This is a genomic window from Amycolatopsis sp. NPDC005961 (assembly GCF_040629235.1).
GTDB lineage: Bacteria > Actinomycetota > Actinomycetes > Mycobacteriales > Pseudonocardiaceae > Amycolatopsis > Amycolatopsis camponoti.
Genome location: NZ_JBEXVF010000018.1, coordinates 1 through 55970, shown reverse-complemented (window position 1 = coordinate 55970; position 55970 = coordinate 1). Strand labels below are relative to the sequence as shown.

Annotated in this window: 55 protein-coding genes (1 of these 55 running past the window's edge); 37 read left to right on the top strand and 18 right to left on the bottom strand. The window is 71.5% G+C overall.

The features are described from left to right. Positions 1 to 225 carry the beginning of a metallophosphoesterase gene (locus ABZ342_RS18705; RefSeq protein ID WP_155541793.1) on the bottom strand. The gene continues 267 nt to the left of window position 1, outside the view, so the window shows 225 of its 492 coding nt (coding positions 1-225); the start codon lies at positions 223 to 225; its stop codon lies beyond the left edge, outside the window. Continuing rightward, positions 222 to 875 (bottom strand): GntR family transcriptional regulator, encoded by a 654-nt coding sequence (locus tag ABZ342_RS18700; protein WP_155541792.1) that lies wholly within the window; start codon positions 873 to 875, stop codon positions 222 to 224. The genes ABZ342_RS18705 and ABZ342_RS18700 overlap by 4 nt, the downstream gene beginning before the upstream one ends. 75 nt (positions 876 to 950) lie before the next feature. On the opposite strand from ABZ342_RS18700, the gene araD reads away from it, so the two are divergent. The 3 genes from araD to ABZ342_RS18685 all read left to right on the top strand — a co-directional run bounded on the left by araD (position 951) and on the right by ABZ342_RS18685 (position 5843). Continuing rightward, on the top strand, positions 951 to 2663 hold the full coding sequence (gene araD / locus ABZ342_RS18695; protein ID WP_360474337.1) for an L-arabinonate dehydratase: 1713 nt from the start codon (positions 951 to 953) through the stop codon (positions 2661 to 2663). 129 nt (positions 2664 to 2792) lie between these two features. Beyond that, complete coding sequence (locus tag ABZ342_RS18690; RefSeq protein WP_360474335.1) at positions 2793 to 4592, top strand: VanW family protein; 1800 nt, start codon at positions 2793 to 2795, stop codon at positions 4590 to 4592. A gap of 51 nt (positions 4593 to 4643) precedes the next feature. Beyond that, positions 4644 to 5843 carry an MFS transporter gene (locus ABZ342_RS18685; RefSeq protein ID WP_360474333.1) on the top strand — a complete coding sequence of 400 codons (1200 nt, stop codon included), beginning with the start codon at positions 4644 to 4646 and terminating at the stop codon, positions 5841 to 5843. A gap of 31 nt (positions 5844 to 5874) precedes the next feature. Here ABZ342_RS18685 and ABZ342_RS18680 read toward each other — a convergent pair whose 3' ends face one another. Beyond that, positions 5875 to 6132, bottom strand: a complete 258-nt coding sequence (locus tag ABZ342_RS18680) for a hypothetical protein (protein WP_360474331.1) — start codon at positions 6130 to 6132, stop codon at positions 5875 to 5877. Positions 6133 to 6341: 209 nt separating this feature from the next. Between ABZ342_RS18680 and ABZ342_RS18675 the strand changes: the two genes are divergently transcribed. Continuing rightward, complete coding sequence (locus tag ABZ342_RS18675) at positions 6342 to 7616, top strand: diguanylate cyclase (protein WP_360474329.1); 1275 nt, start codon at positions 6342 to 6344, stop codon at positions 7614 to 7616. Between the two features lie 50 nt (positions 7617 to 7666). Here ABZ342_RS18675 and ABZ342_RS18670 read toward each other — a convergent pair whose 3' ends face one another. After that, positions 7667 to 9019, bottom strand: coding sequence for a TrpB-like pyridoxal phosphate-dependent enzyme (locus ABZ342_RS18670; protein ID WP_155541786.1), 1353 nt, complete (start codon positions 9017 to 9019; stop codon positions 7667 to 7669). A 90-nt stretch (positions 9020 to 9109) separates the two neighbouring features. Between ABZ342_RS18670 and ABZ342_RS18665 the strand changes: the two genes are divergently transcribed. Further along, complete coding sequence (locus ABZ342_RS18665; RefSeq protein WP_360474327.1) at positions 9110 to 9784, top strand: dienelactone hydrolase family protein; 675 nt, start codon at positions 9110 to 9112, stop codon at positions 9782 to 9784. A gap of 13 nt (positions 9785 to 9797) precedes the next feature. Here the strand turns inward: ABZ342_RS18665 and ABZ342_RS18660 are convergent, their stop codons facing one another. Beyond that, on the bottom strand, positions 9798 to 10364 hold the full coding sequence (locus ABZ342_RS18660) for a CGNR zinc finger domain-containing protein (protein WP_360474325.1): 567 nt from the start codon (positions 10362 to 10364) through the stop codon (positions 9798 to 9800). 82 nt (positions 10365 to 10446) lie between these two features. Between ABZ342_RS18660 and ABZ342_RS18655 the strand changes: the two genes are divergently transcribed. After that, positions 10447 to 11607: an epoxide hydrolase family protein gene (locus ABZ342_RS18655; protein WP_360474323.1), complete on the top strand. Its 1161-nt coding sequence runs from the start codon at positions 10447 to 10449 to the stop codon at positions 11605 to 11607. A gap of 88 nt (positions 11608 to 11695) precedes the next feature. Here ABZ342_RS18655 and ABZ342_RS18650 read toward each other — a convergent pair whose 3' ends face one another. Further along, positions 11696 to 12010 (bottom strand): hypothetical protein, encoded by a 315-nt coding sequence (locus ABZ342_RS18650; protein WP_360474321.1) that lies wholly within the window; start codon positions 12008 to 12010, stop codon positions 11696 to 11698. A 222-nt stretch (positions 12011 to 12232) separates the two neighbouring features. On the opposite strand from ABZ342_RS18650, the gene ABZ342_RS18645 reads away from it, so the two are divergent. Further along, the gene (locus ABZ342_RS18645) at positions 12233 to 12826 is read left to right on the top strand and encodes a hypothetical protein (protein WP_360474319.1); all 594 of its coding nucleotides are present in this window, start codon (positions 12233 to 12235) and stop codon (positions 12824 to 12826) included. 195 nt (positions 12827 to 13021) lie between these two features. On the opposite strand, the gene ABZ342_RS18640 is transcribed toward ABZ342_RS18645, so the two are convergent. Beyond that, complete coding sequence (locus ABZ342_RS18640; RefSeq protein ID WP_360474317.1) at positions 13022 to 13777, bottom strand: MBL fold metallo-hydrolase; 756 nt, start codon at positions 13775 to 13777, stop codon at positions 13022 to 13024. A gap of 76 nt (positions 13778 to 13853) precedes the next feature. Between ABZ342_RS18640 and ABZ342_RS18635 the strand changes: the two genes are divergently transcribed. The 6 genes from ABZ342_RS18635 (at position 13854) to ABZ342_RS18610 (ending at position 18948) form a co-directional block, all read left to right on the top strand. Beyond that, entirely contained in the window at positions 13854 to 14822 is a 969-nt protein-coding gene (locus ABZ342_RS18635) for a phosphatase PAP2 family protein (protein WP_360474315.1), read from the top strand. After that, complete coding sequence (locus tag ABZ342_RS18630; protein WP_360474313.1) at positions 14774 to 15508, top strand: aminoglycoside phosphotransferase family protein; 735 nt, start codon at positions 14774 to 14776, stop codon at positions 15506 to 15508. Before ABZ342_RS18635 ends, ABZ342_RS18630 begins: the two co-directional genes overlap by 49 nt. A 31-nt stretch (positions 15509 to 15539) precedes the next feature. After that, positions 15540 to 16232, top strand: a complete 693-nt coding sequence (locus tag ABZ342_RS18625; RefSeq protein WP_360474311.1) for a helix-turn-helix domain-containing protein — start codon at positions 15540 to 15542, stop codon at positions 16230 to 16232. After that, positions 16229 to 17713, top strand: a complete 1485-nt coding sequence (locus ABZ342_RS18620) for a glycosyltransferase family 39 protein (RefSeq protein WP_360474309.1) — start codon at positions 16229 to 16231, stop codon at positions 17711 to 17713. The genes ABZ342_RS18625 and ABZ342_RS18620 overlap by 4 nt, the downstream gene beginning before the upstream one ends. Before the next feature lie 97 nt (positions 17714 to 17810). Continuing rightward, entirely contained in the window at positions 17811 to 18272 is a 462-nt protein-coding gene (locus ABZ342_RS18615; protein WP_360474307.1) for a phage tail protein, read from the top strand. Between the two features lie 49 nt (positions 18273 to 18321). Continuing rightward, positions 18322 to 18948, top strand: coding sequence for a glyoxalase (locus tag ABZ342_RS18610; RefSeq protein ID WP_360474305.1), 627 nt, complete (start codon positions 18322 to 18324; stop codon positions 18946 to 18948). Here ABZ342_RS18610 and ABZ342_RS18605 read toward each other — a convergent pair. Then, positions 18934 to 20346, bottom strand: coding sequence for a PLP-dependent aminotransferase family protein (locus ABZ342_RS18605; RefSeq protein ID WP_360474303.1), 1413 nt, complete (start codon positions 20344 to 20346; stop codon positions 18934 to 18936). The genes ABZ342_RS18610 and ABZ342_RS18605 overlap by 15 nt on opposite strands. Before the next feature lie 47 nt (positions 20347 to 20393). Here ABZ342_RS18605 and ABZ342_RS18600 point away from each other — a divergent pair, with 47 nt between their 5' ends. Continuing rightward, positions 20394 to 21548, top strand: coding sequence for an MFS transporter (locus tag ABZ342_RS18600; RefSeq protein WP_360474301.1), 1155 nt, complete (start codon positions 20394 to 20396; stop codon positions 21546 to 21548). 94 nt (positions 21549 to 21642) lie between these two features. After that, entirely contained in the window at positions 21643 to 22434 is a 792-nt protein-coding gene (locus ABZ342_RS18595) for a DNA-formamidopyrimidine glycosylase family protein (protein WP_360474299.1), read from the top strand. Here ABZ342_RS18595 and ABZ342_RS18590 read toward each other — a convergent pair. Continuing rightward, positions 22431 to 22814 carry a DUF664 domain-containing protein gene (locus ABZ342_RS18590; protein ID WP_360474297.1) on the bottom strand — a complete coding sequence of 128 codons (384 nt, stop codon included), beginning with the start codon at positions 22812 to 22814 and terminating at the stop codon, positions 22431 to 22433. The two genes, ABZ342_RS18595 and ABZ342_RS18590, sit on opposite strands and share 4 nt — an antisense overlap. Positions 22815 to 22869: 55 nt before the next feature. Between ABZ342_RS18590 and ABZ342_RS18585 the strand changes: the two genes are divergently transcribed. Then, on the top strand, positions 22870 to 23664 hold the full coding sequence (locus ABZ342_RS18585) for a PIG-L family deacetylase (RefSeq protein ID WP_360474295.1): 795 nt from the start codon (positions 22870 to 22872) through the stop codon (positions 23662 to 23664). 321 nt (positions 23665 to 23985) lie between these two features. On the opposite strand, the gene ABZ342_RS18580 is transcribed toward ABZ342_RS18585, so the two are convergent. Further along, positions 23986 to 24381 carry a Rid family hydrolase gene (locus tag ABZ342_RS18580; RefSeq protein ID WP_360474293.1) on the bottom strand — a complete coding sequence of 132 codons (396 nt, stop codon included), beginning with the start codon at positions 24379 to 24381 and terminating at the stop codon, positions 23986 to 23988. Positions 24382 to 24428: 47 nt separating this feature from the next. On the opposite strand from ABZ342_RS18580, the gene mtnA reads away from it, so the two are divergent. Beyond that, entirely contained in the window at positions 24429 to 25394 is a 966-nt protein-coding gene (mtnA, locus tag ABZ342_RS18575; protein ID WP_360474291.1) for an S-methyl-5-thioribose-1-phosphate isomerase, read from the top strand. Here mtnA and ABZ342_RS18570 read toward each other — a convergent pair. Continuing rightward, positions 25391 to 25606 carry a ferredoxin gene (locus tag ABZ342_RS18570; protein WP_155541772.1) on the bottom strand — a complete coding sequence of 72 codons (216 nt, stop codon included), beginning with the start codon at positions 25604 to 25606 and terminating at the stop codon, positions 25391 to 25393. The two genes, mtnA and ABZ342_RS18570, sit on opposite strands and share 4 nt — an antisense overlap. A 14-nt stretch (positions 25607 to 25620) precedes the next feature. Continuing rightward, positions 25621 to 26811, bottom strand: coding sequence for a cytochrome P450 (locus ABZ342_RS18565; protein WP_360474289.1), 1191 nt, complete (start codon positions 26809 to 26811; stop codon positions 25621 to 25623). 114 nt (positions 26812 to 26925) lie between these two features. Here ABZ342_RS18565 and ABZ342_RS18560 point away from each other — a divergent pair, with 114 nt between their 5' ends. The 6 genes from ABZ342_RS18560 to ABZ342_RS18535 all read left to right on the top strand — a co-directional run bounded on the left by ABZ342_RS18560 (position 26926) and on the right by ABZ342_RS18535 (position 30776). Further along, positions 26926 to 27435 (top strand): PadR family transcriptional regulator, encoded by a 510-nt coding sequence (locus tag ABZ342_RS18560; protein WP_360474287.1) that lies wholly within the window; start codon positions 26926 to 26928, stop codon positions 27433 to 27435. After that, positions 27432 to 28646: a cytochrome P450 gene (locus ABZ342_RS18555; protein ID WP_155541769.1), complete on the top strand. Its 1215-nt coding sequence runs from the start codon at positions 27432 to 27434 to the stop codon at positions 28644 to 28646. The genes ABZ342_RS18560 and ABZ342_RS18555 overlap by 4 nt, the downstream gene beginning before the upstream one ends. A 5-nt stretch (positions 28647 to 28651) precedes the next feature. Further along, positions 28652 to 28846 (top strand): ferredoxin, encoded by a 195-nt coding sequence (locus ABZ342_RS18550; RefSeq protein ID WP_360474285.1) that lies wholly within the window; start codon positions 28652 to 28654, stop codon positions 28844 to 28846. A 225-nt stretch (positions 28847 to 29071) separates the two neighbouring features. Then, positions 29072 to 29242, top strand: a complete 171-nt coding sequence (locus ABZ342_RS18545) for a hypothetical protein (protein ID WP_360474486.1) — start codon at positions 29072 to 29074, stop codon at positions 29240 to 29242. Positions 29243 to 29279: 37 nt separating this feature from the next. After that, positions 29280 to 29843, top strand: coding sequence for a TetR family transcriptional regulator (locus tag ABZ342_RS18540; protein WP_155541767.1), 564 nt, complete (start codon positions 29280 to 29282; stop codon positions 29841 to 29843). A gap of 30 nt (positions 29844 to 29873) precedes the next feature. After that, positions 29874 to 30776: a phosphotransferase gene (locus ABZ342_RS18535; protein WP_360474283.1), complete on the top strand. Its 903-nt coding sequence runs from the start codon at positions 29874 to 29876 to the stop codon at positions 30774 to 30776. Here ABZ342_RS18535 and ABZ342_RS18530 read toward each other — a convergent pair. Continuing rightward, positions 30753 to 33488, bottom strand: coding sequence for an FAD-binding and (Fe-S)-binding domain-containing protein (locus ABZ342_RS18530; RefSeq protein ID WP_360474281.1), 2736 nt, complete (start codon positions 33486 to 33488; stop codon positions 30753 to 30755). The genes ABZ342_RS18535 and ABZ342_RS18530 overlap by 24 nt on opposite strands. An 84-nt stretch (positions 33489 to 33572) precedes the next feature. On the opposite strand from ABZ342_RS18530, the gene ABZ342_RS18525 reads away from it, so the two are divergent. The 8 genes from ABZ342_RS18525 to ABZ342_RS18490 all read left to right on the top strand — a co-directional run bounded on the left by ABZ342_RS18525 (position 33573) and on the right by ABZ342_RS18490 (position 41155). Further along, on the top strand, positions 33573 to 34712 hold the full coding sequence (locus tag ABZ342_RS18525; RefSeq protein ID WP_360474279.1) for a GAF domain-containing protein: 1140 nt from the start codon (positions 33573 to 33575) through the stop codon (positions 34710 to 34712). 5 nt (positions 34713 to 34717) lie between these two features. Then, the gene (locus ABZ342_RS18520) at positions 34718 to 35341 is read left to right on the top strand and encodes a response regulator transcription factor (protein ID WP_360474277.1); all 624 of its coding nucleotides are present in this window, start codon (positions 34718 to 34720) and stop codon (positions 35339 to 35341) included. 13 nt (positions 35342 to 35354) lie between these two features. Next, a complete protein-coding gene (locus tag ABZ342_RS18515) occupies positions 35355 to 36170 on the top strand; it encodes a PHP domain-containing protein (protein WP_360474275.1) in 816 nt (271 codons plus the stop codon). Positions 36171 to 36288: 118 nt separating this feature from the next. Next, positions 36289 to 37098: an ABC transporter ATP-binding protein gene (locus ABZ342_RS18510; protein ID WP_360474273.1), complete on the top strand. Its 810-nt coding sequence runs from the start codon at positions 36289 to 36291 to the stop codon at positions 37096 to 37098. Then, positions 37095 to 37868, top strand: coding sequence for an ABC transporter ATP-binding protein (locus tag ABZ342_RS18505; RefSeq protein ID WP_360474271.1), 774 nt, complete (start codon positions 37095 to 37097; stop codon positions 37866 to 37868). The genes ABZ342_RS18510 and ABZ342_RS18505 overlap by 4 nt, the downstream gene beginning before the upstream one ends. Next, positions 37865 to 38743 carry a branched-chain amino acid ABC transporter permease gene (locus ABZ342_RS18500; RefSeq protein WP_360474269.1) on the top strand — a complete coding sequence of 293 codons (879 nt, stop codon included), beginning with the start codon at positions 37865 to 37867 and terminating at the stop codon, positions 38741 to 38743. Before ABZ342_RS18505 ends, ABZ342_RS18500 begins: the two co-directional genes overlap by 4 nt. Further along, the gene (locus ABZ342_RS18495) at positions 38736 to 39908 is read left to right on the top strand and encodes a branched-chain amino acid ABC transporter permease (protein WP_360474267.1); all 1173 of its coding nucleotides are present in this window, start codon (positions 38736 to 38738) and stop codon (positions 39906 to 39908) included. Before ABZ342_RS18500 ends, ABZ342_RS18495 begins: the two co-directional genes overlap by 8 nt. After that, the gene (locus ABZ342_RS18490; RefSeq protein WP_360474265.1) at positions 39905 to 41155 is read left to right on the top strand and encodes an ABC transporter substrate-binding protein; all 1251 of its coding nucleotides are present in this window, start codon (positions 39905 to 39907) and stop codon (positions 41153 to 41155) included. The genes ABZ342_RS18495 and ABZ342_RS18490 overlap by 4 nt, the downstream gene beginning before the upstream one ends. Here ABZ342_RS18490 and ABZ342_RS18485 read toward each other — a convergent pair. Beyond that, positions 41097 to 42170: a Glu/Leu/Phe/Val dehydrogenase dimerization domain-containing protein gene (locus ABZ342_RS18485; RefSeq protein ID WP_360474263.1), complete on the bottom strand. Its 1074-nt coding sequence runs from the start codon at positions 42168 to 42170 to the stop codon at positions 41097 to 41099. The two genes, ABZ342_RS18490 and ABZ342_RS18485, sit on opposite strands and share 59 nt — an antisense overlap. A 77-nt stretch (positions 42171 to 42247) precedes the next feature. Between ABZ342_RS18485 and ABZ342_RS18480 the strand changes: the two genes are divergently transcribed. The 3 genes from ABZ342_RS18480 (at position 42248) to ABZ342_RS18470 (ending at position 43702) form a co-directional block, all read left to right on the top strand. Beyond that, complete coding sequence (locus ABZ342_RS18480; protein ID WP_360474261.1) at positions 42248 to 42712, top strand: Lrp/AsnC family transcriptional regulator; 465 nt, start codon at positions 42248 to 42250, stop codon at positions 42710 to 42712. Between the two features lie 122 nt (positions 42713 to 42834). Then, on the top strand, positions 42835 to 43092 hold the full coding sequence (locus ABZ342_RS18475; protein ID WP_196425207.1) for a hypothetical protein: 258 nt from the start codon (positions 42835 to 42837) through the stop codon (positions 43090 to 43092). Positions 43093 to 43132: 40 nt separating this feature from the next. Further along, positions 43133 to 43702 (top strand): GNAT family N-acetyltransferase, encoded by a 570-nt coding sequence (locus ABZ342_RS18470; protein WP_360474258.1) that lies wholly within the window; start codon positions 43133 to 43135, stop codon positions 43700 to 43702. A 42-nt stretch (positions 43703 to 43744) separates the two neighbouring features. Here the strand turns inward: ABZ342_RS18470 and ABZ342_RS18465 are convergent, their stop codons facing one another. Beyond that, on the bottom strand, positions 43745 to 46456 hold the full coding sequence (locus ABZ342_RS18465) for a GH92 family glycosyl hydrolase (protein ID WP_360474256.1): 2712 nt from the start codon (positions 46454 to 46456) through the stop codon (positions 43745 to 43747). A gap of 216 nt (positions 46457 to 46672) precedes the next feature. Continuing rightward, positions 46673 to 47305: a YigZ family protein gene (locus ABZ342_RS18460; protein ID WP_360474254.1), complete on the bottom strand. Its 633-nt coding sequence runs from the start codon at positions 47303 to 47305 to the stop codon at positions 46673 to 46675. Positions 47306 to 47847: 542 nt separating this feature from the next. Between ABZ342_RS18460 and gltB the strand changes: the two genes are divergently transcribed. Together gltB and ABZ342_RS18450 are read left to right on the top strand one after the other, a co-directional pair. Further along, on the top strand, positions 47848 to 52419 hold the full coding sequence (gene gltB / locus ABZ342_RS18455; protein ID WP_360474252.1) for a glutamate synthase large subunit: 4572 nt from the start codon (positions 47848 to 47850) through the stop codon (positions 52417 to 52419). Then, a complete protein-coding gene (locus tag ABZ342_RS18450) occupies positions 52412 to 53863 on the top strand; it encodes a glutamate synthase subunit beta (protein WP_360474250.1) in 1452 nt (483 codons plus the stop codon). The genes gltB and ABZ342_RS18450 overlap by 8 nt, the downstream gene beginning before the upstream one ends. Positions 53864 to 53919: 56 nt before the next feature. Here the strand turns inward: ABZ342_RS18450 and ABZ342_RS18445 are convergent, their stop codons facing one another. Next, on the bottom strand, positions 53920 to 54792 hold the full coding sequence (locus tag ABZ342_RS18445; protein WP_360474248.1) for an SDR family oxidoreductase: 873 nt from the start codon (positions 54790 to 54792) through the stop codon (positions 53920 to 53922). A gap of 81 nt (positions 54793 to 54873) precedes the next feature. Here ABZ342_RS18445 and ABZ342_RS18440 point away from each other — a divergent pair, with 81 nt between their 5' ends. Continuing rightward, positions 54874 to 55446, top strand: a complete 573-nt coding sequence (locus ABZ342_RS18440; RefSeq protein ID WP_360474246.1) for a helix-turn-helix domain-containing protein — start codon at positions 54874 to 54876, stop codon at positions 55444 to 55446. A 70-nt stretch (positions 55447 to 55516) separates the two neighbouring features. On the opposite strand, the gene ABZ342_RS18435 is transcribed toward ABZ342_RS18440, so the two are convergent. Beyond that, positions 55517 to 55970, bottom strand: a 454-nt coding sequence (locus ABZ342_RS18435) for a helix-turn-helix domain-containing protein (protein ID WP_360474244.1), incomplete at its 5' end; no start/stop codon positions are given.

Here is a 55970-nt window from a genome sequence, read left to right as displayed (position 1 = left end):
GCCGAGGTCCGCCCGCGCGATCTCCGGGAGCCGCGCCCGCAGGCCGGCGCCGTCGTTGTTGCCGTAGACGCCGATCAGGCGCTTGCTGCGGGCTTCCAGCTCGTCCAGCAGGTCCGCCTCGACCCAGTCGCCGGCGTGCACGACGACGTCGGCCGCCGTCACCTCGGCCCACACCTGCTCCGGCAGCGGGCGGGCGTGGGTGTCCGAGATGAGCAGCAGCTTCATCCGATGGCCTTGAGGACCCGTTCGAGGAAGCCGCCGATGTGGTCCTTGAGGAGCGCCGCGGCCCCTTCGGCGTCGCCCTTCTTGGCCGCGGCGAGGACCGCCTTGTGCTCGGTCCACTCCTTCTTCCAGCTGGGGTTGGCTTCCCAGCCGACGACGCTGATCAGGGCCGCGCGGTCCTTGAGGTCGTCGAGGATCGAGACCAGCAGCGGGTTGCCGCAGCCGCGGTAGAGGGCGCGGTGGAAGCGGCGGTTGAGCAGGCTCAGCGCGGCCTGGTCCTTGTCGGCGATGGCCGTCGAGGCTTCCTTCAGCGCCTCCGCCGCGTCGTCGAGCAACGCGGCGTCACGCTGTTCGACGGTCCGGCGGACGGCTTCCGGTTCCAGCACCATCCGCACGTCGTAGACGGACTTCGCGAGCTCGGCGTCGACCGTGACCACCGACGCGCCCTTGTACGGGCTGAACGTCACCAGGCCCGAGTTGGAGAGCACCTTGAGCGCCTCGCGCACGGGCGTCTTCGACACGCCGAGCCGCGCGGCCAGCTCCGCTTCGACGAGCGGCTGGCCGGGCACCAGCTCGCGGGTGAGGATGCCGCGGCGGATCTCCTCCAGGACCACTTCGGTCCGGGAGGCGGGCAGGCTGAACGTCCCGGTCATGGCGCTCCCTCGGTCGTGTCGAAGCCCATTCAACCAGGCCCCCGGGATCATATATCAGATGCCATACTGGATCGCATGAAAGCACCCGAGGAGCTCCGCAGCCACCGGTGGTTCGGCGGCGACGAGCTGCGCAACTTCAGCCACCGCGCCCGCGGCCGTCAGCTCGGCTACAACCCGGAAGAGCACCTCGGCAAGCCGGTCATCGGCATCCTCAACACGTGGTCGGACATCAACCCCTGCCACATGCACCTGCGCGAACGCGCCGAGCAGGTCAAGCGCGGCGTCTGGCAGGCGGGCGGCTTCCCGCTGGAGTTCCCGGTGGCCACGCTCTCGGAGACCTACCAGAAGCCGACACCGATGCTCTACCGCAACCTCCTGGCGATGGAGACCGAGGAGATCCTGCGGTCCTACCCGATCGACGGCGCGGTCCTGATGGGCGGCTGCGACAAGACCACACCGGCACTGCTGATGGGCGCGGCGAGCGCCGGGCTGCCCGCGATCTTCGTGCCGGCCGGGCCGATGCTGCGGGGACACTGGCGCAACGAGGTCCTCGGCAGCGGCACCGACATGTGGAAGTACTGGGACGACAAGCGCGCCGGGCTGATCGGCGACGCCGAGATGTCCGAACTGGAGCGCGGGCTCGCGCGGTCGCCGGGGCACTGCATGACGATGGGGACGGCGTCCACGATGACGTCGGCCGCCGAGGTGCTCGGCATGACCCTGCCGGGCGCGGCGTCGATCCCCGCGGTCGACTCGGCGCACCACCGGATGGCCGCGGCGAGCGGCGCGCGGATCGTCGGCATGGTGTGGGAGGACCTGACGATCACGCGGATCCTGGACAAGCGGGCCTACGCCGACGCGATCACCACCGTGCTCGCGCTCGGCGGGTCGACCAACGCCGTGATCCACCTGATCGCGATGGCCGGGCGCAGCGGGATCCCGCTGTCGCTGGCCGACTTCGACGCCATCGCGCGGCGCGTGCCGGTGCTGGCGAACGTCCGGCCGGGCGGCGACTGGCTGATGGAGGACTTCTACTACGCGGGCGGCCTGCCCGGGCTGCTTTCGCGGCTGACCGACCTGCTGCACACCGACCGGGTGACGGTCACCGGCCGCACGCTCGAAGCCGACCTGGCGGCCGCGCGGGTGCACAACGACGACGTCATCCGCCCGCGGGACAACCCGGTGGCGGCCGAGGGCGGGGTGGCCGTGCTGCACGGCAACCTGGCGCCGTCGGGTGCGGTGATCAAGCACATCGCCGCCGAACCGCACCTGCTCACCCACACCGGGCCCGCCGTGGTCTTCGAGAACTACACCGACCTCAAGAAGCGCATCGAGGATCCGTCGATCACCGCGGACTCGGTGCTGGTGCTGCGCGGCTCCGGCCCGCTCGGCGGTCCGGGCATGCCCGAGTACGGGATGCTGCCGATCCCCGCGCACCTGCTCGCCGCCGGGGTGCGCGACATGGTCCGGCTCTCCGACGCGCGGATGAGCGGCACGAGCTACGGCGCGTGCGTCCTGCACGTGGCACCCGAATCCCACGTCGGCGGCCCGCTGGCGCTGGTCCGCGACGGCGACCTGATCAGCCTGGACGTCCCCGCGCGGACGTTGCACCTGGACGTGTCCGATGAGGAGCTGGAGCGCCGGCGTGCCGAGTGGACCGCGCCCGCGCCCCGGTTCGAGCGCGGTTACGGCGCGCTCTACAGCGAACACATCACGCAGGCCGACGAAGGCTGCGACTTCGACTTCCTGGCGCGAGCGGGCCGCAATCCGGAGCCCGACGCCGGCTGAGGGCGCGCCGATTGACCGTTCCGTGACCGGTTCATCCCCCGTTAGGGCGAGTCGTACGGCTTGTCCGGGTGCCCCGTACGCTGATCCCGTCACCGGCGCGATCCGGTGCCGCGTTGAAGGGGTGGAGAGTTGCCGTACGAACCGCGCTGGCCCGAGTCACACGGTGAGCAGACGGACGTCCTGCCGGTCGTCCGGCCCGAACCGGACCCGGCACCCTCTCCGGTGCAGAAGCTCGCCCAGCGGATCAACCTGCGCAAGACCGGCCTGATCGCCGGCGGCGCCTTCGCCGTGCTCGTCGCGATCTACGGCATCGACCTGCTGGTCAGCCAGGGCAGCGTCCCGCGCGGGGTGACCGTGGCCGGCGTCGACGTCGGCGGCATGGACCGCCAGGCCGCCGAGCAGGAGCTGCGCGGGCAGATCGAGCCGCGGCTGACGCGTCCCCTCGCCGTGACCGCGGGCGACGTCAAGGGCGAGCTGTCGCCGACGCTCGCCGGGCTGAAGCTCGACTGGCCGCAGACCCTCGACCAGGCCGGCGAGCAGCCGCTGAACCCGTTCACGCGCCTGGCGTCGCTGTTCTCCAGCCGCGAGGTCGGCGTCGTCAGCCACGCCGACGAGACCAAGCTCGCCGCCGCCCTCGACAGCCTCCGCAGCCAGGTCGACCGCGAGCCGGCCGAAGGCACCGTGAAGTTCGAGGGCACGAACCCGGTCGCCGTCGCGCCGAAGCCCGGGCAGAAGCTCGACGTCGAGGCCGCGAAGGCCGCCGTCGTCGAGAAGTGGGCGCGCGGGGAGACCCTGGCGCTGCCGGTCACCGGCACGCCGGTGCGCACCACGCCCGAAGGCGTCCAGGCCGCGCTGGAGCAGTTCGCGCGCCCCGCCGTCTCGGGCCCGCTGGTGGTCAAGGGCGACGGCAAGAACGCCACCGTGAAGCCGGACGCGATCGCCGCGGCGCTGAGCTTCGAGCCCGCCGAAGGCGGCGGGCTGAACCCCAGGATCGACAACGCCAAGATCGCCGAAGCCGCCGGGCCGCAGCTGAAGTCCACCGAGAAGGAGGGCAAGGAGGCGACCATCGTCTTCGAGGGCGGCAAGCCCACGGTCGACCCGTCGACCGACGGCCGGACCATCGACTGGGACCCGAGCCTCAAGCCGCTGCCCGACGTCCTCAAGAAGACCGACGGCCGCGAGGTCGCCGCGGTCTACAAGGACAGCCCGGCGAAGGTGACGACCGAGCAGGCGAACCAGCTGGGCGTCAAGGAGGTCGTCGGCGAATTCACCACCGGCGGCTTCGCGGCCGACTCCGGCACGAACATCCGCGTCGTCGCGCAGAAGGTCAACGGCGCGATCGTCAAGCCGGGGGAAACCTTCAGCCTCAACGGGTTCACCGGCCCGCGCGGCAAGCCGCAGGGTTACGTCGAGGCCGGCGTCATCGAGAACGGCGCCCCGGCGCGCGAAGTCGGCGGCGGCATCTCGCAGTTCGCGACGACGCTGTACAACGCGTCGTACTTCGCGGGCATGAAGGACGCGGGGCACAAGGAGCACAGCTACTACATCAGCCGCTACCCCGCCGCGCGCGAGGCGACGGTGTTCCAGAACCCCAACGGTGCCAGCGTCATCGACATCAAGTTCACGAACGACTCGGCCACCGGCATCGCGATCCAGACGATCTGGACGCCGTCGTCGATCACCGTGAAGCTGTGGGGCACCAAGCGCTACACCGTCGAGTCGATCCAGGGCGGCCGGTCCAACCCGACCGACCCGCCGACCAAGCCGGGGCCGGCGGAGAACTGCCACGCCTCCAACGGCGCGCCGGGCTTCACCACGAGCGACACCCGCGTGCTCAAGGACGCGGCGTCCGGTCGTGAGGTCAGCCGCTCGACCCGCAACGTCCGCTACAACCCGCAGCCGAAAATCACGTGCGGCGAGGGGCAGTGACCTCCTAACGGCCGTTCACGCACCGCGTCCGCGGCGGTACCGTGGGTGTCCATGGCGACGCGTGCGGTGGGATTCCGGGACGTCCTCGCGGTGGCCGAGTTCCGGGCGTTGTTCTCGGCGCAGCTGGTCTCGGTCACCGGTGACCAGCTCGCGCGGGTCGCGTTGTCGATCCTGGTCTACGGCCGGACGAAGTCGCCCGGCTGGGCGGCACTGGCGTACGCGCTGACGTTCCTGCCGGACCTCGTCGGCGGGCCGCTGCTGTCCGGGCTGGCCGACCGCCACCCGCCGCGCGCGGTGATGGTGCTGTCCGACGTGGTGCGCGCGCTGGCGGTCGCGGTGATGGCGTGGCCGGGGCTCCCGCTGCCGGCCGTCGCGGCCCTGCTGATCGGCGTCCAGCTGGTCAACCCGGTCTGGAACTCCGCGCGCGCCGCGCTGCTGCCGCAGGTGCTGCCCGGCGAGCGGTTCGTGCCCGGGATGGGCCTGCTGATGATGCTCGTGCAGGCGGGCCAGGTCGCCGGGTTCGCCCTCGGCGGGCTCCTGGTCGCGGCCGTCGGCACCGGCGGCGCACTCTTGGCGGACGCGGTGAGCTTCGCGGCGTCGGCACTGTTCCTGGTCACCGGCGTCCGGTCCCGGCCGCCGCGGGAGTCGTCCGGGGTCCGCTGGTGGCGGCACGTGCGCGCGGGCTGGACGGTGGTGGTCGGCGACCGGCGGCGGCTCGCGCTGGTCGCGCTCGGGTGCGTGTCGGGCATCTACATCGCGGGCGAGGCGATCGCGGCGCCGTACGCGGCCGAACTCGGCGGTGGCGCGGTGGTGGTCGGGCTGCTGCTCGGGGCGTACGCGCTGGGCAACGTCATCGGGATGGCCGCGTTGTCGCGGATCCCGGCTTCCCGGCGGAGCCGCTTGCTGGGGCCGTTGGCCGTCCTGGCGTGCGCGGCGTTGCTGGGGTGCGCGCTGCGGCCGGACCTCGAGGCGACGCTGGCGCTGCTGACGCTGTCCGGAGTGGCCAGTTCCTACAACCTCATCGCGAACACGACGTTCGTCCAGCTGACCCCGGACACCCAGCGCGCGCAGGCGTTCGGCTTCGCGCTGACGGCGTTGCGGGTGTCGCAGGGCCTCGGCGTGGTGCTGGCCGGGCTGGCGGCCGAGCGCGCGGCACCGCACGGGGTCGTCGCCGGAGCCGGGGCGATCGGTGTGGTGGCCGCCTGCGGGGCGGCGTCGCTGTGGCGGCGCGCGCAACCGGAACCCCGGTGACCGGCGGGGCCCGCCGGTCACCGGGCAGGGGTCAGGACCGGGTCCAGTCGGTCGGGCACTGCGGCAGCGGTGACGAGACGCCGGGGCGGGTCCAGTCCGTCGGCAGCTCGCGGACGGTCCAGTCGGTGGGCAGTTCGCGCGCGGTCCAGTCGGTCGGGATCTGCCGCGGAGTCCAGTCCGTCGGGATCGAACGGGTCCAGTCGGTGGGGAGCTGCCGCGTCCAGTCGGTGGGCCGCTGCGCGCGCCGGCGGGACGGGACGATGTTGGCGTTGGGCAGGAAGTGCGACATGATTTCTCCTGTTCGGATCGGATATTGCACAGTGCGTGACCGGACGGTAGCCCGACCAGCCTAGTGACACACCGCGTTCATTCGATTACAGTGACGATTTCCGCGACGAAGTTCCGTCCTGAATAGAAGGGCGTTTCGTGGGATTGTCCGGGTCCCCAGGGCGAAAGCCCAGCTCAGAACGTCCACGATCAGGTATCCGTACGTGGGCGATGTGGAAGCTGGCCACTCCGGTGTTCGGCTATGTCCTCGTCGTCGACGCGCTGGCGCTGGTCGCGGTCCTCGCCACGGCCGCGCTCGTGCCGATCACCACCCAATCCCTGCTCTGGTGCGGCCTGATCCTGGCCGGCGAAATCGTGCACCTCGAAGCGGCGCAACGCATCGAGCGCATCCGCGAGCTCGCCGCCGACGGACGGCCGCACATGCACCTGCAGTCGATCTGGATCTTCGCCGGGCTGCTCCTGCTGCCGCCGCCGCTGGCCACGCTCGTCATCGTGGTCAGCTACGCCCATTCCTGGGTCCGCGTTTACCAACGCCGTGGCGTAATTCACCGGAAAGTGTTTTCCGGGGCGACCGTCATCCTCGCTTGTTTCGCCGCGGGCGCCGTTCTGTCGGCCGGCACCGGGCACCTGGCGCCGTACGTGCCGTACCTGGACGGGTTCGGCGGGATGACCGCGCTGCTGCTGTCCGGGATCGTCTACTTCGGGCTCAACTACGTGCTGGTGATCCTCGCGATTCTGATGAGCAACCCGGGCAAGCCGCCGCGGCAGGCGTTCGGCAACCCGTCGGACGTGCTGATCGTGCTGGCCGCCGTCGGCGTCGGCTGCGGGATCGCGCTGGTGATGACGGTCCGGCCGTGGCTGCTGCCGGTGCTGATGGTGACGCCGGTGGCGCTGCACATCGGCCTGCTGCTGCCGCAGTTCCAGGCCGCCGCGCGCACGGACTCCAAGACCGCGCTGCTGGCGCCGGAGTTCTGGGTCCAGCTGGCGCGCGCCGAGCTGGTCCGCGCCGCGGAGCTGTCGTCGACCGCGGGCGTGCTGATGATCGACCTCGACCACTTCAAGGCCATCGACGACGGCAACGGCCACCTGGCGGGCGACGAGGTCCTGCGCGCGATCGCGGTGGCGATCCAGGGGTCGGTGCGCAGCGGCGACTACGTCGGCCGGTTCGGCGGCGACGAGTTCGTGGTGCTGCTCCCCGGCGCGACGAGCGTGGAGATCGTGTCCATCGCGGACCGCATCCGCGCGGCGATCGCCCGGATCGAGGTGCCGGTGCCGGTGATCCGCCCGGGCAAGCCGGAGGTGATCGACGGCCTGACGGCCTCGATCGGCGCGGCGGTGTACCCGGAAACGGCCACGGAGTACACGATCCTGCTCCAGGCGGCGGACGACGCGGTGTTCGCGGCGAAGGCGGCGGGCCGCGACCGCGTGGTCCTCGCGACGCCCCACACCGCACTCATCCGCCCCGAAGTCCCCGACGTCCTCTGAAAGTCCGTGAACGGCCCATCGAGGGAGTCCCTCGATGGGCCGTTCACGGCTTACGGCAGGGTCGCGAGGGACGCTTCGAGAGCGGCCACGGACAGTTCGTCGTCCACCATGTCCCCGGCCAGGTAGGCGCCGTAGGCCGGCAGGTCCAGGTGCGCGTGGCCGCACAGGGCCGTGAGGATCACCTTCTCCTCGCCCGTTTCCTTGCACCGCAACGCTTCCTGGACGCACGCCGCCAGCGCGTGCGTCGGCTCCGGAGCCGGGATGATTCCTTCGGACCGCGCGAACCGGACGCCCGCCGCGAAGCACTCCTGCTGGCCGATCGCGATCGCCTCGATCAGGCCGAGCTCGTAGATGTGCGAGATCAGCGGCGACATCCCGTGGTAGCGCAGGCCGCCCGCGTGGATCGGGTCCGGGATGAAGTCGTGGCCGAGCGTGTGCATCTTCAGCAACGGCGTCAGCCCCGCGGTGTCGCCGAAGTCGTAGGCGTACTTGCCGCGCGTCAGCGACGGGCACGCGGCCGGCTCGACCGCGCGGATCACCGGGTCCATCCGGCCCGCCAGCTTCTCGCGCAGGAACGGGAAAGCGAGCCCGCCGAAGTTCGAGCCGCCGCCGGTACAGCCGACCAGGAGGTCGGGGGTGTCGCCGGCCAGTTCGAACTGCTTCAGCGCCTCTTCGCCGATGATCGTCTGGTGCAGCAGCACGTGGTTGAGCACGCTGCCCAGCGCGTACCGCGCGTCCGGGTCCTGCGCCGCCTGCTCGACGGCCTCGCTGATCGCGATGCCGAGGCTGCCCGTCGAATCCGGGTGGTCCTTGAGGATCGCGCGGCCGGACTCGGTCAGCTCGGACGGGCTCGGGTGGACGGTCGCGCCGAACGTCTCCATCATCAGCTTGCGGTAGGGCTTCTGGTCGTAGGACGCGCGGACCTGCCAGACCTCGCACTCCAGGCCGTACTGGGCGCAGGCGAACGCGAGCGCGCTCCCCCACTGGCCGGCGCCGGTCTCGGTCGTCAGCCGGCTGACGCCTTCCTGCGCGTTGTAGAACGCCTGCGGCACAGCGGTGTTCGGCTTGTGCGACCCGACCGGGCTGACGCCTTCGTACTTGTAGTAGATCCGCGCCGGGGTGCCGAGCGCCTTCTCCAGCCGGCGCGCGCGGTACAGCGGCGACGGCCGCCACAGCCGGTAGACGTCCCGGACCTCCTCCGGGATGTCGACATAGCGATCAGTCGTCACTTCCTGGGCGATGAGCGCCTGCGGGAAGAGCGGCGCCAGGTCGTCCGGGCCGACGGGCTCGCGGGTGCCGGGGTGCAGCGGCGGCGGGGGCGGCTCGGGCAGGTCGGGGATGACGTTGTACCACCGGGTCGGCAGGTCGTCTTCGTCCAGGATGAACTTCGTCTTCTCACCCATCGAGCCTCCTTGGTCGGCATCTCAACTTAGGACGCCTCCAGCCGCGGAGCCAGTACGGTGTGGACATCGACCTCCGGAAGGGGCATCGCGGTGGACGGCGTGCTGACGGACCTCCCGACGTGGCTGCCACCATCGGGCCGGGGCCCGGGCCTGGTGCTGGTCCAGGAGATCTTCGGGCTCGACGACTACCTGCGCTCGGTGGCGGCGGAGCTGGCCGCCGAGGGGTACGTGGTGGCGGTCCCCGAGCTGTTCCACCGGACGGCGCCCGGCTGGTCGTCTTCCCACGACGAAGCGGGCGTGGCGGCGTCGATGAAGGTGGCGTCCGCTTTCGACCCGGCACTGGGGCTTTCGGACGTCCTGGCGACCGTGGCCCACCTCCGCGCCCAGCCGGCGGTTTCGGGCGGCGTCGGAGTGCTGGGTTTCTGCCTGGGCGGGTCGCTGGCCTTCGCGGCGACCGCCGCGGGCGACCCGGACGTGGCGGTGTCGTTCTACGGCTCGACGGTGGCCGGGCAGATCGCGGACCTGGCGAAGATCACGTGCCCGATCCAGTTCCACTTCGGCGGGCAGGACCCGTACATCCCGCGCGCGGACGTCGCGGTGGTGGAGGCGGCGGTCGCCGCCCACCCGGGCGCGGAGATCCACGTCCAGGAGGACGCGGGACACGCGTTCCACAACAACGTGGCCCCGATGTTCCACCACCCGGCCGCGGCGGCCAGGGCGTGGGCGCTGACGACCGCCTTCCTGCGGCGCACCCTGCCGGCGTAACGGCTTCCGGCCGTCAGGCGGGATTCTTGCGCTGGTTGGCGTTGAAGCGCGCCTTCTTCTGCCGGTTCCCGCACGTGTTCATGTCGCACCACCGGCGGGTGCGGCTCTGGCTGGTGTCGAAGAAAGCGGCTCGGCAGGTCGGCGACGCGCACAAGGCCAGCCTTCCGTCCCGTTCGCCGGCGAGGATGCCGATCGCGTCGGCCGCGATCACGCCCAGGGCGTCTTCGACGCAGGAAGGCGAGCTGAGCCGCCACCGCCGAGCGCCCTCGGTTGTCAGGACGGCCGCGGCCCGGCCCTGAACACTGCGGACGTTGATGACCCGGACGGCGGACGCGGGGAGCGCGCCCTGGGTCGCGGCCGCGGTCGCGGCGGCGTGGATCGACTCCCGCAGTTCCCGGGCGAGATCGAGCTGGGCATCGGTGCACGAGTCCACGGCGAGGCCGCTCACCACCAGCCAGTCGACGAGCCGCCGCGGCGTGGGAATGCGCTCCACGGCGTCGCCACGGCGCTCCGTCAAGGTCGCCGTGAAGCTGGTCGCCAGCACAGTGCCGAGGCGGAAATCGGGGAACTCAGCGGGCATGGAACCACCTTAGCCGGTTGCGCCTCGCCGCGGCGCCGTGTTAGAACCAGCTAAGCCGGTTCCACGATGGCCAGGAGGTCTCATGCCCCGTCCCACCAGCGACGTCCGGGTGTTCGAAGCCCGCGCGACCGACGCCGACCTCGACGACCTGCGCGCGCGACTGGCCGCGGCGCGGCTGCCGGAAGCCGAGACGGTCCCGCCCGCCCGCCGGTGGGACCAGGGCGTTCCGCTCGCCGACCTCGTCGAGCTCGTGGACCACTGGCGCACCGGGTACGACTGGCGGTCGTTCGAAGAGCGCCTCGACCGCATCGGTCAGTTCCGCACGACCATCGACGACCTGGGCATCCATTTCCTGCACCGCCGGTCCCCGCGCGCGGACGCCACTCCGCTGCTCATGACGCACGGCTGGCCGGGCAGCGTCGCCGAGTTCGTCGACGTCGTGGACGAGCTGGCGGATCCGGAAGACGCGGCCGCGCCTGCGTTCCACGTCGTGGCCCCGTCGCTGCCCGGCTTCGGTTACAGCGACAAGCCGGCCACCACCGGGTGGGGAACCGAGAAGATCGCGGCCGCCTGGGTGGACCTGATGGGCCGGCTCGGCTACGGCGAATTCGCGGCCCACGGCGGCGACTGGGGAGGCAACATCACGACGGTCCTCGGCGGCCGCTTCCCGGCGCACGTCCTCGGCATCCACACGACGTTCGCGGAAGGACCGCCCGGCCTGACGACGGACGGGCTGACGCCGGCCGAGCGCGAGTGGACCGAGGAAACCCGCGAGTTCTGGCACCACCGTGCGGCGTACGCGAAGCAGCAGGCGACCCGGCCGCAAACCATCGGCTACTCGCTCGTCGACTCGCCGGTCGGGCTGCTCGCCTGGATCCTCGACAAGTTCGCCGAATGGTCGGACACCGAAGACAGCCCGTTCGAGACGATTTCCCGCGACCGAGTTCTCGACGACGTGACCCTGTATTGGCTGACGCGAACCGGAGCGTCAGCGGCCCGCATCTACTACGAAAGCCACAATTCGCTCGACCCCGAACTCCGGGTCGACGTCCCGGCGGCGATCACCATGTATCCCCGCGACATCGAAAAGTGCCCGCGCCCCTGGGCCCAGGAACGCTACCGGCAGATCGTCCGGTGGCGGTCGCCGGAAACCGGGGGACATTTCCCGTCGCTGGAGGTGCCCGGGTATTTCGTCCGGGATCTGCGGGAAGGCCTCGCGGCGGTGCTGGCCGCCGGCCGCTGAACCCCGGCCCGGGCCCCCGGCGGCAAGCCACGTCGCCGGGCCCCTCTGGTCACGATGGCGTGGCCCGCAGCGGGAATGACGGTTCAGCTCAAACGCGATCGCTGCGATCCGAGACCTGCCAGACCAAGAACAGCAAGACGGCGCCTGCCAGCCCTAGACCGAAGCTGGCCAGGATGAACCCGAGCGCCACCAACCCGAGGCCGCCGATCAGCAGACCGAACCAGCCAGCGCGATATGCCGGAAGTCGTCGCGCCAGCTCATCAAGCAGACTTTCGCCCGCGACGGCTGCAGCCACAATGGCGACGAGAACTCCGATCACAACGACGGCAGCCAGAACAATCCAGCCCACTACGGCTGCTCGTTGCCCCTCACCCTCAGCAAGCATGATCGACGAAATCAACATGCCTCCTCCATTCCGAACCGCTCACCAGGTCGATCGAAGGATGCGCAGTGTTACAGATCATCGATCCGACTCCCATGATCGAACAATGTTGCACGACCGTGTCAATCGCTACATGCATAAGGAGTAACACTGCTTCGGGCTCATTCGATGAAGTAGCTGCACAAAGGCAGGGGTCTCGCCCACCTGAGACCCTGACCGCATTGCAACCTCACTAGGTGACACATGGACGCGAACCGGCAAGACAACGCCTCAGCGGCCGTACTCGTGGCGATCTATCAGGCCGAGCGTGTCGATTCGACCTCCAACATGAATTTCAGCCTTGGCCTCGTGGCCGCAGAGGCTGCCTACCTCGTCGGCACATCAGCCCTATGGGAAAAGCTTGCCCTCATCGGCGGATGGATGGCCTTATTACCCTTCCCGTTGATATGCCTGGTCTCATTTCAGTCCGTTCTCCTTGCCGCCTCGGCAACGAAAGCCGTTTCCATCACCCACCTGGAGAGGCGGTTGAAAAAGTTGGCAGACCTGTCAGGAAGGTCGTCCGGCAACCACCTGATCGGTTTCGTGGCAAGCGAGCGGATATTCAACGTTCAAGGTGCGATAAAAAACGGAAATTTGGCGCTGGCAGCAGCCACGCTGATAACGTATGGCGGCGCAGGCGCCATAATAGTGTGCTATACGATTATCGTCACGATAAAAAGCTTCGACTACCTTCACGCATGGGGCATTTTTCCCGCCGCAGGCTACCTCGCACTCCTGACCGTTGTCACGTTCTCATGGCTCAGTGGACTGCGGATCGTAGGGGACGTGCTGGTCTAGTCACGGAATCAGCGCGCGTCCTTCGGCCGAGATCAAGACAGGAGCGGCCGAGCGTTCACGGCAGGATGCCGGCTTCAGCTGTGCGGCAAGGCGATTCCACGCCTTCGGGCTCGGTCGATGAGCACGAGGAAGATCCGCTGCCCCACCGGCGAAGCCTCGGCGACCCGCCCGGCACCCGCTGCCGGGCATCGGGGTTCAGGACGACCGGCGAGCCTGCTCCAGATTCGCCTTGTGCGGCCCGGCGAGCCAGTCCTGCTCGAGGCGCGCGTCGACCGGCTCCGCTCCCCGTCGCAGCGCGTCGAGGTACGCACGGTCGGCCGCGATGCGGGCCGCCACCTCCGGGCCCTCCGCGACGGCGCCGTGGCCGGGGATCACGACCTCCACGGTCCGGGCCGCCTCGGCCAGCCGGTCGAGGGCCGCCTCGTACGCGTCCACCTGGCCGGGGCGGCGGGGGTCGAGGAGCGGGATCAGGACGTCGGAGAGCATGTCGCCGGCGATCAGGACGCCGCGGTCCGCGAGCAGGATCGCCGCGTGGCCGATGGCGTGCGCCTCGTGCTCGATGAGCTCGCCCGGCACCGGACCGCCGTCCGCGGGCAGCGGGGTGACGAGTCCGATCAGCTCGAGGGGAATGCCCGGCGCGCTCTCCGCCGCCATGGCTTGTGCCCGCTCACGGACCGCGCCCGCGGCCTCGGCGCAGGCGCGGGTGGCGTAGCGCGGCACGTCGCCGAAGCGGGAATGCCAGAGCAGGTGGTCCCAGTGGAGGTGGGTGCAGAACCCGGCGACCACCGGGACACCGAGGCCGTCCACCTCGTCGGCGAGCTCGTCGAGATCGGCCCCGCTGATGCCGGGGTCGACCAGGACCACTCCGTCGTCTCCGCGCACCACGACGGCATTGCTCCGGACCCACTCGCTCTGCCGGACCCAGACCCCGTCGGCCACCTGCTTCAGCATCGGCCCACTCTGTCAGGTGTCTCCGTCCGACGCGAGCAGCGACACCGGATTCGCCGTGGTCGGCTAGGGTGGCCGCGTGAATCCGCCGCCGGACGGCCTCGCGCGCACCTGGGCACGGGCGCTCTTCCGGGGTCTCGGCGGACGACCCGCCGTGCTCGTCGAGCTGGTCTTCCTGCTGCTGTGGTTCCTGCTCTTCATCCGGATCGACGCCGCGGTGGGCCGGGATCTCGCGGCCGCCAATGCGAACGCGCTGGCCCTGCAGTCCGCGGAACACGCGGTGCACATCGACGTCGAGCGCAGCGTGAACGCCTGGCTGACCGGGAACCCGGTCCTCGCGCACGCGGCGGTGTACCTGTACCGGCTGTACTACGTGGTCGTCGCCGGGACCCTGCTGTGGGTGTTCGTCCGGCACGCCGAGGTCTACCGCAAGGTCCGCCGGACGATGGTCGCGATGACGGCCCTCGTCCTGCCGGTCTACTGGGCGGTGCCGACGGCGCCCCCGCGCACGGCGCTGCCGGGCGCGGTCGACATCGTTGCCCGGTACGACATCCTGGGTCGGGCCGGCCGCGAGAGCTGGACGCATCCCAGCCACTACACGGCCATGCCCAGCATGCACGTCGGCTGGTCGCTGTGGTGCGCGTACGCCGCGTGGACCGCGCTCCGGGGCACGCATCCACGACTGGCACTCGTGCCGTGGTCGTTCCCGCTGCTCATGGCGGCCGACGTGCTCGCCACCGGAAACCACTACGTTCTCGACATCGCGGGCAGCGTCGCGCTGCTGGCCGTCTCCGTCGTCGTCGCCTCGCTGGGGGACCGCCGCGACGGTTCGGGCAAGCTGCCGGAATGGACATGGACGACGTCGGTGCGCGGTTGGTCGCCCGGTTCGGGCCGGCGGCCGAGGGGTGGCTCGCGGAGGTTCCGCGCGTCGCCGGACGGCTCGCCGCCCGATGGGGTCTCGCGCTCGGCGAGCTGTTCGAGAGCGGCGCCTCGTCCGTCGTGCTGCGGTGCCGGTGGCCGGACGGGACGCCAGCGGTTCTCAAGCTGAGTCCGGATCGGACACTGCTGACCGAGCAACGGGGAATGCTGAGCGTGTTCGCGCCGTCGGGCCGGGTGCCCGCCGTGCTGGCCGTCGACGCGGAAGCCGGGGCGATGGTGCTGGAGGAGGTCCGGCCCGGCACCGAAGCCGGCGACCTGCCGGCCGCGACGTTGCCGCGGCAGTGGGGAGAGTTGCTGGCCGCACTGCACGCCGTGGAGCCGCCCGCGCACTGGCCGCGGGACCTGCGCGGCCGGTGCGACGAGGCCTTCCTGCGGATCGGACGGCGGTTGGCCGAACCGGCCATCCGGGCCCGGATCGGCCCCGGCACCTGGCAGCGCGCGATCCGCCGGTGCGACGCGCTGCTGGACACGCAGGCCGAGGTGGTGCTGCTGCACGGCGATCTGCACCTCGGCAACGTCCTCGACGGCGGCCCGTCGCGGGGCCTGGTCGCGATCGACCCCAAGGCGTGCGTCGGCGACCCGTGCTTCGACGCCGTCGACTTCGTGCTGGAGGGTGCCGGGCACGAGGGCGTCGAGACCCGGTGCCACCGGGTGGCCACCGCCTGCGGGCTCGACGGCGACCGGCTGTTCGCCTGGAGCCGGGTGATCGCCCCGATGTTCGCCATCGCGCACCTCAGCAACGGCGGGCCGGAGCCGGTGATCGGCGAGCTGCTCGCGTTGAGCTCGAATACTTGACTGACTGAGTCAGTCAGGAAAGACTGCCCCCATGGCAGGACGAGCGCCCACCCGGTCACTGGCGGACATCGCCGAGGCCGCCGCGCAGGTGTTCACCGAGCACGGCTATCGGGAAACCGGCATCTCCGACGTGGCGAAAGCGCTCGGGCTCAGTCACGGCGCGCTCTACACCTACGTCCAGAGCAAGGAAGCGCTGCTCTACGTCGCGCTGGCCTGGTCGATCGAGCCGGACCTGCTGGACGGCTTGGAGACTCCGGTGCGACTGTCGTCCGAGGACGAGATCGTCGCGCTGGCCCGCCGGTGGACCGACGCCGAGGGGCTCCCGAAACTGGCCGCCGCGCTGACCCGGCGGCGCGTCCCGTCGGCCCGCGAGGAGTTCGGCGAGATCGTCGACGAGCTCTACACGTTCATCGAGACCAACCGGGACGTCCTCGCGCTCGTCGCGCAGTGCGCCCGCGAGCTGCCGGAGATGTTCCAGTTCTGGTTCGTGCAGCGCCGCCGGGGTCACTTCGAGGCGCTGAGCGGCTACCTCACCAAGCGCATCCGGTCCGGTCACCTGCGGGAGGTGCCCGACGTCGCCACGGCCGCCCGCTTCATCGCCGAAACCGTGGCCTGGTTCGCGTGGCACCGGCTGGGTGACCCCGATTCCGCGATGCTGACCGACGAGCACTGCCGGACGACCGTCCACCACCTGCTGACCAGCGCGTTCCTGGGGGAATCGTGAGCGAGACCGAGGCACCGGCCACGACGTCGGATCCGGCCGAGAGGCGACCGGAACTCGCCTGGAGACCCGTGCTGGCCATCACCGCCGTGGCGGTCGTGGTGCACCTCGCGGTCGCCACCCGGTACGGCTGGCACCGCGACGAGTTCTACTACGTGATCACCGGCCGGCACCCGGCCTGGGGCTACGTCGACCAGCCGCCCCTGACGCCGGTGCTGGCCCGGTGGGCCGCCGAGCTGCCCGGCGGCGTGCTGCCGCTGCGAGTGCTCGCGATCGCGTGCCAGGCCGGCTGCGTCGTGCTCGGCGCCAAGCTGGCCGCCGAGTTCGGCGGCGGCTCCCGTGCCCAGGCCATCGCGGCCGGCGCGACGGCGGCCAGCGTCGCGTTCGTCTCCGCGTCGGTGCTGTTCGGCACGACCGTGACCGACCAGCTGGTCTGGGCCGCGATGTTCGTCGCCGTCGCCCGGGCGCTGCGGCTGCGCACCACGTCGGCGTGGCTGGTGGCCGGCGTGATCGGTGGCATCGGCCTGGAGAACAAGGACACCGTGGTCGTCCTGCTGCTGGGCGTCGCGATCGGCCTGGCGGCGTGGCACCGGGACGCGCTGCGCACGCCCGGCCCGTGGCTCGCCGGTGCCGTCGCCGTGCTCATCGCCGTCCCGAACGTGGTGTGGGACGCGCGAAACGGCTGGCCGAACCTGGCGATGGCGCACGTGCTCGGCGACCGGACCGGCGGCCCGCTCGGCGCGCTGGCGCAGCTGCCCTTGCTGCCGTTGCTGGCCGGCCCGCCGCTCATCGTGCTGTGCGTGCTCGGGGTCCGCCGGCTGGGCTGGGGCCCGGGCCGCGACCTCCGGTGGGCGCTGGCGATCGCGGTCACCGCGGTCGTCGTGTTCACCCTCGGCGGCGGCAAGCCCTACTACCCCGCGCCCGCGCTGATCGCGGTGTTCGCGGCCGGCGCGGTGCGCGCCGAGGCGCTCGGCGGTTCGCGGCGCCGGTGGCCCGCCGTCATCGCCCTGTCCGGACTGATCGCGGTCCTGATCGGCTACCCGATCCTGCCGGCGCGCGCACAGGACGCGCTGCGGGCGCTCAACCCCACGGTCATCGAAACCTACGGCTGGCCCGCGTTCGCCGACCAGGTCAAGGCCGCGGCGGCCCGGCTGCCGCCCGGCACCCCGATCTTCACCAGCAACTACGGCGAAGCCGGTGCGCTCACCATCGTCGGCGGGCTGACCGGACCGGTCCTCAGTGGACAGAACAGCTACAGCGACTGGGGACCGCCGGCCGGCAGCCCGGACAGCGTGCTGTGCGTCGGCGAGTTCAAAGTCCCCTACCTGCACCGGTTCTGGTCGGACGTGCGCGAGATCGCACCGATCACCTTCCCGGACGGCGTCCGGAACCAGGAGACCGACCAGCACGCCGCGATCTACGAGTGCGGCCACCCGCACGGGACCTGGGCCCAGCTCTGGCCGTCTCTACGGCACTACGACTGAATGCCCGTGGCGGCCGGCGGACGCGCCGACCGGCCGTGAGTTCCGCGGTCGTCTACAGTCGCCACCAGCGCATACGCCGACCTCGGAGGGACTCGCCATGTCGTACGCCGTGGACTTCGCCACCGTCTCGACGACCGGGCTGGAGTCGTCGCCGGTCGCGGACGCCCTCGCCGGCCTGCGGGCGAACGAGGCCCGGTACTTCAAGAACAAGTACGACCACGTCTTCACGGTCGAGCCCGCGAGCGACGCCGCGGAGACCGTCGGCTGGGTGAGCCGCATCCTCGAGGAGGAACGCGGCATCGTCATCTCCGCTCCCGCGCTGGAAGCCACCGAGTTCGAGGTCGAGGGCATCCGGATGGCGTACGTGTTCTACGAGAGCGGCCTGTCGATCAACGTGATGTACGCCCTCGACGAGGCCGGCAAGCGGGCGGTCGGGTTCAAGCTCTCCGACGGGATGGACGTCCCCGAAGAGCTCGGGGCGTTCAAGTTCGCCCGGCAGAAGTCGAAGCTGGCCGGCACCATCCGCGGCTCCTACTTCGTGATCAAGAACGAGTACTGATCAGGAATCGAGAAGCGCTGGTCATCGCCTCGCACCTAGCGTTACCGGCATGACGAACATCGACTCCATCACCCTCGAAGTAGCCGACACCACCGCCGCCGAGCGCTTCTACTCGGCCGCCTTCGGCCTGACCACCCAGCTCCGGTTCCGGACCGCCGAGAGCCCGTCCACCGGCTTCCGCGGCTACACGCTCTCCCTCACCGTTCAGCAGCCCGCCGACGTCGACTCGCTGCTCGGGACCGCGGTCGAAGCCGGAGCCACCACGCTCAAGCCCGCCACGAAGTCCATGTGGGGCTACGGCGTCGTCGTCCAGGCGCCCGACGGCGCCATCTGGAAGGTCGCCACGTCCGCGAAGAAGAACACCGGCCCGGCCACCCGCGCGTTCGACGCCGTCGTGCTCCTGCTCGGCGTCAAGGACGTGGCCGCCAGCAAGAAGTTCTACACCGAGCACGGCCTCACCGTCGGCAAGGCGTTCGGCCGCATGTACGTCGAGTTCGACGCCGGGTCGAACCCCGTCAAGCTCGCGCTGTACCGGCACAAGGCCCTCGCCAAGGACGCCGGCGTCGCTCCCGAAGGCACCGGTGCGCACCGGATCGCCGTCAACGCCACCGCGCCGTTCACCGACCCGGACGGGTTCGCCTGGGAAGTCGCCGCGACGCGGTCACTCGACGCCTGACAAGAGGTCCCCGACGGCGGCGATCCCCGCTTCGATCGAGCGCTGCGGCGTGTCGCCGAACCCCAGGACGAGCCGCGGGGCCGTCGCGCGCTCCGTGCTGTGCATCCGGGCGAGGCCGTAGAGCCCGACGCCGCGCTCGGCCGCCCGGGCGATCACCTGCTCCTCGTCGGCCGCCGGGGGCAGGTGCAGGATCGCGTGGAACCCGGCCGCCAGCCCGGTGACGCGGAGGCCGGGCGCGTGGGCGGCCAGCGCCGCGACGAGCGTCTCGCGCCGGGCCGCGTACTCGGTGCGGGCGCGGCGCAGGTGCCGGTCGTAGCGCCCGGACTCGATGAGCAGGGCCAGGGCCAGCTGGTCGAGGCCCGGGCTCCCGCGGTCGGTGACGTGCTTGCCTCGCGCCAGCGCGGCGAGCAGCCGGGCGGGCGCGACCAGCCAGCCCAGGCGCAACGCCGGCGCCAGCGACTTGCTGACCGTGCCGAGGGACACGACGCGGTCGGGGTCGAGTCCCTGCAGCGAGCCGACCGGGTCGCGGTCGTAGCGGAACTCCGCGTCGTAGTCGTCCTCGATGACGACGCCGTCGCACCGCCGCGCCCACTCCAGCAGCTCCTGACGGCGGTGCCCGGCGAGCACCACGCCGGTCGGCCACTGGTGGGCCGGGGTCACCAGCACAGCCCGCGCGCCGCTGCGTTCGAGCGCGGCGACGTCCACGCCGTCGTCGTCGACCGGGACGGGCACGGCGGCCAGCCCGGCGGCGTTCGCCTGCTCGGTCGTCGACCGCACGATGCCGGGGTCCTCGACGGCGATCGTGGCGACGCCGTCGGCGGCGAGCGCCCGCAGCACCAGCCCGAGCGCCTGGGCCATGCCGCTGCAGACGACGACCTGGTCGGCGGTCGCCGCGACCGCCCGCACGCGGCGCAGGTAGGCCGCAAGCACCTCTCGCAGCCGCCGGTCGCCGATCGGGTCGCCGTAGTCGAACGCGCTGTTCGGCGCGGTGCGGCAGACCTCGCGCACGGCCCACGCCCAGTCTTCGCGCGGCGCGAGGCGCAGGTCGGGGACGCCGTGGCGGAAGTCGGCGACCTCGTACCGGGGCCGCTCCGGCGGGCGCGCCTCGGGTGCCTCGGCCGGCCGGGCGACCGACGCCACGCGCGTCGCCGAGCCCGGTCGGCTGGTCAGGTAGCCCTCGGCCTGCAGCTGGGCGTAGCAGTCCTGCACCAGCCCCCGTGACAGGCCGAGGGCGCGCCCCAGCTCGCGGGACGACGGCAGCCGCTCCCCGCCGGCCAGACGGCCGCCGCGGATCGCGTCGCGCAGCTGGTCCTCGAGCTGCGAACGGAGGCCCGCACCGCTCTCGCGGTCGATCGTGAACAACAGCTCCGGTCCCAAACCGGCCCACTCCACAGCCATGGAACTGGACCTTACCGGTGACCCAGTTCGGTTCTAACGTTCTTGTCATGACCGCTGACCTGCAAATCCGGCCGAGGCTGGTATCCCGCGCCCTGCTCATCCGCTTCGTCTCGATCTTCGGGTCGTCGATCGGCTTCTACCTGCCGCTTTCGGTGGTGCCGCTGTTCGCGAAGCAGACCGGCTCGGACAGCGGTGCGGGGCTCGCGACGGTCGCGCTGCTGCTCGCCACCGTGGCCGCCGAGCTGGTGACGCCGCGGCTGGTCGCCCGGGTCGGCTACCGGTGGGCGCTGGCCACCGGCCTGGTGCTGCTCGGCGCGCCGACGCTGCTGCTCACGGTCAGCTCCAACGTGTGGGTGATCATCGGGGTCAGCATCATTCGCGGGATCGGGTTCGCGATCGCCGTCGTGGCCGGTGGCGCGGTGACCGCGCTGCTGATCCCGGCGGACCGGCGCGGCGAAGGCCTCGCGCTCGTCGGGATCGTCGGCGGGATCCCGGGCCTGCTGGCGCTGCCGGCCGGGGTGTGGGCGGCGGCGCGCTGGGGCTTCACCCCGGTGTTCGTGGCGACGACCGTGGCCACCCTGCTCGCGCTGCTGTCGGTGCCCGGGCTGCCGCGCTACGACGCGACCCCGAAGGAAGACGGCGGCCACGGCGTCCTGGCCGGCCTGCGCAACCCCGTGCTGACCCGCCCGGCGACGGTCTTCGCGGTCTCGGCCGCCGCGGTCGGCGTCCTGGTCACCTTCCTCCCGCTCGCCGCGTCGGACCAGCCGGCCTGGGTCGCCGCGAGCGCCTTGCTCGCCCAGCCCGCGGCGGCGACCGCGGCCCGCTGGGTCGCCGGCCGGGTCGGCGACCGCCACGGCCCGGGCCTGCTGCTGGTGCCCGGGGTGGTGCTGTCGGCGGTGGGCATGGCGGCCATCGCGTTCACCGGCACGCCGTCGCTGGTGATCGGCGGGGCGGTCGTGCTGGGCGCCGGGTTCGGCGCGCTGCAGAACGCGACGCTCACGCTGATGTACGCCCGGGTGCCGGCCGGCGGCGAGAGCGCGGTGAGCGCGATCTGGAACGCGGCGTACGACCTCGGCATGGCCGCGGGCGCGCTGGGCGCCGGACTGCTCATCGGCTCGGTGGGCTACCCGGTGACGTTCGTCCTCGCCGCCGCGGTGATCGTCCCGGCGCTGGCCCTGGTCCGCCGCGACCGGCGCCCCTGACCGGCGGCCGCCGCGACGGTCCCACCACGTCGCGGCGGCCGTCCTCCACCCGCCTGATCGGCGATCCGGCACCGGAACCGCCAGACTGGTTCCCGTGCCGGAACTGCCCGAAGTCGAGCTCGCCCGCCAGGTCCTCGCCGATGCGCTCGGCCGCGAGATCCAGGACGTCGACGACCACGACGACTGGGTCTGCCGGCCGCACGCGCCCGGCGAAATCGCCGCCGCGTTGCGGGGCGGGCGGCTCACACGAGCGCACCGGCGGGGCAAGACACTCTGGTGCGAAACGGAAACCGGCGACGGGAAGCCCGGCCCGAACCTCGGCCTGCACCTCGGGATGGCCGGCCAGCTGCGGTTCGGCGGCCGGAGCGGGCCGCCCGGGTACTCGCGAAACCGCGTCGAGAAGCCCGAGTGGTTCCGGTTCGGGATCACCTTCGCCGACGGCGAACAACTGCGGTTGTTCGACACGCGCCGGCTCGGCCGGGTGCGGCTCGACCCCGACCTCGACGCGCTCGGCCCGGACGCGGGCGAGGTGTCGCGCAAGGACTTCCGCTCACGCGTCGGCCGGGGGCGGGCGCCGGTGAAGGCGCGCCTGCTGGACCAGTCCGTGCTGGCCGGGATCGGGAACCTGCTGGCCGACGAAACGCTGTGGCAGGCGGCGGTGAGCCCGGCCCGCCCGGTGGACGAACTGGGCGACGACGACCTCACGAACCTCCACAAGGCACTCCGGAAGGCGTTGCGCGCGGCGATCGAGCACGGCGGCGTCCACACGGGCGAGATCATCGGCCACCGCCGCGCGGGCGGGCACTGCCCCCGCTGCGGCGCGGAGATGGCGCACGGCACCGTCGGCGGCCGGTCGACCTGGTGGTGCGCGAAGGAACAGGCCTAGCGCGGCCCGAGACCGGTGCGCCCGTCGATCAGTTCGCGGGCGGCGTCCAGGTGGCCGGCGTGCCGGGCCGTCTCCTCGATCATGTGCAGGACGACGCCGCGCAGGTCGGCGATCTCGTCCGCGAGCGCCGTGGGGTGGCGCCCCGCCGGCACCGCGGACAACGGCGTCGCGGCGAAGATCTCGTCGGACCGGCGGCATTGCTCGCGGTAGAAGGCGAAGACGACGTCCGGAGACCGGGGCGTGGTCAGCGGCTCGTGGTCGTCCGGCCACGCGACCGGGTCCGCGGTTCCCGTGACGATCTCCTGGGACCAATGCCGCTCGGCGTACCCGAGGTGCTCGACCATGCCGAGCGGGGTCCAGCCCGACGGCAGGGCGGCCACGATCGCGCACCTTGGCGGGCGGTTTTTGTCGGTGGTGTTCGGTAGCGTCGGAGACATGGCAACACTGGTCACCTTCCACGCCCACCCGGACGACGAATGCCTGCGCACCGCCGGGGTGATGGCCAAGGCCGTCGCCGAGGGGCACCGCGTCGTGCTCGTCGTCGCCACCCGGGGCGAGGTCGGCGAGGTCCCCGAAGGCTTTCTCGCCGAGGGCGAACAACTGTGGGAGCGGCGCGTGCAGGAGTCCCGCGCGGCCGCGGAGATCCTCGGGATCGCCCGCGTCGAGTTCCTCGGCTACCGCGACTCCGGGATGATGGGCGAGTCCACGAACGACGACCCGGAGTGCTTCTGGCAGGCGGACGTCGAGAAGGCGGCCGAGCAGCTGGCGGCGATCCTGCGCGACGAGTCGGCGGACGTCCTGACGGTCTACGACGACAACGGCGACTACGGCCACCCGGACCACATCCAGGTCCACCGCGTCGGCATGCGCGCGGCCGAGCTGGCCGGCACGGCCCGCGTGTTCCAGGCGACGTTCAACCGCGAGTTCATGCAGCGCGGCTTCGAATCGGCGGTGGAGCAGGGACTGATGCCCCCGGAGGCGGCCCCGAAGCCCCCGGAGAACGTCGAGTTCGGCAAACCGGAGGCCGAGATCACGGCGGCGGTCGACGTGTCGAAGTACGTGGGCGTCAAGCGCGCGGCGATGCGGGCGCACCCGAGTCAGATCAGCGAGGACATGTTCATGCTGGCCATGCCGGACGACGCTTTCGCTTTCGCGTTCGGGACGGAGTGGTTCATCCGGGCGGGACAGGGGCCGGGGATCACGGAGACGGATTTGCTGGCTGGGTTGTAGGGGCCGGGGCCCGGGCCGGGGGCCGGGGGGCCGGGGGGCCGGGGGGCCGGGGGGCCGGGAAGAGGTTGGCAGCGTGGGCGAGCTGGGTGGATGCGGGCTCGCGGTGGCGGCCTGGGCGAGCCGGGCGGCTGCAGGCTCGCGGTGGCGGCCTGGGCGAGCCGGGCGGCTGCACGCTCGCGGTGGCGACCTAGGCGAGCCGGGCAACTGCACGCTCGCGGTGGCGACCTAGGCGAGCCGGGCGGCTGCCCGTCGCGGGCCGTGTTCTGCCCGGCCGAGCGCGGTCCTGGCCGGGCATGCTCGGCCCCGGCCGTCTTCCCACCCTCAGTCGAGCGCCGCTGTCACGTCCAGTTCCACCAGCTGGCCCGGGTACCCCAGCTGGGCCACCCCCAGCAACGTGCTCGCCGACGCGAACGCCGCTCCGATCTCCGATTCCGTCAACCGGTCCCACACCGCCGACAGCTCCGCGCGGTCCGAAGTCACCACGTAGATCACCGTGCGGACCACCTCCGCCGGCGTCGCGCCCGCAAATGCCAGCGCTGCCGCTGTGTTGGCCACCACCTGGTCCACCTGCGGTAACAGCCCGTCGACCACCGATCCGTCCGGCGTCAGGGGGCACTGGCCGGCCAGGTACACCGTGCGGCTCGACACGGCCACCGTCACGTGGTGGTAGCCCGGCGGGGTGTGCAAGCCGGGCGGGTTCTGGCGTTCAATGGTCACCGTCGCATCATCACCGGGCACGCAACCGAAAAACGCGGGGAGGGCACGTGCGCAGGACCATCGACTGGGCCGACGGCTCGATCGTCGTCATCGACCAGACCGCGCTGCCCGCCGAATACCGGCTGCTGCACCTGCGGACCGTCGGCGAGCTCGTCGACGCCATCAAGCGGCTCGCCGTCCGCGGGGCGCCCGCTCTCGGAGCCGCCGGGGCTCTCGGGGTCGCCCTCGCCGCCCGGACCAGCGACGACGTCCACGCCGACGCCGAGCTCATCGCCACCGCTCGCCCCACCGCCGTGAACCTCGCCTGGGGCGTCGAGCGCGCCATGAAGAAACTCCGTCAAGGCGCGGACGCCGTCCTCGACGAAGCCCTCGCCCTGCTCGCCGAAGACGAAGAGCTCAACAAAACCGCGTCGAAGCACGCCGCCGGCATCGTGCTCGAAGAATGCGGGACACGGCCGCTGCGGCTGCTCAGCCACTGCAACGCCGGGCAACTCGCGACCGTCGGCTGGGGCAGCGCCCTCGGCGTCGTCTGGCACCTGCACGCACGCGGGCTCGTCGAAGAAGTCCTCGTCGACGAGACGCGTCCGCTCCTCCAGGGTGCCCGGCTGACGGCGTGGGAGCTCGCGCAGGCGAACGTCCCCTACCGCGTCCAGCCCGATTCCGCGGCCGCCGCCGCGATGGCGCGCGGGATGGTCGACTGCGTGCTCGTCGGCGCCGACCGGATCGCCGCCAACGGCGACGTCGCCAACAAGATCGGCACCTACGCCCTGGCGATCGCCGCGAAGCACCACGGCGTGCCGTTCGTCGTCGTCGCGCCTTCGTCCACTGTGGACTCGACGCTCGCCGACGGTGCGGGCGTCGCCATCGAGGAGCGCGACGCCCGCGAACTCACCGCGTTCGCCGGGGTGCCGATCACGCCGCCGGACGCGACGGTCTTCAACCCCGCGTTCGACGTGACACCCCACGGCCTCATCACGGCCGTCGTCACCGAGCACGGCCGCTTCGAGCCCTAGGGACGCGGGCCGATCTCGCGACCGCCGTCGGTCACGGTGATCGCCATCGCCGGGCACGAGTCCGCCGCGTCCAGCACCGTCTCGTCGCCGTCCACGTCCGAAACCACCGTCTCCGCGACCGCGCCGTCCAGCTTGAACACCTCCGGCATCAGCGCGGCGCACATCCCCGAACCGATGCAGGTGTGTTCATCGACTTCCACGTGCCAGCTCATGGCCACCTTCCGAGTCACCAGGCGATCGGCATCGACCGCGGTCCGCGGACGAGCATCTGCGTCTTCCACACGATATCGCCGGCCAGGTGCAGCCCCGGCAGCTCGGTGACCAACGCGCGCAGCGCCTCCTGCAGCTCGAGCCGGGCGAGCGGCGCGCCCAGGCAGTGGTGGACGCCGTGGCCGAAGCCGAGGTGGTGCTGGTCTTCGCGGTCGAACCGCAGGCCCTCCGCGTCGTCGAACTGCAGGCGGTCGCGGTTGGCCGCCCCGATGGCCACCAGCACCGGCTCCCCCGCCTTCACCAGGACGCCGCCGACCTCGACGTCTTCGGTGGCGTAGCGCGCGAACCCGGCGCCCGCGCCCAGCGGGACGAACCGCAGCAGCTCCTCGACGGCCGCCGGGATCAGGTCCGGGTCGTCGACCAGCCGCTGCCACTGCCCGGGCTGATCGAGTAGCGCGTAGACGAAGTTGGGGATCTGGCTCGCCGTGGTCTCGTGGCCGGCGACGAGGATGCCGACGCACAGGTCGACCAGCTCCAGCTCGGTCAGCCGGTCGCGGGTGTCGCGCGCCTCGATCAGCGCCGTCATCAGATCGTCCTGGGGCCGCGCCCGGTGCTCCGCGATCAGCCCGCGCATGTAGTCGCGCAGCTCTTCGCGGTTGCGCTCGAACTCCTCGGGCGTCAGGCCGCTGGTGGACAGCGCGGCGTCGCTCCAGACGCGGAACTTCGGCCGGTCGCCGACCGGGACGCCGAGCAGCTCGCAGATCACCGCGACCGGGATCGGCAGTGCGTAGCGGTCGACGAGGTCGGCGGGCGGGCCCGCCGCCTTCATCTCCGCGATCAGCCCGGTCGCCAGCGAGACGACCCGGGGACGCAGCAGCTCGACGCGGCGCATGGTGAACGCCTTCGCCACCAACGTCCGCAGCCGGGTGTGGTCCGGCGGGTCCATCTGCAGGATGCCGCCCTCACGCTGCACCGGCGAGCGGCGCGGCGCGTCCTTCTCCTTCTCCATCGCCCGCGAGAAGCGGCGGTCGCCCAGCACCAGCCGGGCGTCGGCGTAGCGGGTGGCCAGCCACGCGGGCTCCCCGTAGGTCATCTTGACGCGGACCATGCCCTCGGCTTCGCGGGCGGCCGCGTAAGCCTCGTTGAGGTCGAGTCCCGCCTCCTCGTTGAAGGGGTACGAGAGCGGCTCGGTGTGGGTGGCGGTCATGCGGAAACCCCTCGCTCCGGTTGTAAGCGGCTGCTTACAAAGCTACACGGTTTCTTCCCACCTGTCACGGTCCGCCATTGCTCAGTCACGGGCTACTAGGTTACGGTGACCTAGGTGTGGATCGAGATCCTCTTGCTGTCCAAGCTGGCCCGCGAGCCGATGCACGGCTACGAACTGCGCAAAGCCGTGGAGGCGTCGACGGGCCACACCTTGTCGAACAACTCGCTCTACCCGACGCTGCGGCGCTTCGTCGACGCGGCCGCGGTGAGCCGCAGCGCGGAGGAGCAGGAGACCAAACCGCCGCGGCACGTCTACACGATCACCGACGTCGGACGCGAACTGCTACACGACATGCTCGCGGACTTCCCGGCCGAGCTGGCGCTCAGCGAGGAGGAGTTCCTCGCGCGCGTCGGCAGCTTCAGCCGGCTGGACCGGGACGAACGCGCCCGCGTGCTCGACGTCCGGAAACAGGCGCTGACCACCGAGCACGCCCGGCTCACCGGGCTCGCCGCCGGCCAGGCCGACCCGTGGGGCCGCGCGGCGCTGCGCCACGTGCTCGGGAAGTTCGACGCCGAGCTGCGCTGGCTCGCCGACCTCGAAACCGAACTGAGGAGAGACGCATGACCACCACCGAACAGACGCCTCGCCTCCCCTTCACGCGGGCGAACGCGCTCGCCATCGCGCCGGACTACGAAGCCCTCCGCCGTCAGTCGCCGATCAGCCGGGTGCTCACCCCGGCCGGCGACCCGGCGTGGCTCGTGACGTCGTACGAAGAGGCCAAGGAAGTCTTCCGCGACAAGCGTTTCGGCCGTTCGCACCCCGCGCCGGAGCAGGCGTCGCGGATCTCGAACGCCGCGATCCAGGACGGCCCGAGCGGTGACTTCGAGACCGAGGAAGCCGAGCACAAGCGGATGCGCCGGATGCTCGCGCCCGCGTTCTCCGCGCCGCGCATGCGCGCCCTCGGCGACCGGATCGCCGAGCTGACCGACCGCTGCCTCGACGACCTGCAGGCCGCGCACGACGCCGCTCCGGGTGAGCCGGTCGACCTGACCGACTTCCTCGCGTTCCCCTTGCCGGTGCTGGTGATCTGCGAGCTGCTCGGCGTGCCGTACGCCGACCGCGAGAAGTTCCGCGGCCTGTCCGAGCGCATCGCGAGGATGGACGGCGGCGCAGACGCGCAGGCGGCCATGACCGAGTTCAAGGCCTACATGACGGAACTGGCCGACGCGAAGCGCGCGGACCCGCGGCCCGACGTCATCTCCGACATGGTCGCGGTGCAGGCCGACGACCCCACGTTCACCGACGACGACCTCGCCCGGATGGGCGCCGGCCTGCTGTTCGCCGGCCACGAGACGACGTCGACCCGGATCGCGATGGGCACGCTGTTCCTGCTCAGCGACACCGCCCGCCGCGACCGCTTCGCCGCCGACCCCGATGGCGAGGTGAACCAGACGATCGAGGAGATCCTGCGGCTGACCGCGACCAGCGGCACCGGCCTGCTGCGCTACGCCCACGAAGACGTCGAGGTCGCCGGGACGCGCATCATGCGCGGCGACGCCGTGCTGATCTCGAGCGACGCGGCCAACCGCGACGCGGCGGTGTTCGCCGACCCGGACGAGTTCGACCCCACCCGCACGCCGAACGTCCACCTCGCCTTCGGCACCGGCGCGCACGTCTGCATCGGCGCCAACCTCGCGCGCACCGAGCTGCGCACGGTGTTCCCCAAGCTGTTCTCGCGCTTCCCCGGCCTGCGGCTCGCGGCCGGGATCGACGAGATCCCGGTGCGCGTCAACCGCGTCGCCGGCGGGGTCGACGCCGTTCCCGTGACGTGGTGAGCCCGGTGAAGATCACGGCGGACACCGACAGCTGCGTCTCCTCCGGACAGTGCGTCCTGCTGGCGCCGGGGACGTTCGACCAGGACGAGGAGTCCGGCACCGTCGTCGTCCTGTCGGAGGAACCGGCGGACGGCGAGGAGGAAGCGGTCCGGCAGGCAGAGCTGACCTGCCCGGCCGCCGCGATCCGGCTCACCGGGTAGGAGCGCGCGCGTCCGGTTTGCCGGTTAACCTGCACCGGTGACCGCACAGCCGGACCGCGGACGGGAACACCGCCGCGCTGCTCGACGCCGCGGCAACGCTCTTCGCCGAGCGCGGCTTCGACCGGACCACCATGCGGGAGATGGCCGGGCAGGCCGGGGTCGACCAGGCTTTGCCGTTCCGCTACTTCGGCGGTAAGGACGCGCTGTCCGAAGAGGTCATGGCCCGTGGCGGCCGGGGAACGCCTGGCCGCCACGCCGCCGGAAGCCACTTCGGCGTCGTGGCGGCGCAGCATGCTCGAGCCCGCGGACTCGAAACGCCGCAACGCGGCCCTCGAGATGTACCCGCGCTCGACCGGCAGCCACGACACGGCCGCCGCGATCCGGCTCACCGGGTAGGAGCGCGCGCGTCCGGTTTGCCGGTTAACCTGCTCCCGTGACGGAACAGGCCGGCCGGCGCCGGGACTCGGCCGCGACGCAGCGCGCGTTGCTGGATGCCGCCGCCAAGCTGTTCGCCGAGCGTGGCTTCGACCGGACCACCGTGCGCGAGATCGCCGGCGAGGCCGGGGTCAACCAGGCGCTGCTGTTCCGCTACTTCGGCAGCAAGGAAGCGCTTTTCGAGGCGGTGGTGGCCCGCAACGGCCGTGAGCAGCTGGCCACCACCCCACCCGAACGGCTCTTCAGCGCCTCCCTGCGCAGCATGCTGGCGCCCGAGGGCCCGCGGAACCGGACGCTGGAGACGTACCTGCGCTCGTCGGGAAGCGACGGCGTCGCGGCCGCGATCCGGCAGGAGATCGGCGAGGAGTACGCGCAGGTGCTCGCGACGCTGACCGACGAGCCGGACGCCGGGCTGCGCGCCGACCTGGCGCTCGCCTGGCTCATGGGCATCGCGCTGGTCCGCGAGGTCTCCCGCAAGGAACCGCTGGCCAGCGCCGATCCGGACGACATCTGCCGGCTCGTCCTCACCGCGACGAAGACGCTTCTGGAGCGCACGGAATAACCGCTCGACACCCGCCCTACGGTCGGGAGCATGGCGACCTTCCCGTCCGCGGCGACCGAGGCGGAGTTTCGCGCGCTCACCCGCGCGGCGCTGCTCCCCGCCGTCACGACGCTGCTGGGGCGGTCGGACGTCGTCCCGTTCGCCGAGGGTTCGCTGCCGGTGTACGCCGTCGGCGACGACCTGGTGCTCAAGCTGTACCCGCCGGTGTACCTCGCCGAGAGCACTACTGAGCGCACCGTCCTCGAAGCACTGCGCGGCACCCTGCCGACGCCGGCGGTGAAGGACGCGGGCGAGCGCGACGGCTGGGGCTGGCTGCTCATGGAACGCCTGCCCGGGCGGACACTCGCCGAGGCGTGGCCGGCACTGTCCACGGAGGACAGGCGGCGGCTGGTGCGCGAGCTGGGCGAGCTGCTGGCCACTCTGCACGCGGTCGACGACCCGAGGCTGGCCGCCCTGGCGCCCGCGGACTGGGCGGAGTTCGTGGCGGCGCAACGCGCGAAGGTCGTCGAGCACCACCGGAAGACCGGATGGGACGAGACGTGGATCGAGCAGATCCCGGCGTTCCTCGACGCCGTCGACTTCGGGACACCTCCGGTCGTGCCGCTGCACACGGAGTTCATGCGCGAGCACGTCATGGTCACCGAAGGCCGCATCACGGGCTTGTTCGACTTCGAGCCCGCGATGCGCGGCGCGGCGGAATACGACTTCGTCGCGGTGGGCCTGTTCGTGTCGAAAGGCGACGGCGACCTGCTGCGCCACTTCCTCGACGGTTACGGGCAGCCGATCGATCCGCGCCGGTGCCTGGCGTACGCGTTGCTGCACGTCTACAGCAACTTCCCCTGGTACTTCGAGGAACTGCCGACGCCGCCGGAGCCCACCCTCGACGCCCTCGCGACCGCCTGGTGGGGCTCAGGGCAACGCGCGACGCAGTAGTTCCGCCAGGTGCACCGGCGTGCGGCCCGACTCCTGGGCGATCTGCGTGCGGCAGCTGAACCCGTCCGACACCACCACCGTCTCGTCCGCAGCCGCGCGGATCGCCGGCAGCATCCGGTCCTCCGCGACCGCCTTCGACACCTCGTAGTGCCCGCGCTCGAAGCCGAAGTTGCCCGCCAGGCCGCAGCAGCCCGCGTCGAGCGTCGTGTTGCGGACCCCGGCCGCGGCGAGCGCCGACTCGTCGGCACCGAAGCCGAGTACCGCGTGCTGGTGGCAGTGCACCTGCGTGATCGCGTCGACGTCCAGCGCCGCGAACGGGATCGGGGCCCGCTCCAGCAGTTCCGCGAACGTGAACGTCCGGGACGCCAGCAGCGACGCCCGCGGGTCGTCCGGCAGGAGCGCCGGCAGGTCGCCGCGGAACAGGGCCGTGCAGCTCGGTTCCAGCCCGGCCACCTCGTAGCCGTCTTCGAGGTACGGCGCCAGCACCGAAAGCGTCCGGTCCAGGACGCGGCGCGCGACGCCGAGCTGGCCCGTCGAGACCCACGTCAGTCCACAACAGACTCCACGGTCCGGCAGCACGACGTCGTAGCCCGCCGCGGTCAGGACCTCCCAAGCCGCGTCGAGCACCGAGGGCGTCAGGTAGTTGTTGAACGAGTCCGGCCACAGGACGACCCGGCGCTCCCCCGACGCCCGCCGCCGCAGGTCCGCCCGCGACTTCGTGAACGGCGCGGGAGCGAACGACGGCAGATCTCGTTCCGGTGCGATCCCGCCGAGCCGTTTCACCAGGCCCGCCACCCGGGAGCGTCCCACGGAGTTGGCGAGACGCGGCATCCGGGCACTGAGCCGCAGCCACAGCGGCAGCCAGCCCATCGAATAGTGCGACGCCGGCCGCAGCCGCCGCCGGTAGTGCTGGTGGAGGAACTCCGCCTTGTACGTCGCCATGTCGACGTCCACCGGGCAGTCCGACAGGCATCCCTTGCAGGACAGGCACAAGTCGAGAGCATCGTGGACCTCCGACGATCGCCAGCCGTCCGTGATCACCTCGCCGTTGATCATCTCGGCGAGCAGGTGCGCCCGCCCGCGCGTCGAATGCCGCTCCTCGCGGGTGGCCCGGTAGCTCGGGCACATCACGCCGCCGCCGCTGGTGTTGCGGCACTTGCCCACGCCGACGCACCGCCGCATCGCCTGCCCGAAACTCCCCCGGTCTTCCGGGTAGCCGAGGAACACGCTGTCCTCGAAGGCGGCTGACGTGGACCGCACGCGCAGGTTCGCGTCGACCGGCCGCGGCGCCACCAGGATGCCGGGGTTCATCCGCCCGGCCGGGTCGAAGATCGCCTTGAAGCGCCCGAAGAGGTCCATCATCTCCGGGCTGTACATTCGGGACAGCAGCTCGGACCGCGCCTGGCCGTCACCGTGCTCGCCGGACAGCGAACCGCCGTGCGCGGCCACGAGGTCCGCGGCCTCCTCCAGGAACCGCCGGAAGCCCGCGACGCCGGAAGCCGACAGCAGGTCGAAGTCCAGCCGCAGGTGCAGGCAGCCTTCGCCGTAGTGCCCGTAGACGACGCTGCGCCGCCCGTGCGCCCGCATCAGCTCCTTGAACTCGCGCAGGTACGCGCCGAGCCGCTCGGGCGGGACGGCCGCGTCCTCCCAGCCCGGCCAGGCCTCCGAGCCGTCCGCGAGCCGCGTCGCGAGCCCCGCGCCCTCCTCGCGGATGCGCCACAGCCCGCGCTGCGCGGCCGGGTCGTCCACGATCGCGAACCCGGTGAGGTCGAGCGACGCCGCCAACGCGCGGGCCCGCGAAACCGGGTCGTCACCCGCCAGCTCGACGAACAGCCACGCGCCACCCGGCGGCAGGTCGCCGGCCCGGCCCGGCAGCATCGCGACCAGCTCGGCGTCGACGCCTTCGACGGTCAGCGGCGACCACGGCAGGATCGCCGGAACCGCGTCCGCCGCCGCGATGTCGGACGGGAACCCCAGCACCGCCAGCACCTTCCGGTCCGGCAGCCGGGCGAGGGAGACGGTCGCCTCCAAGATCGTCACGCAGGTGCCTTCGCTGCCGACGAGCGCCTTCGCGACGTCGAAGCCGTTCTCCGGCAACAGGTGTTCGAGCCCGTAGCCGGACACGCGCCGCGGCCACGTCGAAAGTTCCTTGCGCAGCAAGGCCAGGTTGTCCCGCACCAGCGCCCGCAGCTCGTCGAAGATCCGGCCCTCGGTGGGTTCGTCCGGCCCGACCCGCAGCCGCGTGCCGTCGTAGAGCAGGACGTCCAGCGAGCGGACGACGTCGACCGTGCGCCCCCACGCCACCGAGTGCGAGCCGCACGCGTTGTTGCCGATCATCCCGCCGAGCGTGCAGCGGCTGTGCGTGGACGGGTCCGGGCCGAACCGCAGCCCGTGCGGCGCGGCGGCCGCCTGCAGGTCGTCGAGCACCGTGCCGGGCAGCACCCGCGCGAGCCGGGTCTCCGGGTCCAGCGAGAGCACCCCGCCGACGTGGCGCGAGGTGTCGATGACCAGGCCCGGCCCGCACGCGTTCCCGGCGACGCTCGTACCACCCCCGCGGGCGATCACCGGCAGGTCACGTTCGCGGGCGGCGGCCACCGCGGCGACGACGTCGTCGACCGTCTCCGGCAGGACGACCCCCCGCGGGACGTGGCGGTAGTTGGACGCGTCGGTGGTGTACAGGGCGAGCGTGGCGGCGTCGGTGAGGATCTCCACGCCCCCATTCAAGTCGACCGGCGGCGTCCGTACCTCTCCAGCCGGGTATGTCCGAAACCACAGTCCGTGTGCCATCGTGATCGCGTGACGGCAAAGGAGCACGTCGCCGAGTACAGCGCGGTGCTGGGCGAGCTGCTGCGCGAGCGCGAAAAGCTGCTCGGCACCCTCGACCGCGTCGCCGCGCTGCACGGGACCGCGCGCCTGGTCCGGGAGACGGTCGGCGCGAAGGCCGGGTTCGTCGCCGAGCTCGACCGGCCCGGGCTCGCCGTGATCCGCTGGATGTCCGGCACCCGGACGGACTCGCTGCAGGACCTCGAAGTGCCCGTCGGCCAGGGCATCGGCGGGCGCGTGCTGGCGCTGGGGCGTCCGGTCCGGGTGGCCGACTACGTCAGCTCGCCCGCGATCACCCACCAGTTCGACGCCCAGGTGCGCGGCGAGGGCCTGGCCGCGATGCTCGCCGTCCCGGTCGTCGCGCGCGGCGAGACCGTCGCCATCGCCTACGCCGCCATGCGCGAGCCCGCCGACTTCGGCGACGACGCCGTCCGGCGGATGGAAGAGGTCGCCCGCCAGGCCGGGACGGCCCTGCAGCTGGCGAAGGTCGCCGAGACCGACCGCACGGCCGCGGTGGCCGGCGAGCGCCTGCGGATGCAGAGCGCGCTGCACGATTCGGTCGGCGCGCTGCTGTTCTCCATCGGCGTCCAGGTGCGCGACCTGCACGACGACGTCCGCGAGCACCCCGGCCTGGAAGCGCGGCTGCGCCGGCTGGAAGGCGACGTCTCGGCGGCGGCCGGGGCGCTGCGGGAGTCGCTGCTGGCGCTGTCGGAGTCGAGCCCGGAGCGGGCGCTGCCGGTCGAGCTGGCCGAGCACTGCCGCTCGTTCCAGGCGCGTTGCGGCGTCCCGGCCCGGTTCGTGCAGCTCGCGGCGGTGCCACCGCTGGACGCCGAACGGACCGCGCTGCTCGTGGCCGCGGTCCGCGAGGGCCTGCTGAACGTCGAGAAGCACGCCAAGGCGTCTTCGGTGATCGTCAGCCTGCTGCCCAGCGACGACGGCGTCCAGGTGGTCGTCGCGGACGACGGCACCGGCGCGGCGGCCGTCCCCGGCACGGGCGTCGGCCTGCGGACGCTCAGCGGACGCGCCTTGCGGCTGGGCGGCCGCGTCAGCCTGGTCCGCGACGAGGACGACGGCTGCACGCTGCGCGCGTGGGTGCCGCTGGTGCGGCGGTGACCCCCATGACCCCCGCCAGCGTCTTCGTCGTCGACGACCACCCGGTGGTCCGCGACGGCGTGACACTGCTGCTGCGCTCGGACCCGTGCCTGACCGTGATCGGCTCGGCGGAGTCCGGGCGGCTGGCGATCGAGCGGGTGGCATCGCTGGCCCCCGACCTGATCCTGCTCGACCTGCGGCTGCCGGACATGCTCGCGCCGGAGGTCGTCACCGAGCTGCGCCGGGTGCACCCCGAGGGCAAGATCGTGGTGTTCACCGCGCACGGCGACCATCAGGGCGTGCTGGCCGCGCTGGAGTCGGGCGCGCACGGCTGCCTGCTCAAGGACGCCGCGGGCGCACAGCTCGTGACCGAGCTGCGGCGGGTGCTGCGCGGCGAGCGCGTCGTCGACCCGCGCATCCTGCCCGACGCCGGGCAGCGCTCGGACGCACTGGCCCGCAGCGGCCTGACCCGCCGCGAGTACGAGGTGCTGCGGCTGGCCGCCCAGGGCCAGACGAACCCGGAGATCGCGGAGTCGACGGGCCTGGCGCGGAACACGGTGAAGACGTACCTGCAGTCGGCCCTGCACAAGCTGGGCGCGCGCAACCGCGTCGAGGCCATCGGCAAGGCCAGCGAAGCCGGCTTGCTGTGAGATCCTCCGCCGGGTGACCATCGACCTGCACGCGCACAGCACGGCCTCGGACGGGACCACGCCGCCCGCGGAACTCCCCCGGCTGGCCGCCGAGGCCGGGCTGACCGTGCTCGCCCTCACCGACCACGACACCTTCGCCGGGCTGGCAGCCGCCACCGCCGCCTCGGACATCGAGATCGTGCCCGGCGTCGAGATCTCCTGCCGGCTCGACGATGCCGAGGTGCACCTGCTCGGCTACTTCGCCGATCCCGGGTACGCGCCGCTGGCCGCCGAGCTGGAGCTGATCCGCACCGATCGCACGCGCCGCGCCGTGCGGATGGTCGAGCGCTGCCGGGAGCTGGGTGCGCCGATCACCCTGGCGCAGGTCGAGGCGATCGCCGCGGGAGCGCCGCTCGGCCGGCCACACATCGCCGCGGCCCTCGCCGCCGTCGGGATCGCCGATGCCTTCACCCCCGACTGGATCGTCGACGGCGGCCGGGCCGACGTCCCGAAGCACGTTCTGTCCACAGTGGACGCGATCGGGCTGGTCCGCACGGCCGGCGGGGTGACCGTGCTGGCGCACCCGCGGTCGGTGAAACGCCGTGCGGAAGTCAGCGACGCGCAGCTGACCGCGCTCGCGTCGGCCGGGCTGACCGGGCTCGAGGCCGACCACCCGGAGCAGGGCCCCGAGGTCCGCGCGCGGCTGCGGGAGGTGGCCGCCGGACTCGGCTTGCTCGCGACGGGCTCCAGCGACTTCCACGGCGACCGCAAGCCGGTCCGCCTCGGCGAACTCACCACCTCACCCGACGTGTTCGAGGCGCTGCGGGAAGCCGCCGTGTCCGTTTCGTAGCCGCTTACCTCTCCACGTGGGGGTATCGGCCGGCCCGACCCCACCGCAGGATGACCGCCACCGACAGTGACTCACGTCACACGAGTGGAGGAGGCGTCTTGCGCCCAGGAGTGAGTCCGTGCTGACCGTGCGTGGCCTTCGGGTGCGGTACGGCCGGTCGACGGCCGCCCTGCACGGGGTCGACCTCGACGTCTCCGCCGACGGCGTCCTCGCCGTGCTCGGCAGCAACGGTGCCGGGAAGTCGACCCTGCTCAGAGCCGTCTCCGGCACCCTCCGCATGCACCGCGGCGCGATCGAGGACGGCGAGATCCGCTACGACGGCCACGTGCTCGGCAAGCTCGACCCGGCCCGGATCGTCGGGCTCGGCGTCGTCGGCGTGCCGGAAGGACGGCAGATCTTCGCGCGGATGACCGTCGAGGAGAACCTGCGCGCCGGCGGCATCGGAGCGCGCGGCGCAGCCGAACGGGACGCCGCCCGCGAACAAGTCGACGAGCTGTTCCCCGTGCTCCGGGAGCGCGCCAAGCAGCGCGCCGGGCTGCTGTCCGGCGGTGAGCAGCAGATGCTGGCGATCGGCCGGGCGCTCATGTCCGCGCCGAAGCTGCTGCTGCTCGACGAGCCGTCGCTGGGGCTGGCGCCGAAGGTCGTCCAGCAGATCGCCCGGACCATCCGCGAGATCCACTCCCGCGGCACCGCCGTGGTGCTGGTCGAGCAGAACGCCGTGATGGCGCTCGGCGTCGCCGACCACGCCGTCGTGCTGGAGGTCGGCCGGGTGGCGCTGGCCGGGACGGCCGCCGAGCTGGCCGCCAGCCAGGACGTCCGGCGGCTCTACCTCGGCGGGCACGCCGAATCGCAGGAAGCCGCCGACGCCGAAGCGGAGACCGCGCGCGAACGCCTGGCCGGCCGGACGTTGTCGAGGTGGGCCGGATGACGCCGCCGGAACTGCGTGTCGAGAACGTCTCCCTCCGGTTCGGCGGGATCCGTGCCCTCGACGAAGTGAGCTTCACCGTCACCCCCGGCTCGCTGCACGCGCTGATCGGGCCGAACGGCGCCGGGAAGTCCAGCTGCTTCAACGTGATCAGCGGCCTCTACCGGGCCGACGCCGGCCGCGTGCGGCTCGGCGACACCGACCTCACCGGGCTCGCGCCGCACAAGCTCGCCGGGCTCGGCGTCGGCCGGTCGTTCCAGAACGCCGCGCTGTCGCCCGGCTCGACGGTGCTGGACAACGTGCTGCTCGGCCGCCACGCGCTGACCCGAGGCGGTTTCCTCGAGGTCGGGCTGCGGCTGCCGTGGACGGTCCGCTCCGAACGCCGCCACGCCGAACGCGCGCGGGAGATCTGCGCGTTCCTCGGCCTCGAGGCGGTCGTCGACGCCCCGGTCGGCGCGCTGCCCTACGGCGTCGTCAAGCGGGTCGACCTGGCCCGCGCGCTGGCCGTCGAGCCGGTGCTGCTCCTGCTCGACGAGCCCGCGGCCGGGATGAACGCGGCGGAGACCGCGGAGCTGGCCGGCACGATCACCGGGATCCGCGCCGAGCTGGGCATCTCGATCCTGCTCGTCGAGCACGACATGGGCCTGGTGATGGGCATCGCCGACCGGGTCACGGTGCTCGACTTCGGCCGCCGGATCGCCGACGGCACCCCGGCGCAGGTCCAGTCGGACCCCGACGTCATCAAGGCCTACCTCGGCACGGAGGCGGCGTGAACACGTTCCTGCAGCTCACGGTGAACGGCCTCGGCAAGGGCGCGGTGTTCGCGCTGCTCGCGCTGGGGTTCGTCATCATCTTCAAGGCCACCGAGGTGGTCAACTTCGCGCACGGCTCGCTGGTGCTCTTCGGCGGCTACCTCGTCGTGGTGACGCGGGACGCGCTCGGCTGGGTGGGCGCGTCGCTGGTCGGCATCGTCTCGGCCGGGCTGCTCGGCCTGGTCCTGGAGCGGCTGCTGCTCTCGCGCTCCCGCCACGCCGACGCGAACAGCCTGGCCCTGCTCACCATCGGCGTCGACGTGATCGTCACCGAGGAGATCGTGCGCCGCCTCGGCGTCACGCTGCCCTTCCTCGGCGACGCCTGGGACGCGAAGCCGTTCCAGGTCGGCGGGATCACGCTGTTCCGCACGCACCTGGTCGCGCTCGGCGTGGCCGCGGTGCTGATCACGGCGTTCTGGCTGGCCTTCAAGTACTCGGACTGGGGCGTCGCGATGCGGGCGCAGGCGGAGAACCGCGAGGCCGCCGCGCTGATGGGCATCCGCAGCTCCCGCGTCACCGCGACCGCGTGGCTGGTCGCCGGGCTGCTGGCCGGGGTGGCCGTGCTGTTCATCGCGACGCAGGACTTCTCCGGCGCCGGCCTTTCCCGTGGGACGCACTCGATCGCGCTGGCCGCCTTCCCGGCGGCGATCCTCGGCGGCCTCGACTCGACGGCGGGCGCGGTGGTCGGCGGCTTGGTCGTGGGCATCGTGGAAGCGCTGTCCGCGCAGTACGTGTCGTTCGACTTCTCGAAGAGCGCGGTGTTCCTGGTGATGCTGGTGGTCCTGGTGGTGCGGCCCTCGGGGCTGTTCGGCACGAGGGAGCGAACCCGTGTCTGACAGTGCCGTGTCCGAAGTGGACAGCCCGCCCGCCGCCGAAGCCGCGCCGCCGCCGCGCCGCGATCTCGCGAAGCTGGTGCGCCGGGCCGCGTGGCTCGTGGTGCTGGTCGTCCTGCTCGCGCTGCCGCTCTACCTCGACGCGGCCTGGCTCAAGGCCGGCCAGTACATGATGATCGGCGGGGTCGGCGCGATCGGGCTGACGCTGGTGGTCGGGCAGGCCGGGCAGCTTTCCCTGGCCCACGCGTTCTTCCTGCTCGCCGGCGGCACGGCGTACACCGTCCTTTCCGGACCGACCGGTGACGACCGCGTCGTCGGCTTCGGCCTGGACCCCGGCCTGTCCCTGGTCGGCGCGGTCGTCGTCTCCGCGCTGCTGGGCCTGGCCTTCGCGCCGGTGGCCGGGCGGCTGCGCGGGATCTACCTCGGCGTCGCCTCCCTGGCCCTGGTCTTCCTCGGCCTCTACTTCGGGCAGTCGGCGGAAGAGCTCACCGGCGGGACGTCGACCGGGCGCGCGCCGGCGCCGTTCTCGCTGTTCGGCTTCCCCTTCACCAACGACGGCCCCGAGATCACCGTGCTCGGCGTCCCGATCCGGCAGGCCGAGCGCATGTGGTACCTCTTCCTGCTGCTCACCGTCGTGGCTTTCGTGATCGCCCGCGGCGCCGTCCGGGGGCGGCCCGGCCGGTCATGGCGGGCGGTGCGCGACAACGAGGCCGCGGCCGCGGTGATGGGCGTCAGCGTTCTGCGCGCCAAGGCGGGCGCGTTCGCCGTCTCTTCGGCCTACGGCGGTCTCGCCGGCGCGATGACCGTGCTGTGGTTCGACATCCTCAAGCCGGACGAGAGCGAGTTCGGCACCTACGGCATCAACGTGTCCATCGCCTACCTCGCGATGGTCATCATCGGCGGGCTCGGCTCGGTCCCCGGCGCGCTGGTCGGCGCGCTGATCGTCAACGGGCTGCCGCAGGTGCTCTCCCTGTACTCCGCCGACCTGGGCTGGTTCGCCGGCACCGGCGACGGCGCGCTGACCCCGATCCTGGTCAGCTCGTTCGTCTACGGCGCCGCGATCATCGTCGTCGTCCTGTTCGAGCCGGGCGGGCTCGCCGCGATCGGCCGCCGGCTCACGCAGCGACGTTTTCGCCGTCAATCCGGTCAACCCGCGGAGGAATCATGAAACGCACACACCTGGCGGCGGCGCTGGCGGCCGTCCTCGTCCTCTCGGCGTGCAGCACGAAAGCGGGCGACGCGGGCTCGTCGGGCCCGGACAGCTCGGGCGTCAAGACCGGCAAGGGGGTGACGGCGACCGAGGTGACGCTCGGCGTGATGACCGACAAGTCCGGCGTCTTCAAGAACCTCGGCCTCGGGGTCACGCAGGGCAACGAGCTGTGGGCCAAGGACTTCAACGCCGCCGGCGGCGTCTGCGGCCGCCAGGTGAAGCTCGAAGAGGTCGACCACGGCTACAAGGCCGACACGGCGAAGACGCTGTACCCGCAGATCGAGCCGAAGGTGCTCGGGTTCGTGCAGCTGCTCGGCTCCCCGGTGGTGGCGGCGCTGAAGCAGAACCTGGCGTCCGACAAGGCCGTCGCCGCGCCCGCGTCGTGGTCGTCGGAGCTGCTGGACAACCCGTACGTGATGATCGTCGGCACCACCTACGACGTGGAGATGATCGACGGCCTGGCGTACCTGCAGGAGCAGGGGATGCTCAAGGACGGCGACACGATCGGGCACGTCTACATCGACGGCGAGTACGGCAAGAACGGCCTGCGCGGTTCGCAGTTCTACGCGAAGAAGCACAACCTGACGGTCAAGGAAGTCAAGATCACCTCGACCGACAGCGACCTCACGAACGTCGTGACCGGGCTCAAGGGCGCCGGGGTGAAGCTGATCGCGCTGACCACCACGCCCGCCCAGACCGGCTCGGCGGTCGCGGCGAACAAGGCGCTCGGGCTCAATGTGCCGGTGCTGGGCAACAACCCGACGTTCGACCCGGTGCTGCTGAAGAGCCCGGCGGCGAACGCGCTGGACAAGCTGACGGTGGTGGCCAGCAGCGTGCCGTTCTCGGCCGACCTGCCGAAGGCGAAGGACGTCGCGGCGAAGTACAAGGCCGCGTACAAGGAGACGCCGAACGGCGGTGTCCCCTACGGCTACGCGGTCGGCGAGGTGTGGGGCGCGGTGCTGAAGAAGGCCTGCGACAACAAGGACCTCACCCGCGACGGCATCGCCGCGGCGCTGAAGCAGACGACGTCGGCGAACACCGACGACCTGGTCGCGGCGCTCGACTTCTCCAAGCCGGGGACGCCGGCGACGCGCCAGGTCTACGCCGCGACCCCGGACGCCTCCGCCGAGGGCGGCGTCCGGTACGTCAAGCCGCTGTTCGAGGCGCCGGAGGCCAAGGAGTACGTGGCTCCGCACCAGAAGTGAGCCGTCGCGCGGCCAGCGCGGCCGCCTCGCGCAGCGGGGTGGTCGCGTTGGCCTTCGCGGCGTCCAGCAGGTCTTCGACGGTCTTCCCGATCGTCTCGACGCGGGCGAGCGCGGCCTCGTGGTCCAGGCCCTCCGCTTCCCGCGAGAGCGTGTACAGGATCCCGCCGGCGCTCGCGACGTAGTCCGGGACCCACAGGACGCCCCGGGCGGCCAGGTCGTCCGCGACGGCGTCCTCGGTGAGCTGGTTGTTGGCCGGGCCGACGACCAGCGGGGTGTCGAGCCGGGCCACCGTCTCGGGGCTCAGCGCCCCGCCGACCGCCGCCGGGACGACGACATCGGCGGTCAGGGTGAGCGCCTTCTCGGGCTCGACCCAGGTCAGCCCGACGCTTTCGGCGCCGGCGCGCTTCGCCGGGTCGATGTCGGAGACGACGACGTCGGCACCGCTCGCGTGCAGGCTCGCCGCGAGGTGGGCACCCACGGAGCCGTAGCCGCTGATCACCACCCGGCGGCCCGTCAGGTCCGCGCCGCCGAACACCGCGGTGGCGGCGGCACGGAGGGCGGCCAGCACGCCGACGGCGGTCGGGCCGCTGGAGGAGCCGGTGCCGCCCGCGGACTCGGGCACGCAGAACGCGAACGCCGAGACCTCGCGCAGCACCAGCATGTCGGCCGGGCCGGTGCCGACGTCCGGGCCGGCCAGGTAGGCGCCACCGAACTCGGCGACGAGGTCGGCGTGGTCGAGGAGGACGTCCCGGCGTTCCGCCGGCGCGAGGACGCGTCCGGGCTCCAGCGCGATGACGCTCTTGCCACCGCCGAACGCGAGCCCCGCGACGGCGCACTTCGCCGTCATGGCCGCCGAAAGGCGCAGGACGTCGTCGACCGCCTGGGTGAGGCCGTCGTACTGCTTCAGGCGGCAGCCGCCGACGGCCGGGCCGAGGGCGGTCGAATGGATCGCGACCATCGTGGTGACGCCGGAACGACGGCCACGCCGGGCGACGAGCTGTTCATGTGCGGTCATGTCGACCGAAGTTAGAGTGATCGTCGGTGTTGTCGACAAGTCTCCGAACGAAATTCGGTAATGACGAGGAGGTCGCGGTGCTCGACGAACTTGATTCGGCGATCGTCCGGCATTTGCAGGAAGACGCCCGGCAGACCAACCGGGACATCGCCCGGAAGGTCGGCATCGCGCCCTCGACGTGCCTCGAACGCATCCGGCTCCTGCGGGAGCGCGGCGTCATCCGCGGGTACCACGCCGACATCGACCTGGCGAGCCTCAACCGCGGCGTCCGCGCGCTCGTCGCGGCGCAGGTGCGGCCGCTGAGCCGGGCCGTCATCGACGAGTTCCAGCGCTCGATCTCGGAACTGCCGGAAGTGCTCTCGGTGTACGTGACCGCGGGGAGTGACGATTTCCTGATCGAAGTCACCACGCCGGACATCGACGCGCTGCACGCTTTCCTGGCCGACCGGCTGGCGTTGCGCCGGGAGATCGTCGGCTTCCGGACGTCGATCGTTTTCCGGCACCTGCGGAAGACGACGCTTGAACCACTTCCACCGGGGTAACCCTGGAGAGTGCGGCACGCCACCCCTAAGTGTTCCCCTGAAATACCCGGGTTCGCACCCTCAAAGGCGGAAAATGTCGGTGGTGAGCGGTCTAATGAGCACGACGGGAAGGAGGCACCGCCATGACAACGGAACTGAACCACCGTGAGCGGGCCACATTGAGAGCCGTGGCCGGAGGCCGCGCCGAGATCAGCTGCAGCTGCGAGCCCGACCTGTTCATCGACGGCCTGAGCTGCTGCGACCAGTCCACCGTGCACCGGCTCGCCCGGCTCGGCCTGATCGCACCCGCCAGCCCCGGCAAGTGCGGCACCCGCGTTCCCGCGGTGCTGACCGAAGCCGGCTCGCGCGCGTTGGGCGAGGTCTTCGCCGCCGCCGCGTAATCGCATTGCCACGCACTGGGGTCACTGACAGCATTACCCGATGCACGTATTCCTCGAAACCGAGCGGCTGATCTTCCGCCGGTTCACCGAGAACGACGCCGACTCGCTCTTCACGCTCTACGACGACCCGGCCGTGATGAAGTACCTCAATGGGGGACAGCCGGCGGACCGCACCGAGATCGTCACGCTGGATCTCCCCGCGTTCCTCGGTTACTACGAGCGTTTCCCCGGTTACGGGTTCTGGGCGGCGATCGAGAAGAGCACCGGCGATTTCCTGGGATGGTTCCATTTCCGCCCGCGCCCGCAGGACCCACCGGACGAGCCGGAGCTGGGGTACCGGCTGCACCGCAACGCCTGGGGCAAGGGCTACGGCACCGAAGGCTCGGCGGCGCTGCTCGCGCAGGGCTTCACGGACCTGGGGGTCCGGCGCGTCACGGCGACCACCATGGTGGTGAACAAAGCGTCGCGCCGGGTGATGGAGAAACTGGGGATGACGGTGGTCCGCACGTACTTCGAGGAGTTCCCGGAGCACGAGCGGGCACCGGGCAGCGAACACGGCGAGATCGAGTACGCGATCACCCGCGAGCAGTGGCTGGCCGGTCGTGAGTGAGAAACAGTGCTCCAACCCTGTTTCTCACTCACGACCGGTGGGTCAGCGGTAGACCTCGAACTCGTAGATCCGGGCCGCGCCGTTGCCGTCGTTGGCCGGGGTGGTGAGGTTCAGCTTCACGTACCGCGCCGACCTCGTCGTGATCGGGCTGTACGTGCGGCTGGCCCGCGAACCGGTCACGGACGCGACCGTCGTCCAGGTCGAGCCGTCGGTCGACGTCTGGATCGTGAAGGCGCCGGTGTTCCAGCCGGTCGTCTCCCCGCCGAGGCCGGCGTGCTTGACGACGAACGACGACACGTTCTGCGCCGATCCGAGGTCCACCTGGAGGAACTTCGTGGCGGCGGTGGAGCAGAACTTGCTGTTGTTCGCCAGGCTGCCGTCGACGGCCTTGTCGGCGGTCTCGGACGACGCGCACGCCGCCGAGCCCGTCGCCGCCTTGCCCTGCGCCAGGTTCGTGCCGAGGTCCGGCGCGGTGGCCGGCGGCGTGAACCCGTCGTTGTACGACGGCGGGACGTCGGAGGCGTTCGTGCCCCACGCGCTCGGCGACGAACCCATCGTGTAGTTCAGCGTCGACGCGCCCGCGATGTCGCCGTAGCGGATCCACGACTTCGTCGTCGAGACGCCGTTGACGCTCAGGCTCTGCACGTACTGCGCGCCCTGGCCGGCACCACTTCCGTTGATCTGGATCGTGCCGCTCGGGCGGATGATCGAGACCGCCGGGAACAGCGGGCCGTGCAGGGCCAGGACGTCCGCCCCCGGGGTCGCCGGGTACATGCCCAGCGCGGCGAAGACGTACCACGCCGACGTCGCGCCGAGGTCGTCGTTGCCGGGCTCGCCGCCCGCGCCGGTGGTGAACGACTCGTTCATCACGCGCCGCACCGCCGAGCTGGCGCCCTGCGGGTGGGCGGCGTAGTTGTACGCCCACGGCACGCCGTGCTCGGGTTCGTTGCCGATGTAGAAGTACGGCTGGGTCAGGCCGCCGTTGAGCTGGGTGAAGTGGTGGTCCAGCCGCTGAACGGCGGTCTTGGGCCCGCCCATCAGGTTGATCAGGCCCTGGTAGTTGTAGGGCACCATCCACGTGTACTGCGACGGGTTGCCTTCGGTGTAGCCGCTGTCGCTCGACGGCACGACCGGCCACGCCCACGTGCCGGTGCTGCCGCGCGGCTGGACGTAGCCCGAGTCGGGGCCGAACACGTTCTGCCACCACTGGGCGCGCTGCATGTAGGTCGTGTACTTCGTCGTGTCACCGACGGCCTTCGCGAACTGCGCCACCGCGAAGTCCGACGCCGAGTACTCGAGCGAGTCCGACGGGTCCTCGGTGACGTAGTGGCGGCTGACGTACCCGGACTGGCGGCCGCGGATCGCGCCGCCCTGCGCGGTGCCGCCGTTGGAGCTCTTGTCCATCAGCGTCAGCGCCGCCGCGGTGTCGAAGCCGCGGACGCCGAACGCGTACATGCTGCCGACGACGATCGGCCCGGGGTCACCGGTCATCACGAAGTGCTCGTTGTTGTTGTGCGACCACTTGGGCAGCAACCCGCCCTGCTGGCCGTCGAGCACCATGGACTTGGCTATGTCACTCGCTTCCGCCGGGGCGACGAGCCCGATCAGCGCGGCCCACGAGCGGTAGATGTCCCAGCCGGAGTAGTTCTGGTAGACGGTGTGCGACGCGGTGTGGATCGCCTGGTCGAACCCGCGGTACTGGCCGTTGGTGTCGCTGGCGATGTTCGGGTTCTGGAACACGTGGTACAGCGCCGTGTAGAACTTCTGCAGGTCCGCCGCCGCGCCCCCGGTCACCTGGACGCGGTTGAGGATGGTGTTCCAGCTCGTGTCGGCCGCGGCGCGGATCCCGGCGAAGTCGAACCCGGGGTTCTCGGCGGCGAGGTTCGCCTGCGCGTTGGCCAGGCTGACGAACGAGATGCCGACCTTCGCCTGCACGGTGGTGTTCGACGAGGTGTCGAAGGTGACGTAGCCGCCGGCGTTCGTGCCGCTGGTGCTCGCGGACCCGTTCGAGACCGTGCCGCCGAGCCAGGTGCCGAATCCGCTGGGCGCGCGGTCGAACTGGATGACGTAGAAGATCTGGTAGGTCTTGGACGATCCGCAGAAGCCGCCGCCCGTCGCCGAGCCGGTGAGCTGGCTGCCGCTGATGCTGATGGATCCGTTGCGGTTGCCGGTCGCGCTGCGGCCGGGGTTGACGAGCAGCCGCGCGGACGTCGTGTTCGGGTAGGTCAGCTTCATGAAGCCGGACCGCTGGGTGGCCGACAGCTCGACGGTCGTGTTGTAGTTGTCGAGCTTGTTCTTGTAGTAGCCGGGCGCGGCCGACTCGTTCGCCTTCGTGTAGCGGCCCGCGTATCCCGTCCAGCCGGTGCCCGGCGACGTGCCGATGGCGCCGGTGATCGGCAGCAGGCCGAGGTCCTCGTTGTTGGGACAGCCCGCGCCGTTGAAGTGGGTGAGGCTGAACTCTTCGATGCTGGTGTCGCTGTAGCGGTAGCCGGACGGCGACCCGGTCGGGGTGTCCGGGCTGAACTGCGTCATCCCGAACGGCACGGCCGCGCCGGGGTACGTGCTGCCGCCGGCGCCGCCGGGCACGGGGTTCGGGGAGTTGCTGTTGTCCGTGCCGATGAAGGGATTCACGTACTGCGTAAGGGCGAGCGTCGCGGCGCCGGCCGGTGCGGCGGGCAGTGCGACGAGCCCTCCGGCCGCGATGACCGCGGCGAGCGCGGCCCCGCGCAGCCGTCTGGCGAGTGGTCCGGACATGGAACCTTCCCTCCTTGTCGCACCTTCCGCCGGGCGACAACGTTGTCGGGCAAGCGTTTCTGACAACGTTGTCAGCGTGGAACGAGCCGCGTCGACGACGTTGTGGCGATCGAAGTGGTACCGGAACTCGGTGGGACGACATGGTGCCACGGCGGGACCCTGTCGCGGAAGCACCGAAAGTCCGTTGTGCGCCAACCGGTTCCGCGACCGGACCACTCAGCGCCGGTGGACCACCCAGTGGTCGCCGAGTTCGGTCGTGGTGGCTTCGCCGTTCGTCAGGTTCGCGAGCCAACCTTCGAAAGCCGGGACCTCGTCCGGCGCCAGCCCGATCTCGAAGCGAGCCGACGCGTCGAAGTGAGTCGCGTGGACCAAGTACGAAGACGCTCTCAAGTCGTTCTCCAGCCGGCCCGCGCGGTCGTAACTCACCGCCACCTCCACGAGCCTGAGACGCCGGTGTTCTAGTACACCAACCACTTCCAGTGCGTCCGAAACGGACTGACCGTACGCGCGGATCAAGCCGCCCGCCCCCAGCAGCACTCCCCCGAAGTAGCGCGTCACCACCGCCACCGTGTCCGTGATCGACCGGCGCCGCAGCACCTCCAGCATCGGCGTGCCCGCGGTCCCCGCCGGCTCACCGTCGTCACTGGACCGCCGAGTCCGCCCATCCGGCCCCAAAACGAACGCGTGACAGTGGTGCCGCGCCCCGGGTTCGGCGCGCCGTCGGGCCGCGATGAACTCGCGCGCGGCCTCTTCCGACGTCACCGGAGCCAGCGCGCAGAGGAAGCGGGAGCGCTTGATCTCGATCTCGTGCACCCCGGAACGAGCCACGGAGAGATAACGATCAGTCATCGGCCGAGTCCGTCATGCACTCAGCTTGCCACCCCGCGGGAGCGCCACAGCACGTGCCCCAGACCACTTGGGACAGACGTTTCCGCAGGTCAGGGCCACTATTTTCCGATACTCGGGAGGAACAGCCCGGCATATGGGACTACCCTGGGGCCCGTCAACGTAAGCGTGGCATTTCCCACCCTGGGACAACGACGTATGTCGATAACAGCGAATTCACACTATCGTCATAAGACCCGGCGAACCCGGGAGTAACACCGCGCGCTCGAGCCGACCCCCACCACCGTGGTCTGCCCGTGCGCGCACGCAGGACCGACACGTTCGGCTGCCCAGTGTTGTGCGGCCTCCCAGATGACCCGCGTCCGGTTTCCGAGCATCGTCGCCCGGCCGACGCTTCGCGGCATCTTGCACTTCAGACAACGCCGACAACAGCAACTGTTCTCGACTGACCATCGCGGTACCGGACCACTTCGTTAACCGGTTCAGCTCGAACCACACGATGGAGTGAGTACCGGTCGCGCCAACGCCTTGGGAGGCGGCCAGCCGTGACCCACCGTGCCCGTTCCCTGCCCCGCGCGGGGCAGCAGCTCAGCAACGCCGAGGCCGAGGGCCTCTACCGGAGCGACTACGAACACGACGCCTGCGGTGTCGCCTTCGTCGCCGACCTGACCGGACGACGCGATCATGCGATCGTCGCCAAGGCCCTGGTCGCGTTGCGCAACCTGGAACATCGCGGGGCGCGGGGCGCCGAACCGGACACCGGCGACGGCGCCGGACTGCTGATCCAGATCCCGGACGAGTTCTACCGCGAGGTCGTGGACTTCGAGCTCCCCGAGCCGGGCACCTACGCCGTCGGCACGGCTTTCCTGCCGCAGGACGAAAAGCGCCGCGGCCGGGCCATGACGACCATCGAGCGCATCGCCGCCGAGGAGGACATGCGCGTCCTCGGCTGGCGCGAGCTGCCGGTGCACACCGAGCACTGCGGGCCGACCGCGGCCGAGACCATGCCGCACTTCACGCAGCTGTTCCTCGCCGCGCGCCGCCCGAAGCCGGAGCACTCGGACCCGCTGCACATCGAGCGCAGCGCGTTCTGCGTCCGCAAGCGCGCCGAGCACGAGCTGGCCGAGGAAGACGTCTACTTCCCGAGCCTCTCCTCGCGCACGATCGTCTACAAAGGAATGCTCACCGAGGGCCAGGTCGAGCGGTTCTTCGCCGACCTCACCGACGAGCGCGTCACCAGCGCCATCGGCCTCGTGCACTCCCGCTTCTCCACCAACACCTTCCCGTCGTGGCCGCTGGCGCACCCGTACCGCTACGTCGCGCACAACGGCGAGATCAACACCCTGCGCGGTAACCGCAACTGGATGGACGCCCGCGAGGCCCTCCTCGAAACCGACCTGGTCCCGGGCGACCTCAAGCGGATCTACCCGGTGATCACGCGCGGCGCCAGCGACTCGGCGTCGTTCGACGAAGTCCTGGAGCTGCTCCACCTGGGCGGCCGCTCGCTGCCGCACGCGGTTCTCATGATGATCCCGGAAGCCTGGGAGAACCACCAGGAAATGGACCCGGCGCGACGCGCCTTCTACGAGTTCCACTCGACCTTGATGGAGCCGTGGGACGGCCCGGCGCTCGTCGCCTTCACCGACGGCAGCCAGATCGGGGCGGTGCTCGACCGCAACGGCCTGCGCCCCGGGCGGTACTGGGTGACCGACGACGGCCTCGTCGTGCTCGCCTCCGAGGTCGGCGTGCTCGACATCGACCCGGCGACGATCGTCCGGAAGGGACGCCTCGAGCCCGGCCGGATGTTCCTCGTCGACACCGTCGAAGGCCGCATCGTCGAGGACGACGAGGTCAAGACCGAGCTGGCCACCGCGCACCCGTACGACGAGTGGGTCGAGGCCGGCCTGCTGCAGCTCGAAGACCTGCCCGAGCGCGACCGCGAGGTGCCGCTGCACGCCGCGCTCGTCCGCCGCCAGCAGGCGTTCGGCTACACCGAGGAAGAGCTCGAAGCCATCCTCGAGCCGATGGCCCGCACCGGCGCGGAGCCGATCGGCTCGATGGGCAACGACTCGCCGATCGCGACGCTGTCGAGCCGGCCGCGGCTGCTCTTCGACTACTTCATCCAGCTGTTCGCCCAGGTGACGAACCCGCCGCTGGACGCCATCCGCGAGGAGCTCGTCACCGCGCTCGGCACGCAGATCGGCGCCGAGCCGAACCTGTTGGCCGGCAACGCCGCGTCGTGCCGCCGGATCGCGCTGCCGTTCCCGGTGCTCGACAACGACCAGCTCGCCAAGCTGGTCCACGTCAACGACGACGGCACGCTGCCGGAGTTCCAGGCGGTCACCGTGCTCGGCCGCTACAACGTCCACGGCGGCGGCGAAGCGCTGGTCCAGCGGCTCGACGAGATCCGCGCCGAGGTGTCGGAGGCGATCGAGGACGGCGCGCGGCTGATCGTGCTGTCCGACCGCGGCGTCGACGAGCACCACGCGCCGATCCCCTCGCTGCTGCTCACCGGCGCGGTGCACCACCACCTCGTCCGCGAGAAGACGCGCACGCAGGTCGGCCTCATCGTCGAGGCCGGCGACGCGCGCGAGGTGCACCACATCGCCCTGCTCATCGGCTACGGCGTCGCCGCGGTGAACCCGTACCTGGCGATGGCGACCGTCGAGGAGATGGCCCACCAGGGCCTGATCCCGGGCGTGACGCCGAAGCAGGCGACCCAGAACCTGATCAAGGCGCTGGGCAAGGGCGTCCGCAAGACGATGTCCAAGATGGGCGTCTCGACCGTCGCGTCCTACACCGGCGCGCAGATCTTCGAGGCGGTCGGGCTCGGCGAAGAGGTCGTCGACAACTGCTTCACCGGCACGACGTCCCGCCTCGGCGGCGTCGGCTTCGAGACGCTGGCCGACGAGGTCGCGAAGCGGCACGCCTACGCCTTCCCGGCCGACGGCGTCCGCCCCGCCCACCGCGAGCTGGAGACCGGCGCGGACTACCAGTGGCGCCGCGAAGGCGAGCCGCACCTGTTCAACCCGCAGACGGTGTTCAAGCTGCAGCACTCCACGCGGGCCGGGAAGTACGACGTCTTCAAGGAGTACACGAAGGCCGTCGACGACCAGTCCGAGAAGCTGCTGACGCTGCGCGGGTTGTTCGACTTCAAGTACGGCAAGCGCGCGCCGGTGCCGATCGAGGAGGTCGAACCGGTCTCCGAGATCGTCAAGCGGTTCGCCACCGGCGCCATCTCCTACGGCTCGATCTCGATGGAGATGCACCAGACCCTCGCCATCGCGATGAACCGCCTCGGCGGGAAGTCCAACACCGGCGAGGGCGGCGAAGACGCGGAGCGCCTCTACGACCCGGAGCGCCGCTCAGCGGTCAAGCAGGTCGCGTCGGGCCGCTTCGGCGTCACGAGCGAGTACCTCGTCAACGCCGACGACATCCAGATCAAGATGGCGCAGGGCGCGAAGCCCGGCGAAGGCGGGCAGCTGCCCGGCGCGAAGGTGTACCCGTGGATCGCGAAGACGCGGTTCTCGACGCCGGGCGTGGGCTTGATTTCGCCGCCGCCGCACCACGACATCTACTCGATCGAGGACCTCGCCCAGCTGATCCACGACCTGAAGAACGCCAACCCGAAGGCCCGCATCCACGTGAAGCTGGTCTCCGAAGTCGGCGTCGGCACGGTCGCGGCGGGCGTCTCGAAGGCGCACGCCGACGTCGTGCTCATCTCGGGCCACGACGGCGGGACCGGCGCGTCGCCGCTGTCGTCCATCAAGCACGCGGGCGGCCCGTGGGAGCTCGGCCTGGCCGAGACGCAGCAGACGCTGCTGGCCAACCGGCTGCGCGACCGGATCGTGGTGCAGACCGACGGCCAGCTCAAGACCGGCCGTGACGTCATCGTCGCGGCGCTGCTCGGCGCCGAGGAGTTCGGCTTCGCGACCGCGCCGCTGGTCGTGTCGGGTTGCATCATGATGCGCGTCTGCCACCTCGACACGTGCCCGGTGGGCGTCGCGACGCAGAACCCGAAGCTGCGCGAGAAGTTCAGCGGCAAGGCCGAGTACGTCGTCAACTTCTTCGAGTTCATCGCCCAGGAAGTGCGCGAGTACCTGGCGGAGCTCGGCTTCCGGTCGATCGCCGAGGCCGTCGGCCACGCCGAGTTCCTCGACAAGCGCAAGGCCGTCGACCACTGGAAGGCGGCCGGGCTCGACCTGTCGCCGATCTTCCACGTGCCCGAGATGGCCCCGGCGGGCCTGCGCCTGCAGCAGACCCAGCAGGACCACGGGCTCGAGAAGGCGCTGGACAACACGCTGATCCAGCTCGCCGAAGGCGCGTTGAACTCGGGTGACAAGGTGCGGCTGGAGCTGCCCGTCCGCAACGTGAACCGGACCGTCGGCACGATGCTCGGCTCGGAGCTGACCCGGCGGTGGGGCGGCGAAGGCCTGCCCGACGACACCATCGACGTCACCTTCACCGGGACCGCCGGCCAGTCGTTCGGCGCGTTCCTGCCGAAGGGCATCACTCTGCGGCTCTACGGCGACGGCAACGACTACGTCGGCAAGGGACTCTCCGGCGGCCGGCTGATCGTGCGGCCGTCGCAGGACGCGCGGATCGCCGCCGAGGACCACATCATCGCCGGCAACGTGATCGCCTACGGCGCGACCAGCGGCGAGATCTTCATCCGCGGCAAGGTCGGCGAGCGGTTCTGCGTGCGCAACTCGGGCGCGCTGGCCGTCGTCGAAGGCGTCGGCGACCACGGCGGCGAGTACATGACCGGCGGCCGGATGGTCGTGCTGGGGCAGATCGGCCGCAACTTCGCGGCCGGCATGTCCGGCGGCATCGCGTACGTGCTGGACCTGCCCGCGCACCGCGTCAACCCGGAGATGGTCGACATCGACCCGCTCGACTCCGAGGACGCGGACTTCCTGCGCGAGACGCTGGAGAAGCACTACGACGAAACGGAATCCGCCGTCGCGCGGGAGCTGCTGGCCGACTGGGACGCGGGCGTCGACCGCTTCGGGAAGGTCATGCCGAAGGACTACAAGCGCGTGCTCGCGGCCCAGGTCCAGGCCGAGCGGGATGGGCGCGACGTGAACGAGGCGATCATGGAGGCCGCACATGGCTGACCCCAAGGGCTTTCTGACCACCACCCGCGAAGAGCCGAAGCGGCGTCCGGTCGACCTGCGGCTGATGGACTGGCGAGAGGTCTACGAGGACTTCGCGTCGACGAAGCTGGAGAAGCAGGCCGGCCGCTGCATGGACTGCGGCATCCCGTTCTGCCACCAGGGCTGCCCGCTCGGGAACCTCATCCCCGAGTGGAACACCCTGGTGTGGCGGGAAGACTGGCAGCAGGCCATCGAACGGCTGCACGCGACCAACAACTTCCCGGAGTTCACCGGCACCCTGTGCCCGGCGCCGTGCGAAACCGCGTGCGTGCTCGGGATCAACGACGACCCGGTGACGATCAAGCGCGTCGAGATCTCCATCGTCGACCGCGCTTTCGAAGAGGGCTGGGTGACGCCGCAGCCGCCCACCGTCCGCACGGGCAAGAAGGTCGCGGTCGTGGGCTCCGGCCCGTCGGGACTCGCCGCGGCGCAGCAGCTCACGCGTGCGGGCCACAGCGTCGTGGTCCTCGAGCGGGCCGACAAGATCGGCGGGCTGCTGCGCTACGGCATCCCCGAGTTCAAGATGGAGAAGCACCGCCTCGACCGCCGTCTCGCGCAGATGGAGGCCGAGGGCACGGAGTTCCGCACGTCGGTGAACGTCGGGGTGGATCTTTCCGCCGACGAGCTGCGGTCGTCGTACGACGCGGTCGTGCTCGCGGGCGGGGCCACCGACTGGCGCGACCTGCCGATCCCCGGCCGCGAGCTGGCCGGCATCCACCAGGCGATGGAGTTCCTGCCGCCGGCCAACCGGGTCGCGTCCGGTGACCTCGCCGAGTCCCCGTATTCGGCCGAGGGCCTGGACGTCGTCGTCATCGGCGGCGGCGACACGGGCGCGGACTGCGTCGGGACGTCGCACCGCCAGGGTGCGCGTTCGGTGACGCAGCTCGAGATCATGCCCAAGCCGCCGGAGGCGCGGTCCGACGCCCACCCGTGGCCGACGTACCCGATGATCTACCGGGTGTCCTCGGCGCACGAAGAGGGCGGCGAGCGGCTGTACGCGGTGAACACGCAGGAGTTCCTGGGTGACGCGGACGGCCGCGTGCGGGCGCTGAAGCTGGTCGAGGTGCGCAACGAGGGCGGCAAGTTCGTCCCGGTGGAAGGCTCCGAGCGCGAGCTGCCCGCCCAGCTCGTCCTGCTGGCGATGGGCTTCCTCGGGCCGCAGAAGAAGGGCCTGATCGAGGACCTGGGCGTCGAGCTGGACCCGCGCGGCAACGTGGCCCGCGACAAGGCGTTCAAGACGAGCCTGGACAACGTGTTCGTGGCCGGTGACATGGGCCGCGGCCAGTCCCTGATCGTCTGGGCGATCGCGGAGGGCCGCAGCGCCGCGGCCGGCGTCGACGCCTACCTGACCGGGCGCGAGGTCCTGCCCCGGCCGATCGCGCCGACGGACCGGCCGATCGCGTAAGACCCGGCGCCGGCGGAGGTGTCACTGTCGCCACCTCCGCCGGCGCTGTACCACTTTCAGTCGTAGTAACCGTTTTCGAGGTCGTCGAGCAGTCCCGGGTGTTCCGGCCGCCAGCCGAGCAGCTCCCGGGTCCCGTCCGCGGACGCCGGCTGGTCGATCGCCAGCAGCGCGCCGAGGAAGCCGAGTTCGTCGGCCTCGACGGACGTGACGGGGAGGCCGAGCCGGCGGCCGACCACCTCTGCGACGTCGCGAATGGCCACGCCCTCGTCGCCGACCGCGTGCAGCACCGAGCCCGCGGGCGCCTGCTCCAGCGCCAGGCGGAACAGGTGGGCCGCGTCGAGGAGGTGCACCGCCGGCCAGCGAGCCGTCCCGTCGCCGACGTAGGCCGCGACGCCCTTCTGCTTCCCCGCGGCGATGAGCCGCGTGATGAGCCCGTGGGCGTCCCCTTCCCCGTGCACCGACCGCGGCAGCCGGACGACCGACGCGCGGACGCCGTTCTCCGCCGTCTTCACGACGGCACGGGCGTTGTCCATCCGGCCCGCCACCAGGCCGAAGCCGGCGGGGTCGTCCCGCTCGGTCGCCACGCCCCCTGGCACCGACGGCGTCCCCGAGGCGGCCACCAGCACCTTGCCTTCGAGCACGGCGGCCATGGCTTCGACGGCGGCCGCGTCGGCCCGGATCGCGGCGTCCATCCGGCTGAAGTCGTGCCCGAAGGCGAGGTGGACGACGGCGTCGGCGTCCGCGGCGCCCTTCGCGAGCGTCTCGAGGTCGTCCAGGTCACCCCGGAGCACCTCGGCACCCCTTCTTTCGACGGCCGCCGCGGAGGCGTCCGACCGGGCGAGGCCGACGACCTGGTGGCCGGCCTCGAGCAATTCGGGCACGAGGGCCGAGCCGATCCAGCCGCTGGCCCCGGTGACGAAGACACGCATGAGAACCTCCTTGTGATGACACCTGGTGCCATCAACGTAGCACGTATGACGACACCGGGTGTCATCGCTTAAGCTGGGGGCATGAGCCGCTGGGAGCCGAACGCACGCGAGCGGCTGGTGCGCGCCGCGGTGGAGTCGTTTCTCGAGCGCGGCTACGACGAGGTGACGGTCGCGGAGATCACCGAACGCGCCGGGCTGACGAAACGGACGTTCTTCCGGCACTTCGCCGACAAGCGCGAAGTGCTGTTCGCGGGCCAGGACATCCTGAGCCGCACGTTCGCGGAGGCGATCGCCGCGGCACCGGCATCGGCCACCCCGCTCGAGGCGATCTCGGCGGCCCTGACGGCCACGGAGACGACGTTCGGCCCGGACCACCGCGAGTTCGCGCGCAAGGTCCAGGCGGTGGTCGCGGACCAGAGCGACCTGAGGGAGCGCGAGCTGCTCAAGCGGGCCAAGCTGAGGGCCGCGATGGCGGACGCGCTGCGAGCGCGTGGCGTTCCCGACCCGGCGGCGAGCCTGGCCGCGGAGATCGGCGGCCTGGCGTTCACGACGGGCTTCGCGCGCTGGGTGGCGCCGGCGAACGAGCGCGGGTTCGGCGAGGTGGCCCGGGAGGCGTTGGCGGAACTCGTCGAGGCGACGACGAAGCTCGGCTGAGCTTCCCCGCCGATGTCCCGGTCGCCCGCTCGCCACCCGGCATCGCCGCGTCCAGCTTGGTGCACGAGCCTCAGGTGTCCAGGAGAGCGCTTCCCAGCGGCGTGAGCGAGTGCAGGACCGTGTTCCGTTCCCGGTGCGTGATGATCAGCCCGGCGCGCCGCAGCACCGTGGTGTGCTTGCTGACCGCCGACGGCGTCACCCCCAGGCGCGCCGCGAGCTCGGACGTCGAGCACCCCACCGCCAGGACCGCCAGCGCCGCCGCGCGGGTCGGCCCCAGCAGGTCCGCCAGCGCCTTGCCCGACGCCCGGTGCGCCGCGTGTCCCAGGCCCGCGGGCGGCGCGGCCTGGCGGACGCACGGGTAGTGCAGCCGCGGCGTGCCGCCCGGGGCCGCGGGGACCAGCGCCGGGCACACCGAGAAGTACGTCGGCACCAGCAGCAGCCCCGTGCCCTCCGACGGGACCGTGCCGGCGATGCGGTCGTCGGTCTCCAGGGCCGGCGCTTCCCAGCGCACCAGCGGGCGGAGG

What these genes read in the sequence shown, in the direction of transcription:
- ABZ342_RS18700 (WP_155541792.1), bottom strand. Translation starts at nt 875, where the DNA reads ATGACCGGGACGTTCAGCCTGCCCGCCTCCCGGACCGAAGTGGTCCTG.
- araD (WP_360474337.1), top strand. Translation starts at nt 951, where the DNA reads ATGAAAGCACCCGAGGAGCTCCGCAGCCACCGGTGGTTCGGCGGCGAC.
- ABZ342_RS18685 (WP_360474333.1), top strand. Translation starts at nt 4,644, where the DNA reads ATGGCGACGCGTGCGGTGGGATTCCGGGACGTCCTCGCGGTGGCCGAG.
- ABZ342_RS18680 (WP_360474331.1), bottom strand. Translation starts at nt 6,132, where the DNA reads ATGTCGCACTTCCTGCCCAACGCCAACATCGTCCCGTCCCGCCGGCGC.
- ABZ342_RS18675 (WP_360474329.1), top strand. Translation starts at nt 6,342, where the DNA reads ATGTGGAAGCTGGCCACTCCGGTGTTCGGCTATGTCCTCGTCGTCGAC.
- ABZ342_RS18670 (WP_155541786.1), bottom strand. Translation starts at nt 9,019, where the DNA reads ATGGGTGAGAAGACGAAGTTCATCCTGGACGAAGACGACCTGCCGACC.
- ABZ342_RS18660 (WP_360474325.1), bottom strand. Translation starts at nt 10,364, where the DNA reads ATGCCCGCTGAGTTCCCCGATTTCCGCCTCGGCACTGTGCTGGCGACC.
- ABZ342_RS18655 (WP_360474323.1), top strand. Translation starts at nt 10,447, where the DNA reads ATGCCCCGTCCCACCAGCGACGTCCGGGTGTTCGAAGCCCGCGCGACC.
- ABZ342_RS18650 (WP_360474321.1), bottom strand. Translation starts at nt 12,010, where the DNA reads ATGTTGATTTCGTCGATCATGCTTGCTGAGGGTGAGGGGCAACGAGCA.
- ABZ342_RS18645 (WP_360474319.1), top strand. Translation starts at nt 12,233, where the DNA reads ATGGACGCGAACCGGCAAGACAACGCCTCAGCGGCCGTACTCGTGGCG.
- ABZ342_RS18640 (WP_360474317.1), bottom strand. Translation starts at nt 13,777, where the DNA reads ATGCTGAAGCAGGTGGCCGACGGGGTCTGGGTCCGGCAGAGCGAGTGG.
- ABZ342_RS18625 (WP_360474311.1), top strand. Translation starts at nt 15,540, where the DNA reads ATGGCAGGACGAGCGCCCACCCGGTCACTGGCGGACATCGCCGAGGCC.
- ABZ342_RS18615 (WP_360474307.1), top strand. Translation starts at nt 17,811, where the DNA reads ATGTCGTACGCCGTGGACTTCGCCACCGTCTCGACGACCGGGCTGGAG.
- ABZ342_RS18610 (WP_360474305.1), top strand. Translation starts at nt 18,322, where the DNA reads ATGACGAACATCGACTCCATCACCCTCGAAGTAGCCGACACCACCGCC.
- ABZ342_RS18605 (WP_360474303.1), bottom strand. Translation starts at nt 20,346, where the DNA reads ATGGCTGTGGAGTGGGCCGGTTTGGGACCGGAGCTGTTGTTCACGATC.
- ABZ342_RS18600 (WP_360474301.1), top strand. Translation starts at nt 20,394, where the DNA reads ATGACCGCTGACCTGCAAATCCGGCCGAGGCTGGTATCCCGCGCCCTG.
- ABZ342_RS18585 (WP_360474295.1), top strand. Translation starts at nt 22,870, where the DNA reads ATGGCAACACTGGTCACCTTCCACGCCCACCCGGACGACGAATGCCTG.
- ABZ342_RS18570 (WP_155541772.1), bottom strand. Translation starts at nt 25,606, where the DNA reads ATGAGCTGGCACGTGGAAGTCGATGAACACACCTGCATCGGTTCGGGG.
- ABZ342_RS18565 (WP_360474289.1), bottom strand. Translation starts at nt 26,811, where the DNA reads ATGACCGCCACCCACACCGAGCCGCTCTCGTACCCCTTCAACGAGGAG.
- ABZ342_RS18555 (WP_155541769.1), top strand. Translation starts at nt 27,432, where the DNA reads ATGACCACCACCGAACAGACGCCTCGCCTCCCCTTCACGCGGGCGAAC.
- ABZ342_RS18535 (WP_360474283.1), top strand. Translation starts at nt 29,874, where the DNA reads ATGGCGACCTTCCCGTCCGCGGCGACCGAGGCGGAGTTTCGCGCGCTC.
- ABZ342_RS18520 (WP_360474277.1), top strand. Translation starts at nt 34,718, where the DNA reads ATGACCCCCGCCAGCGTCTTCGTCGTCGACGACCACCCGGTGGTCCGC.
- ABZ342_RS18505 (WP_360474271.1), top strand. Translation starts at nt 37,095, where the DNA reads ATGACGCCGCCGGAACTGCGTGTCGAGAACGTCTCCCTCCGGTTCGGC.
- ABZ342_RS18490 (WP_360474265.1), top strand. Translation starts at nt 39,905, where the DNA reads ATGAAACGCACACACCTGGCGGCGGCGCTGGCGGCCGTCCTCGTCCTC.
- ABZ342_RS18485 (WP_360474263.1), bottom strand. Translation starts at nt 42,170, where the DNA reads ATGACCGCACATGAACAGCTCGTCGCCCGGCGTGGCCGTCGTTCCGGC.
- ABZ342_RS18475 (WP_196425207.1), top strand. Translation starts at nt 42,835, where the DNA reads ATGACAACGGAACTGAACCACCGTGAGCGGGCCACATTGAGAGCCGTG.
- ABZ342_RS18470 (WP_360474258.1), top strand. Translation starts at nt 43,133, where the DNA reads ATGCACGTATTCCTCGAAACCGAGCGGCTGATCTTCCGCCGGTTCACC.
- ABZ342_RS18465 (WP_360474256.1), bottom strand. Translation starts at nt 46,456, where the DNA reads ATGTCCGGACCACTCGCCAGACGGCTGCGCGGGGCCGCGCTCGCCGCG.
- ABZ342_RS18460 (WP_360474254.1), bottom strand. Translation starts at nt 47,305, where the DNA reads ATGACTGATCGTTATCTCTCCGTGGCTCGTTCCGGGGTGCACGAGATC.
- ABZ342_RS18450 (WP_360474250.1), top strand. Translation starts at nt 52,412, where the DNA reads ATGGCTGACCCCAAGGGCTTTCTGACCACCACCCGCGAAGAGCCGAAG.
- ABZ342_RS18445 (WP_360474248.1), bottom strand. Translation starts at nt 54,792, where the DNA reads ATGCGTGTCTTCGTCACCGGGGCCAGCGGCTGGATCGGCTCGGCCCTC.
- ABZ342_RS18440 (WP_360474246.1), top strand. Translation starts at nt 54,874, where the DNA reads ATGAGCCGCTGGGAGCCGAACGCACGCGAGCGGCTGGTGCGCGCCGCG.